52 protein-coding genes, 1 pseudogene and 1 riboswitch (2 of these 54 running past the window's edge) are annotated in these 57671 nt (G+C 28.6%); of the genes and pseudogenes, 6 read left to right on the top strand and 47 right to left on the bottom strand.

The features are described 5' to 3' along the window. From purD to JNUCC81_RS01175, 19 genes and pseudogenes are all read right to left on the bottom strand, one after another. A protein-coding gene (purD, locus tag JNUCC81_RS01265) for a phosphoribosylamine--glycine ligase (RefSeq protein WP_454094967.1) crosses the window boundary here: on the bottom strand, positions 1-220 show its beginning. It extends 1037 nt beyond the left edge of the window; only the first 220 of its 1257 coding nucleotides appear in the window; its start codon is at positions 218-220; its stop codon lies beyond the left edge, outside the window. A gap of 10 nt (positions 221-230) precedes the next feature. Then, complete coding sequence (purH, locus tag JNUCC81_RS01260; protein WP_454094966.1) at positions 231-1763, bottom strand: bifunctional phosphoribosylaminoimidazolecarboxamide formyltransferase/IMP cyclohydrolase; 1533 nt, start codon at positions 1761-1763, stop codon at positions 231-233. Continuing rightward, positions 1756-2349: a phosphoribosylglycinamide formyltransferase gene (gene purN, locus JNUCC81_RS01255; protein ID WP_454094965.1), complete on the bottom strand. Its 594-nt coding sequence runs from the start codon at positions 2347-2349 to the stop codon at positions 1756-1758. The genes purH and purN overlap by 8 nt, the downstream gene beginning before the upstream one ends. After that, positions 2343-3419 carry a phosphoribosylformylglycinamidine cyclo-ligase gene (gene purM, locus JNUCC81_RS01250; RefSeq protein WP_454094964.1) on the bottom strand — a complete coding sequence of 359 codons (1077 nt, stop codon included), beginning with the start codon at positions 3417-3419 and terminating at the stop codon, positions 2343-2345. Before purM ends, purN begins: the two co-directional genes overlap by 7 nt. Next, the gene (purF, locus tag JNUCC81_RS01245; RefSeq protein ID WP_454094963.1) at positions 3413-4780 is read right to left on the bottom strand and encodes an amidophosphoribosyltransferase; all 1368 of its coding nucleotides are present in this window, start codon (positions 4778-4780) and stop codon (positions 3413-3415) included. The genes purM and purF overlap by 7 nt, the downstream gene beginning before the upstream one ends. 11 nt (positions 4781-4791) lie before the next feature. Beyond that, the gene (gene purC, locus JNUCC81_RS01240) at positions 4792-5487 is read right to left on the bottom strand and encodes a phosphoribosylaminoimidazolesuccinocarboxamide synthase (RefSeq protein WP_454096360.1); all 696 of its coding nucleotides are present in this window, start codon (positions 5485-5487) and stop codon (positions 4792-4794) included. Between the two features lie 5 nt (positions 5488-5492). Then, positions 5493-5969 (bottom strand): 5-(carboxyamino)imidazole ribonucleotide mutase, encoded by a 477-nt coding sequence (gene purE, locus JNUCC81_RS01235; protein ID WP_454094962.1) that lies wholly within the window; start codon positions 5967-5969, stop codon positions 5493-5495. Between the two features lie 255 nt (positions 5970-6224). Continuing rightward, positions 6225-6557: a hypothetical protein gene (locus tag JNUCC81_RS01230; RefSeq protein ID WP_454094961.1), complete on the bottom strand. Its 333-nt coding sequence runs from the start codon at positions 6555-6557 to the stop codon at positions 6225-6227. A 44-nt stretch (positions 6558-6601) separates the two neighbouring features. Beyond that, positions 6602-7708, bottom strand: a complete 1107-nt coding sequence (locus JNUCC81_RS01225) for a DUF5808 domain-containing protein (RefSeq protein ID WP_454094960.1) — start codon at positions 7706-7708, stop codon at positions 6602-6604. A gap of 272 nt (positions 7709-7980) precedes the next feature. Next, complete coding sequence (locus JNUCC81_RS01220) at positions 7981-9309, bottom strand: NCS2 family permease (protein ID WP_454094959.1); 1329 nt, start codon at positions 9307-9309, stop codon at positions 7981-7983. A gap of 261 nt (positions 9310-9570) precedes the next feature. Then, positions 9571-10590, bottom strand: coding sequence for a BMP family lipoprotein (locus JNUCC81_RS01215; protein WP_454094958.1), 1020 nt, complete (start codon positions 10588-10590; stop codon positions 9571-9573). Positions 10591-10799: 209 nt separating this feature from the next. After that, positions 10800-12332: a glutamine-hydrolyzing GMP synthase gene (gene guaA / locus JNUCC81_RS01210; RefSeq protein ID WP_454094957.1), complete on the bottom strand. Its 1533-nt coding sequence runs from the start codon at positions 12330-12332 to the stop codon at positions 10800-10802. Position 12333: 1 nt separating this feature from the next. Further along, the gene (gene guaB / locus JNUCC81_RS01205) at positions 12334-13797 is read right to left on the bottom strand and encodes an IMP dehydrogenase (protein ID WP_454094956.1); all 1464 of its coding nucleotides are present in this window, start codon (positions 13795-13797) and stop codon (positions 12334-12336) included. 223 nt (positions 13798-14020) lie between these two features. Further along, a riboswitch (purine riboswitch) is annotated at positions 14021-14122 on the bottom strand. Between the two features lie 51 nt (positions 14123-14173). Further along, positions 14174-15306, bottom strand: a pseudogene (larC, locus tag JNUCC81_RS01200) (nickel pincer cofactor biosynthesis protein LarC). A gap of 71 nt (positions 15307-15377) precedes the next feature. Then, entirely contained in the window at positions 15378-16121 is a 744-nt protein-coding gene (gene larB, locus JNUCC81_RS01195; RefSeq protein WP_454094955.1) for a nickel pincer cofactor biosynthesis protein LarB, read from the bottom strand. Between the two features lie 224 nt (positions 16122-16345). Further along, positions 16346-17971, bottom strand: coding sequence for a chaperonin GroEL (groL, locus tag JNUCC81_RS01190; protein ID WP_208334509.1), 1626 nt, complete (start codon positions 17969-17971; stop codon positions 16346-16348). A 21-nt stretch (positions 17972-17992) separates the two neighbouring features. After that, the gene (locus JNUCC81_RS01185; protein ID WP_042277681.1) at positions 17993-18277 is read right to left on the bottom strand and encodes a co-chaperone GroES; all 285 of its coding nucleotides are present in this window, start codon (positions 18275-18277) and stop codon (positions 17993-17995) included. 217 nt (positions 18278-18494) lie between these two features. Then, complete coding sequence (cls, locus tag JNUCC81_RS01180; protein ID WP_454094954.1) at positions 18495-19985, bottom strand: cardiolipin synthase; 1491 nt, start codon at positions 19983-19985, stop codon at positions 18495-18497. A gap of 18 nt (positions 19986-20003) precedes the next feature. Next, positions 20004-20879, bottom strand: a complete 876-nt coding sequence (locus JNUCC81_RS01175; RefSeq protein WP_454094953.1) for a DNA-3-methyladenine glycosylase family protein — start codon at positions 20877-20879, stop codon at positions 20004-20006. 178 nt (positions 20880-21057) lie between these two features. On the opposite strand from JNUCC81_RS01175, the gene JNUCC81_RS01170 reads away from it, so the two are divergent. Further along, a complete protein-coding gene (locus tag JNUCC81_RS01170) occupies positions 21058-21714 on the top strand; it encodes a deoxynucleoside kinase (protein WP_454094952.1) in 657 nt (218 codons plus the stop codon). Beyond that, positions 21714-22367, top strand: a complete 654-nt coding sequence (locus JNUCC81_RS01165) for a deoxynucleoside kinase (protein WP_454094951.1) — start codon at positions 21714-21716, stop codon at positions 22365-22367. The genes JNUCC81_RS01170 and JNUCC81_RS01165 overlap by 1 nt, the downstream gene beginning before the upstream one ends. Before the next feature lie 46 nt (positions 22368-22413). Here the strand turns inward: JNUCC81_RS01165 and JNUCC81_RS01160 are convergent, their stop codons facing one another. Both JNUCC81_RS01160 and JNUCC81_RS01155 read right to left on the bottom strand, forming a co-directional pair. Next, positions 22414-23448 (bottom strand): YeiH family protein, encoded by a 1035-nt coding sequence (locus JNUCC81_RS01160; protein ID WP_454094950.1) that lies wholly within the window; start codon positions 23446-23448, stop codon positions 22414-22416. 138 nt (positions 23449-23586) lie between these two features. Next, positions 23587-24612: a YeiH family protein gene (locus JNUCC81_RS01155; protein WP_454094949.1), complete on the bottom strand. Its 1026-nt coding sequence runs from the start codon at positions 24610-24612 to the stop codon at positions 23587-23589. A gap of 161 nt (positions 24613-24773) precedes the next feature. Between JNUCC81_RS01155 and JNUCC81_RS01150 the strand changes: the two genes are divergently transcribed. Continuing rightward, positions 24774-25670: a LysR family transcriptional regulator gene (locus tag JNUCC81_RS01150; RefSeq protein ID WP_454094948.1), complete on the top strand. Its 897-nt coding sequence runs from the start codon at positions 24774-24776 to the stop codon at positions 25668-25670. 45 nt (positions 25671-25715) lie between these two features. Here the strand turns inward: JNUCC81_RS01150 and pyrE are convergent, their stop codons facing one another. The 15 genes from pyrE to cooS all read right to left on the bottom strand — a co-directional run bounded on the left by pyrE (position 25716) and on the right by cooS (position 42680). Next, positions 25716-26300 carry an orotate phosphoribosyltransferase gene (gene pyrE / locus JNUCC81_RS01145; protein WP_454094947.1) on the bottom strand — a complete coding sequence of 195 codons (585 nt, stop codon included), beginning with the start codon at positions 26298-26300 and terminating at the stop codon, positions 25716-25718. Positions 26301-26342: 42 nt separating this feature from the next. Then, positions 26343-27245 carry a dihydroorotate dehydrogenase gene (locus tag JNUCC81_RS01140; protein WP_208332172.1) on the bottom strand — a complete coding sequence of 301 codons (903 nt, stop codon included), beginning with the start codon at positions 27243-27245 and terminating at the stop codon, positions 26343-26345. Beyond that, entirely contained in the window at positions 27238-27930 is a 693-nt protein-coding gene (locus tag JNUCC81_RS01135) for a dihydroorotate dehydrogenase electron transfer subunit (protein WP_454094946.1), read from the bottom strand. Before JNUCC81_RS01135 ends, JNUCC81_RS01140 begins: the two co-directional genes overlap by 8 nt. After that, positions 27923-28882: an aspartate carbamoyltransferase gene (pyrB, locus tag JNUCC81_RS01130; protein WP_454094945.1), complete on the bottom strand. Its 960-nt coding sequence runs from the start codon at positions 28880-28882 to the stop codon at positions 27923-27925. The genes JNUCC81_RS01135 and pyrB overlap by 8 nt, the downstream gene beginning before the upstream one ends. A 158-nt stretch (positions 28883-29040) precedes the next feature. Further along, positions 29041-30234 (bottom strand): C40 family peptidase, encoded by a 1194-nt coding sequence (locus JNUCC81_RS01125; RefSeq protein ID WP_454094944.1) that lies wholly within the window; start codon positions 30232-30234, stop codon positions 29041-29043. A 723-nt stretch (positions 30235-30957) separates the two neighbouring features. After that, positions 30958-33003, bottom strand: a complete 2046-nt coding sequence (locus tag JNUCC81_RS01120; RefSeq protein WP_454094943.1) for an FtsX-like permease family protein — start codon at positions 33001-33003, stop codon at positions 30958-30960. Continuing rightward, positions 32993-33745 carry an ABC transporter ATP-binding protein gene (locus JNUCC81_RS01115; protein WP_454094942.1) on the bottom strand — a complete coding sequence of 251 codons (753 nt, stop codon included), beginning with the start codon at positions 33743-33745 and terminating at the stop codon, positions 32993-32995. Before JNUCC81_RS01115 ends, JNUCC81_RS01120 begins: the two co-directional genes overlap by 11 nt. 329 nt (positions 33746-34074) lie before the next feature. Then, a complete protein-coding gene (locus JNUCC81_RS01110) occupies positions 34075-34245 on the bottom strand; it encodes a hypothetical protein (protein WP_454094941.1) in 171 nt (56 codons plus the stop codon). Between the two features lie 183 nt (positions 34246-34428). Further along, entirely contained in the window at positions 34429-35739 is a 1311-nt protein-coding gene (locus tag JNUCC81_RS01105) for a sensor histidine kinase (RefSeq protein ID WP_454094940.1), read from the bottom strand. Then, on the bottom strand, positions 35733-36443 hold the full coding sequence (locus JNUCC81_RS01100; RefSeq protein WP_454094939.1) for a LytR/AlgR family response regulator transcription factor: 711 nt from the start codon (positions 36441-36443) through the stop codon (positions 35733-35735). The genes JNUCC81_RS01105 and JNUCC81_RS01100 overlap by 7 nt, the downstream gene beginning before the upstream one ends. A 353-nt stretch (positions 36444-36796) precedes the next feature. Continuing rightward, complete coding sequence (locus JNUCC81_RS01095) at positions 36797-38083, bottom strand: Glu/Leu/Phe/Val family dehydrogenase (RefSeq protein WP_454094938.1); 1287 nt, start codon at positions 38081-38083, stop codon at positions 36797-36799. Positions 38084-38212: 129 nt separating this feature from the next. After that, a complete protein-coding gene (locus tag JNUCC81_RS01090) occupies positions 38213-39022 on the bottom strand; it encodes an ATP-binding protein (RefSeq protein ID WP_454094937.1) in 810 nt (269 codons plus the stop codon). Between the two features lie 76 nt (positions 39023-39098). Next, entirely contained in the window at positions 39099-40340 is a 1242-nt protein-coding gene (locus tag JNUCC81_RS01085) for an NAD(P)/FAD-dependent oxidoreductase (protein WP_454094936.1), read from the bottom strand. Next, entirely contained in the window at positions 40334-40786 is a 453-nt protein-coding gene (locus tag JNUCC81_RS01080; protein WP_454094935.1) for a 4Fe-4S dicluster domain-containing protein, read from the bottom strand. The genes JNUCC81_RS01085 and JNUCC81_RS01080 overlap by 7 nt, the downstream gene beginning before the upstream one ends. After that, positions 40779-42680: an anaerobic carbon-monoxide dehydrogenase catalytic subunit gene (gene cooS, locus JNUCC81_RS01075; RefSeq protein ID WP_454094934.1), complete on the bottom strand. Its 1902-nt coding sequence runs from the start codon at positions 42678-42680 to the stop codon at positions 40779-40781. Before cooS ends, JNUCC81_RS01080 begins: the two co-directional genes overlap by 8 nt. A gap of 442 nt (positions 42681-43122) precedes the next feature. Here cooS and JNUCC81_RS01070 point away from each other — a divergent pair, with 442 nt between their 5' ends. Beyond that, positions 43123-43293, top strand: a complete 171-nt coding sequence (locus JNUCC81_RS01070) for a DUF362 domain-containing protein (protein ID WP_208332158.1) — start codon at positions 43123-43125, stop codon at positions 43291-43293. Between the two features lie 53 nt (positions 43294-43346). Here JNUCC81_RS01070 and JNUCC81_RS01065 read toward each other — a convergent pair whose 3' ends face one another. Continuing rightward, positions 43347-43976 (bottom strand): redox-sensing transcriptional repressor Rex, encoded by a 630-nt coding sequence (locus JNUCC81_RS01065; protein ID WP_454094933.1) that lies wholly within the window; start codon positions 43974-43976, stop codon positions 43347-43349. Between the two features lie 137 nt (positions 43977-44113). On the opposite strand from JNUCC81_RS01065, the gene JNUCC81_RS01060 reads away from it, so the two are divergent. Next, complete coding sequence (locus JNUCC81_RS01060; RefSeq protein ID WP_454094932.1) at positions 44114-46027, top strand: ABC-F family ATP-binding cassette domain-containing protein; 1914 nt, start codon at positions 44114-44116, stop codon at positions 46025-46027. Between the two features lie 132 nt (positions 46028-46159). Then, positions 46160-47536, top strand: a complete 1377-nt coding sequence (locus tag JNUCC81_RS01055; RefSeq protein WP_454094931.1) for an MATE family efflux transporter — start codon at positions 46160-46162, stop codon at positions 47534-47536. 127 nt (positions 47537-47663) lie between these two features. Here the strand turns inward: JNUCC81_RS01055 and tsaD are convergent, their stop codons facing one another. The 10 genes from tsaD to prfB all read right to left on the bottom strand — a co-directional run. Then, complete coding sequence (gene tsaD, locus JNUCC81_RS01050) at positions 47664-48680, bottom strand: tRNA (adenosine(37)-N6)-threonylcarbamoyltransferase complex transferase subunit TsaD (protein ID WP_454094930.1); 1017 nt, start codon at positions 48678-48680, stop codon at positions 47664-47666. Positions 48681-48682: 2 nt separating this feature from the next. Then, positions 48683-49138: a ribosomal protein S18-alanine N-acetyltransferase gene (gene rimI, locus JNUCC81_RS01045; protein ID WP_454094929.1), complete on the bottom strand. Its 456-nt coding sequence runs from the start codon at positions 49136-49138 to the stop codon at positions 48683-48685. After that, on the bottom strand, positions 49128-49844 hold the full coding sequence (tsaB, locus tag JNUCC81_RS01040; RefSeq protein ID WP_454094928.1) for a tRNA (adenosine(37)-N6)-threonylcarbamoyltransferase complex dimerization subunit type 1 TsaB: 717 nt from the start codon (positions 49842-49844) through the stop codon (positions 49128-49130). The genes rimI and tsaB overlap by 11 nt, the downstream gene beginning before the upstream one ends. Next, positions 49844-50296 carry a tRNA (adenosine(37)-N6)-threonylcarbamoyltransferase complex ATPase subunit type 1 TsaE gene (tsaE, locus tag JNUCC81_RS01035; RefSeq protein WP_454094927.1) on the bottom strand — a complete coding sequence of 151 codons (453 nt, stop codon included), beginning with the start codon at positions 50294-50296 and terminating at the stop codon, positions 49844-49846. Before tsaE ends, tsaB begins: the two co-directional genes overlap by 1 nt. A gap of 228 nt (positions 50297-50524) precedes the next feature. Further along, positions 50525-51940: a sensor histidine kinase gene (locus JNUCC81_RS01030; protein WP_454094926.1), complete on the bottom strand. Its 1416-nt coding sequence runs from the start codon at positions 51938-51940 to the stop codon at positions 50525-50527. Continuing rightward, a complete protein-coding gene (locus JNUCC81_RS01025; RefSeq protein WP_454094925.1) occupies positions 51930-52604 on the bottom strand; it encodes a response regulator in 675 nt (224 codons plus the stop codon). The genes JNUCC81_RS01030 and JNUCC81_RS01025 overlap by 11 nt, the downstream gene beginning before the upstream one ends. 216 nt (positions 52605-52820) lie before the next feature. Continuing rightward, positions 52821-53084, bottom strand: a complete 264-nt coding sequence (locus tag JNUCC81_RS01020; protein WP_454094924.1) for a hypothetical protein — start codon at positions 53082-53084, stop codon at positions 52821-52823. 584 nt (positions 53085-53668) lie between these two features. Next, on the bottom strand, positions 53669-54826 hold the full coding sequence (locus JNUCC81_RS01015; protein ID WP_454094923.1) for an amidohydrolase: 1158 nt from the start codon (positions 54824-54826) through the stop codon (positions 53669-53671). A 22-nt stretch (positions 54827-54848) separates the two neighbouring features. Then, entirely contained in the window at positions 54849-56990 is a 2142-nt protein-coding gene (locus tag JNUCC81_RS01010) for a Tex family protein (protein WP_454094922.1), read from the bottom strand. 130 nt (positions 56991-57120) lie between these two features. Continuing rightward, positions 57121-57671, bottom strand: a protein-coding gene (gene prfB, locus JNUCC81_RS01005) for a peptide chain release factor 2 (protein ID WP_454094921.1); it runs 563 nt beyond the window's last position. Within the gene, positions 57121-57671 belong to an annotated coding region that runs on past the window's edge; the region does not span the whole gene.

Here is a 57671-nt window from a genome sequence, read left to right as displayed (position 1 = left end):
AAGGTACCTCTGGTCCAACTATAGTTAAATTTATTTTATTTTCTTTAGCAAATTGTAATAATTCTTCTATTTCGCTATCATTTATATTTAAACACTCTGCAACTTCAGATATTCCCGCATTACCCGGTGCACAGTATATTTTTTTCACATTATCCTCATTACTTAACTTCCAAGCAATAGCATGTTCTCTACCGCCACCACCTATTATTAATACCTTCATACTTTACCCCCTAGTGCTTAAAATGTCTTGTTCCAGTAAACACCATAGTCATTTTATATTTGTCACAAGCTTTTACTGAATCTTTATCATTCATAGATCCACCTGGTTGAACAACTGAAACAATACCATATTCATTAGCTAAGGTTACACAATCATCAAATGGGAAAAATGCATCAGATGCTAAAGTTGCACCTGTAAAATCTTTATCTTTATTATTTTCAAGGGCATTTTTTAAAGCCCATATTCTCGATGTTTGACCACATCCTAAAGCTAAAGTTTGACCTTTCTTTACTATTGCTATAGCATTTGATTTCATATTTTTAACTACTTTCATTCCAAATTCCATGTCTTCTAATTGTTCTTTACTTGGTTCTATTTTAGTTACAGTTTCATATTTTTCTACTAACGAATTATTTTTATCTTGAACTAATAACTTTCCATCTAAGTATTTCATATCATGAGGCTGTAAACTATCTTCTATCTTAGCTAACTTTAAAACCCTTAAATTTTTCTTTTGCTTTAATATATCTAAAGCTTCCTCAGTGTAATCATACGCTACCACTATTTCTAAAAATATTTCATTCAATTTCTTCGCAGTATCTACATCTACTGCCCCAGTTATTCCTACTATTCCACCAAATATTGAAACCTTGTCAGCTTCATAGCATTTTGTATATGCATCATATGCATCTTTTCCTAATCCTACTCCACATGGATTCGTATGTTTTATTGCTACTGATACTACATCACTATTATCTTTAAATTCTCTCATTACTTCTAAACACCCGTGTAAGTCATTTAAGTTATTGAAAGAAAGTTCTTTTCCATTTAATTGTTTATAATTTAATATTGGATTTTTGGCGTTCGGTTGGCTATATAGTACACCTTTTTGGTGTGGGTTTTCACCATATCTTAAAGTTTGCTCTTTTTGGAAAGTTAAATTAAATATTTCTGGATAATCGTCTCCTACTTCCCCTGCAAAATAGGCTGATATAAGAGCATCATATCTTGCTGTTGTTGAGAAAGCTTTATAAGATAATCTCTTTCTATCTTCTAAAGTTAAGTCATCATTTTTTAGTTTTTCTATTATCATATTGTAGTCATTTACATCTACTATTACAGTAACATCCTTATAGTTTTTAGCAGCAGAGCGTATCATAGATGGTCCACCGATATCTATATTTTCTATCATTTCCTCATGAATTTTCCCAGCTTTTAAAGTTCCCTCAAAGTCATACAAATTAACTACTACTAGATCTATAGATTCTATTTCATATTCATTTACTGTATCAACATGGTTTTTATTATCCCTTTTATAAAGTATTCCTCCATGTATATATGGGTTTAAGGTCTTAACTCTTCCGTCTAGCATTTCTGGGAATTTAGTAACTTCATCTATTGTTATTGCATTTATTCCATTCTCTTTTAATGTTTTAAATGTATTTCCTGTAGATATAACTTCATAACCTATATTATTTAACTCCCTAGCAAACTCAACTACTCCACTTTTATCTGTCACACTTATTAATGCTCTTTTACTCATTTATAAACACTCTCCTACCCTGAATACTTAATTTATTTTCACAGAATAACTTTATACTTCTCTTTAAAATTTTATGTTCTATTTCTAGTACTCTTTTAGCTAAAGATATACAATCATCATTGTTATTTACTTTTATTGATTCTTGAATTATTATCGGTCCAGTATCAGCACCTTCATCTACAAAGTGAACTGTTGCACCAGTTATCTTAGCTCCATAATCAAGAACGTCTTGATGAACTTTCTTTCCATAATACCCTTCTCCACAGAAAGAAGGGATTAATGATGGATGAATATTTATTATTTTATCCCTAAATTCATTTACAAACTTAGGACTAATTATTTTTAAATATCCAGCAAGTACTACTAAATCTATATCATGTGATTTTAAAATCTCTATAACTTTATCTTCATTAGTTTCATATATAGCCTCTATGTTATTATGTCTTGCTCTTTCTAGTCCAAAAGCGCCTTTTTTGTTGGAGATAACTACTTTAATGCTACCTTTTATATTTCCAAGTTTTTCTTCGTCTATAATAGCTTGTAGATTTGTTCCTCCTCCAGATACTAAGACTCCAATATTTAACATAATTTAACTCCTTCATGAGTATCTACTACTTCACCAATTACATAAGCTCTATCTTTTAATAAATTATTATACTTTTCATCTATTTTAACTTCATTTTTAACTTCTCTATTATTTATAAACGCTACAATTTCATCTGATTTTTCTTTATCTACTACTAAAACCAATCCAACGCCCATATTAAAACTCTTATGAAGTTCTTTGTCTTCTATAGCATTAAATTTTTCTATCATTTTAAATATTGCTGGTTTATCCCAAGAGCTTTTATTTATGTCTATTCCTAGACCTTTAGGTATAACCCTTGGTATGTTTTCTATAACCCCACCACCAGTTATATGAGCTATTGCTTTTATATCATATTTTTTAAGCAATTCTAATACTAACTTAACGTATATCTTAGTAGGAGTTAAAAGCGCTTCCCCTAAAGTCATTCCTAACTCTTCTACATGTTGGTCTAATTTATAATTATATGTTTCTAAAAAAATCTTTCTTATAAATGAAAATCCATTACTATGAACACCACTTGAAGATATTCCTATTAATACATCACTATTTTTAACATTTTGTCCAGATACTACCTTTTCTCTATCAGCTATTCCTACTGAAAAACCTGCTAAATCATATTCGTCATTACTGTACATTCCAGGCATCTCAGCAGTCTCTCCACCTATTAATGCACATCCTGACATTTTACAACCATCAGCTATTCCTCCAACTATTTCCTCAACTTGCTTTGCAACTAACTTTCCAGTAGCTATATAATCTAAGAAAAACAGTGGTTTTGCACCTTGGCATATTAAATCATTTACACACATTGCTACTAAATCTATACCAACAGTATCATGTTTATCCATCATCTGAGCTAATTTTAATTTAGTTCCAACACCATCTGTAGATGCAAGTAATACTGGCTCTTTCATGCCTACAAAATCTTTTAGACTATATAATCCACTAAAGTTTCCTAAATCTCCTATAACATTATTATCATAAGTAGATTTTATCTTCCCTTTTATAAGATCTACTGCTCTATTTCCTTCGTCTATATCTACTCCTGATTGTTTGTAAGTTAACATGAAAGTAGTTCCTCCCTATCAATTTTTTTAACTGGATATTCTCCATCAAAACAAGCTTTACAGAATGTCGCTTTATTTTCAGCAGCATCTAGTATTCCTTCTATACTTAAAAACTCTAAAGAATCACATCCGATGTACTCTCTAATTTGTTCAACAGAATTTTGTGATGCTATTAAATTAGAACGCCTTGGAGTATCTATTCCATAGTAGCAAGAGTACTGAACTGGAGGTGATGTTATTCTAAGGTGTATTTCACTTGCTCCCGCTTCTCTTAATGAGTTAATTATTAATTTTGATGTTGTCCCCCTAACTATAGAGTCATCAACTAATATTACTGATTTTCCTTTAACCACACTAGATAATGGATTTAATTTTATCTTTACTCCTATTTCTCTTTCTTCTTGAGTTGGCTTTATAAATGTTCTTCCTACATATCTATTTTTAACAAGGCCTTCACTAACAGGAATTTTACTTTCATTAGAATATCCTATTGCACCTGCCCATCCTGAATCTGGAACTGGGACTACTATATCAGCCTTTATATTTTCATTTTTGGCTAATATTTCCCCACATTTAACTCTAAAATCATATACATTAACCTTATCTATAGTCGCATCATTTCTAGCAAAGTAAATATGTTCAAATATACAACTTTTCTTTAATGGCTTATAGTTTTCAGAGTAATAATAAGATTTCATTTTCCCATCTTTAACAACTATTATTTCACCCGGTTCAACATCCCTTATTACTTCCCCACCAAGTATATCTATAGCTGCATCTTCAGACGCGAATATATATTCATCCCCTCTTTTACCTAATATAAGAGGTCTAAATCCATGTGGATCTCTGACTGCTACCAGCTCTTCCTCTCCCATTATTACAAGAGAGTATGCACCTTTTATATAATCCATAGTAATTTTTAAACTTTCTACTATGTCACCTTTATAATATCTAGCTAGTATATATAAAATTACTTCTGTATCTGAGTTAGCTTGAAACATGTATCCATCTTCTTCTAACATATCTTTTAAATAATTTGCATTAACTAAGTTTCCATTATGAGCAAGGGCTAATTTTCTTTTTCTACATCTACCTACTAAAGGCTGGCAATTAGCTAAGTGACTTCCTCCTGCTGTTGAATATCTAACATGTCCAATTCCCATATTTCCACTTAAATCTTTTAATTCTTTTTCGTTGAATACGTCTCCAACTAATCCCATACCTTTTTTGTAATTAATATCTTCTCCATCAGATACAGCAATACCACAACTTTCTTGCCCTCTATGCTGCATTGAATATAATGAATAATATAATTCTTTAGATATATCTTTATCAGAATAAATACCTACAACTCCGCACATAAAATATCCCCCTAATTACTCATTCTTGCAAGAATTTCTTCATACCCTTGTACAAGATCCCCAAGATCTCTTCTGAATCTATCTTTATCTAACTTTTCATTTGTATCTACATCCCAAAGTCTACAAGTATCTGGTGATATTTCATCAGCTAATATTATATTACCATCAGAATCTTTTCCAAATTCTAATTTAAAATCTACCAACTTTAAATTCATCTTTAAGAAAAATTCTTTCATTAATTTGTTTATTTTTAGAGTTTCATTTCTTAAGAACTGTAATTCCTCTCTAGTAGCTAATTTCATTGCTACTGCATGGTCATCATTTAACATAGGATCGCCATAATCATCATTTTTATAGCATATTTCAAATATAGGTTCATCTAATACTATTCCTTCTTCTATTCCTACTCTCTTACAAAATGATCCTGCTGTTATATTTCTTACGATTACTTCTAGTGGTAAAATTTCAACTTTCTTTACTAACATTTCTCTTTCTGATAAGTTTTTTATGAAGTGTGTTTCTATTTGTTCCTTGTGTAACATTTCAAACATTATTGTAGATATTTTATTATTTAAAATTCCCTTAGATAATATCTCTGCTTTTTTTTCTCCATTAAATGCTGTTGCATCATCTTTAAAATAAACTATAAATTCATTTTCTTTCTCTGTGCTGTATACTTGTTTTGCTTTCCCCTCATATAATAACATCATTATTACCCCCTTAAATTTTTATCATCTTCTAATACTTGTTCTTCCATTTCTTTTCTATATGACTTTAAATTTTCTTTTAAAACTGGATATTTTATACTCATTATTTGAAGTGCCATTAATGCTGCATTAAGACCTAGGTCGATTGTTACTGTTGCTACTGGTATCCCCTTTGGCATTTGTACTATTGATAAAAGTGAATCCAATCCATCCATTGTAGATGATTTTATTGGTAAGCCTATAACGGGAATTAACGTGTGTGATGCTATCACTCCCGGTAGATGTGCTGCTTTGCCTGCAGCTGCTATTATTACATCTGTATCATTTTCTATTTCTTCTAAGAACTCAGTAAGTTGTTTTGGTGTTCTATGTGCTGATAATGCTCTCACTTTAACTTCTACACCATATTTTTCTAATAAATTTATTCCTTCCTCTAATTTAGGATAATCCGATTTGGAACCCATAACTACTGCTACTTTCATTATTATTCCTCCTTTACATTCATTACACGAACATTAATTATTAATGTTCGTGTAATTATATGAACTTTATACTTAAATATTATAATAATATTCATTTATTTTCAAGTGTTTATTTTAATTTAGATTAAATTCATTCGACATATTTAAAATATTATTTATGTATATGTTTTAATTATTCGTATTTTTAACAATATAATAAATATAGTTTCTTTATATTAAAAAAGTCACCTTAACTGGTGACTCTCACTTTATTTTTTATTTTTGAAATTTAGATATGCTGCCAGAGCTTTGATATATAAAAGTAAACATACCTATTAAATATACTAAACTCAATATAGTGACTACAATATCAATTTGCATAATGTACTTATCTATAATAAAGGTTACCCCCATTAATAACATTATCATTCCGAATAAATAGCTCCATTTAGAATGAAACTTTATATATCCATCTTTATCTTTTATTTTTTCCATCGGAACCCATTTATTAGTACATTTACTTAAATCTCTATACCTATTAAGCCTATACCCTCTTATTATAAAACCAATCCCTATCATTATTAATAGTATGTTTATAAAAATTCCCATAATAAAATCCTCCTACTATTTATATTTTTAATACTCTAGCTCTATCATATCTTTAGCGTTATATCCATAACGAAAAGTAATAAAACTATAGCTACCAATGTATTAATCTTTGGGTTTGCTAAATTTACAGTGTACCCCATACCCATTTTTCTATCTACTATAAATGAAGGATCATCTTTATTAAAATAAAAATATCCAAAAATCCACTTACTATAATCATCACTATAATTTACATTTTCTTTAACTTTAAAAGAACTCAACATTACACAAGAATATAAAACATTTATAATATTTGCCATAATTAAAAACCATGCAAATATAATTGTATATAGAGGAAATTTATATTGATTAAGTAATATTATCGGTATTATCGTAGTTTGATATTCTATACATAGAGCTATTAATACAAAAGATTTACCCATTTTATTTATGTATTTAATCACTCGTTTCTTTTCATTTTCTAGCTTATCTTTTCTTATATTTGTCACATTCCCTATTGAGGATATTGTTATAAATCCTAGTAATACTATCATTATAAACCCTGCTAATTCCAATCCAAATACATTTTTTAAGCTTTTAACAACAAAATCTGTTTCACTTGGATTTTCTATAAAATTAGGAGGTATTAATCTTGGTAGTTCATTGTAAATCGATGCTAAATAAAATATTGATGATGCTGATATAAATAATAATATTAAAAATATAATACTAAATTTATTTTGTATTTTTGATTTCTCACTTAATAAAATTGTATCTATTGTTTTAGTTTTATTTTGTATTATATCTTTTTCATTATCTATATTTTCTACTAATATATCTCTTAATTTTTTGACTTTAGAATAATTTATAAACTGAAATAGTATTATAAATCCTGCATAAACAAAAAGTATAATATTCATGATTTTTTCAAAATTTTTATCCAAAGTATAAACAGCCAATATACTTGCAAATAACATTATTAAAGATATTATTCTTATACTTTTTTTATATTTATTTCTAATACTAACCTTATCTTCTTCATTTAGACTCAATTCATTTATTTTTATTCCATAAAAACAATTAAATCCTCCTGAATACTCTGCATATACTGAAGCAATATATACAAAAAACATCGTCGGTAGTAAAATTATGAGATATGATATATTGTTCATTAATATTCACCCCTAATTCCTATTTATATTACTAATTTAAATATTATACTTTACTCTATAACTACATATATTAATAATTAAATCTAATCTACTTACGGTTATATCAACTATATAAATATACTAATACAAATCCAAAGTCAATATATGTGGACTAATATGGTCTTTTTGTGCACTCAAACATTATTTATTCCTTTAACTTTGTTGTTTAATAAAAAAATCCCGAAACTGTAACCTATATAGATTACAATTTCGGGATTTTTGTTTTTAGTATTTTATAAGAATATAAACTTACATATAAATAGTATCGAAAGTATTATTAATGATAAATTTATTTCTTTAATTCTATTAGTTGCTATTTTTAAAACTACATAAGAGATTATTCCAAATATTATACCATCAGCTATGCTATATGAAAGTGGCATCATAGCAAATGCTAAAAATGCTGGTATGGCATTTGTAAAATCACTAAAATCTATTTCTTTAAGAGAACTCGCCATCATAACTCCTACTAATATAAGTACTGGAGCTGTTGCTTGAGTTGGTATTGATGTGAATATCGGAGCAAAGAATAATGATAATAAGAATAATAATCCAGTTGTAATTGCTGTTAATCCAGTTCTTCCACCTTCACCTATTCCTGCTGCACTTTCAACGTAAGCTGTAACAGTTGAAGTTCCAAGTAAAGCTCCTGAAGTAGTTGCTACTGCATCTGAAAATAAAGCTTGCTTAGCTCTTGGTAATTTTCCGTTTTCATCTAACATATTTCCTTTTGAAGCTACACCTACTAAACATCCCACTGTATCAAATAAATCTACGAATAAGAATGTAAATACTACTACTACCATATCAAAACTAAATATTTGTTCTGCTGGTACTGATAAAGCTTGTAAAAATACTGGCTTTAATGATGGAGCTGCCGAAACTATACCTTTAGGTAATTCTACTAAACCAGCTACCATACCTATTGCAGATATTGTAATCATTGCTAAAAGGAATGCTCCCTTTACATTTTTAGCTATTAAAACTGCTGCTAATAATAATCCTACTATTGTTAATAAAACTAATGGGTCTTTTAAGTTTCCTAAGGCAAGTATTGTTGCTCCGTTAACAACTATTCCTGCATTTGATAATCCTATAAATGCTATAAACAATCCTATACCAGCTGTAACAGCATGCTTTAATACTGATGGTATACAATCTATAATCTTTTCTCTAACATTTGTTACTGTAAGTAATATAAATATAATTCCCTCTATTAAAACTGCACATAAAGCAAATTGCCAACTGTACCCCATTGATGATACTACTGTATAAGCAAAGAATGCGTTAAGCCCCATACCTGGTGCTAATGCTATTGGATAATTTGCAAGAAGTCCCATAACGCAACTTCCTATAAATGCTGCTATTGCTGTTGCTGCAAATACAGCTCCTTTATCCATACCAGCATCTGATAATATATTCGCATTAACAACTAATATATATGCCATTGTCATAAATGTCGTAATACCTGCTATAATTTCTGTTTTTACATTTGTATTATTTTCTGATAGTTTAAATACTCTATCTAATATATTTTTATTAGCCGTCTGTGTAACTTGCATATAATACCTCCTATTTTATTATTTATAGTATAAATCGTTCGTTTTATTCTTAACTTTACATACTTATTATATATTATAATTCATATTTTATCAATAGTTTTTTAAACTTTATATATATTTTTATGTAAATAGTTCGTAAAAGCCTTAATATTACCTTTTATTTCTTGCTAAATTATCAGTTTATGTAAAAATTTATTCTATTTTAATTAAAATAAATAATAAAAAAGCCTAATATCATATGATATTAGGCTTTTTTATTATTTATTTTTGTGTAGCATTAAATTCTTTTTCATTTGCAGGTACTTTTATTTCACCTTTTACTATTTTTTCTTTTATTCCATTTACATATTCTAATACATCTTTTGGTATTAATTTAGATTCAACTATACCAACACCATCTTCTTTAAGTCCGTATACTTTTTCTGATCCACCTTTTAATTTACCTTCAACTAATTCTTTTACTGTATCATATACACCAACATTAACTTTCTTTAATGCTGAAGTTAACATATTATCTGGAGCTAAGTTACTTTGGTCTCTATCAACACCTATTGCAAATTTCTTTTGCTCTTTCGCAGATTCTATAGCACCTACTCCTGTACCACCTGCTGCAGGAAGTATTATATCTACATTACTATTATACATTTGATTAGCTATTGATTTACCCTTAGCTGCATCACCAAAAGTACCAGCATATTGAACTTTTACATCTGCATCTTTGTTAGATTCTTTTATACCAGCTCTGAATCCATATTCAAATCTAGATATAACTGGATTTTGCATTCCACCTATAAATCCTATATTATTAGTTTTAGTCATTCTTCCTGCTATAAGACCTGCTAAGTATGTAGCTTCATTTTCTCTAAATAATATAGGTGTTACATTTGATGGTATTTCATCATAAGTTTCATCTACTATAGCAAAGTTTTGATTTGAATAGTTTTCAGCTTCTTTCTTAATATCATCTTTCATAGTGTTTCCTACACCTATGATTAAATCCATATCTTGGTCAGCAAGACTCTCTAAATTAGTTATGTATTCAGATGCTTGTTTTGATTCTATTACTTTTACTTCTATACCTAATTCTTTTTCAGCTTTTTTTAGACCCTCATAAGCAGATTGGTTAAATGATTCATCATTTATACCTCCAACATCTGTTACCATACCTACTTTTATAGCTTTACTTGATTCTTTTTTAGAATCTCCGTTACCACATCCAACTAACATAGCTGATGATACTATAACTGCTGTTCCTAATGATAATAATTTCTTAAATTTCATATTATTCCTCCTGGCGTCTTAAATATTTAAATATGTCTATATATTGCATAATATTTTCAATTTATATTCTATATATTTACTTTTTTAGTTGTTTATCTATATAATGGTATTGTTTTCTGAATATTGTATACATTTGTATCGTAAAACAGAGTATCGAGGTAAATATTTATAATCATATACCTCGATACATTAATAGTTCTATTTTATTTTTATTCCCACTCTATTGTTCCTGGTGGTTTTGAAGTTATGTCATAAACTACTCTATTTGCTCCATCAACTTCATTTACTATTCTATTAGATATCTTTTCTAATACATCATAAGGCATTTTATACCAATCTGAAGTCATTCCGTCAGAAGATGTTACCGCTCTTATACCTACTAAGTAAGCATAAGTTCTTTCATCTCCCATAACTCCAACTGTTTTTACATCTGGTAATGTAGCGAATGCTTGCCATATTTCTTTATATAGTCCATGTTCTTTTAATATATCCATATATATTGCATCTGCTTCTCTTAATATGTCACATCTTTCTTTAGTTACTTCACCTATAACTCTTATTCCAAGACCTGGTCCTGGGAATGGATGTCTAAATATTAAGTCTTCTTCTATTCCAAGTTCTAAACCTATTTTTCTAACTTCATCTTTAAATAATTCTCTTAATGGCTCTACTATTTCAAATTCTATATCTTCAGGTATTCCACCAACATTATGGTGAGATTTTATAGTTGCAGCTTCTCCATGTCCACTTTCAACTACATCCGGATATATAGTTCCTTGAACTAAGAAGTCCATTTTTCCAAGTTTATTTGATTCTTCTTCAAATACTCTTATGAATTCTTCACCTATTATTTTTCTCTTAGCTTCTGGCTCTGTTACACCTTTTAATTTACCTAAGAATCTATCTTCACAGTTAACTCTTATTAAGTTCATGTCAAACTTATCTCTGAATATTCTTTCTACATCATTACCTTCGTTCTTTCTAAGTAAACCGTGATCTACGAATACACAAGTTAAGTTATCTCCTATTGCTCTGTGTACAAGTACCGCTGCTACTGATGAATCAACTCCACCACTTAAAGCACACAATACTTTCTTGTCTCCAATTTTTTCTTTTAATTCTTTTATTTTATCTGATATAAATGAATCTGTAGTCCAATCCCCACTTACTTCACAAACATTATATAAGAAGTTTCTAAGTACTTTATCTCCTTCTTGGCAATGCTCAACTTCTGGATGGAATTGTACTCCATATAATTTCTTTTCTATACACTCCATAGCTGCAACTGGACAATCTTTAGTTTGAGCTATTGATTTGAAACCTTCTGGAAGCTTGTCTATTAAATCAGTATGACTCATCCATACTATATTTGTAGATATACCATCAAATATAGCTGATTCACTGTAAGTTATTTCCGTTTTTCCGTATTCTTTTTCACTAGTGTTTCCTTTTCTTACATTACCACCAAGTATATGACTCATTACTTGTATACCATAGCATATTCCAAGTATAGGTACCCCTATTTCAAATATCTCTTTAGCTATTTTAGGTGAATTTTCTAGGTAAGCACTGTTAGGTCCACCTGTGAATATTATTCCTTTAGGATTCATCGCTTTTATTTTTTCTATGTCTGTAGTATACGGTATTATTTCACAGTATACGTTGTTTTCTCTAACTCTTCTTGCTATTAATTGATTGTATTGACCTCCGAAGTCAACAACAAGTACTAATTCATGCTTCATATTATATCTCCCCTTGCATACTGTAGTTTGGCGCTTCTTTACTTATTGTTATATCATGTGGATGACTTTCTTTTAAAGATGCTGCTGTGATCTTAACAAATCCTGCATTTTCTGCTAAATCGTTTAATGTAGGAGCTCCACAGTATCCCATACCAGCTCTTATACCACCTATCATTTGGTATATTATATCTTCCGCTTTTCCTTTATATGCTACCATTCCTTCAACACCTTCTGGAACTAACTTCTTAGCATCATTTTGGAAGTATCTATCTTTAGATCCTTTTTCCATAGCTCCAATTGAACCCATACCTCTGTAAGTCTTGTATGATCTACCTCTATAAAGAACTGTTTCTCCTGGACTTTCTTCTGTACCTGCAAATAATGATCCCATCATACATACTGATGCTCCACCTGCTAATGCTTTAACTATATCTCCAGAGAATTTAATTCCTCCATCAGCTATTACTGGTATTCCATATCTCTTACCAACTTCTGCACAATCCATTACAGCTGTTAATTGAGGTACCCCTATACCTGCTACAACCCTTGTAGTACATATTGAACCAGGTCCTATACCAACTTTTACACAATCTGCTCCAGCTTTTATTAAATCTTCTGTTGCTTCTGGTGTAGCTACATTTCCTGCTATAACTTGAAGCTGTGGATGAGCATCTTTTACTTTTTTAACTGCATCCATAACCCCTTTAGAATGTCCATGTGCACTATCTAATACTATTGCATCTACATTAGCTTTAACTAAAGCATCTACTCTATTCATTAGGTCTGCACTTATTCCTACTGCAGCTCCACATAATAATCTGCCATGTGAATCTTTAGCTGAATTAGGATATTGTATTTTCTTTTCTATATCTTTTATAGTTATTAAACCTTTTAAATGACCTTCATCATCTACTATAGGTAATTTTTCTATTTTATGTTTTTTAAGTATTTGTTGAGCTTCAGCTAAATCTACTCCTTCTTTAGCTGTAACTAAGTTTTCTTTAGTCATAGCATCTTCTATACTCTTAGTCATATCATCTTCAAACTTTATGTCTCTATTAGTTATTATTCCTATTAATTTATTATCTTCATCTACTATAGGCACACCTGATATTTTGTATCTTGCCATTATATCATCAGCATCTTGTATAGTATGATTTTTTGATAAGTAGAAAGGATCTACTATTACTCCACTTTCACTTCTTTTTACTTTATCTACTTCTAATGCTTGTTCCTCTATAGACATATTTTTGTGTATTATACCTATACCGCCTTGTCTAGCCATTGATATAGCCATCTTAGATTCTGTAACAGTATCCATACCTGCACTCATTAGAGGAATATTTAATTTTATTGTTTTAGTTAAGTAAGTCTCTATATTAACGTCCTTAGGTAGTACTTCAGATTTTTGTGGAACTAATAAAACATCATCAAACGTTAAACCTTCTTTTAATATAGTTGCCATAGTAGTTCTCCCTTCTCTTATTATATATATTTTATACGAATTTTAAATATTTTTTCTGTTTTTTTGTTCGTCTTAAATTAAGATACAAAAAAACCTGTATATTAACTTCTATTCTTATTCTCATAAAAGTGAAATTACTATACAGGTTTCCAAAATATCTCTACTTATAGCTAACCTATAGGGATATATAATCAGCCTACAAATTTACTTGATCTAGATATTCTGCTATAATAATTTCACTCATAGTCGAGACATTTACGGTATCTCGGTAGAAACTCTCAGACCATATTTCCGAGTATATACGAGTGACATATTGTTATTTAGTTATAAACATATAATTTCTTTTAGTGACTACTAATTTATCAAAATTTATAAGTTATGTCAATAATTTTACGTCAAATTTTTCATTTATAATACAGTTTATTTTATATATCAATTGATGAAATGGTATTCCTGTGTTTTTACTAATTATTTTGCAATCTTCATACTCAGGTGTAACCTTAATTAGCTTATCATTGTAATAGCCTAGTTTGATACTTATTTCACCGTATATTGTATCTATTTTAGTAAATTTTCTCTTTAGTCTCTCTCTATTATATTTATGATATCTTACTCCAAATGTACTAGTTTCTGTAATTAATATTTCTACAAATTTCTCCAAATCATTTTCTTCACATAATATAGTAATTTTATTTGCCGGTCTATTTTTTTTCATATATATACTTTCTGTATAAACATCTAAAGCTCCCGCATCTAAAATCTTGTCATAAAGATATGAGTATATTTCTTGTGACATATCATCAATGTTCGTGTTTATTTCATAAATTACTTCTTGTTTTTTTTTACACCTATAACAGTTCTTAATATATTTGGCAGCTCAAATTTTTTCTGTCCAATTCCATAACCAATCTGATTTACTTCAAATTCTAATATATCTACGAATTCATCACATAAAGCTTTTATTATAGCAGCTCCCGTTGGAGTACTACATTCACCTTTAACTGTATTTAATTTAACTGGAACTCCTTTTAATATTTCCATTGTAGCAGGAGCTGGTACTGGCATTATTCCATGATCACATTTTACAAATCCTGAACCTACTGGAACAGAAGTTGAGCATATTTTATCTATACATAATAAATCTATTAATATAGAGGCTCCTACTATATCTATAATTGAATCTATTGCTCCAACCTCATGAAAATGTATCTTATCTATAGTAGTTCCATGAACCTTGGCCTCAGCTTCTCCTATTATCATAAATATTTTCTTTGCCATACTCTTTACGTTCTCATTTAAGGTACTTTCATCTATAATTTCAAATATATCTACTAAGTGTCTATGTACATTGGTTTCCTGTGTTATAACTTCTACATTAGTTCCTACTATTCCACTTTCATTTTTAGAAGTTATCTTTAACTCACATTCATTGTATATACTAAGTTTTTTTAATTCCTCTAAAAATACATCTGTTGGAACTCCTAAATTCAATAAACTTGCTAGTGTCATATCCCCTGATATTCCATTTACTATATCAAAATAAAGTATTCTTTCTTTCATTTTTTTCTCCTTGAACTCAACTATTTTAATTTATTTATCATAGATGCCAAGTACCCAGCACCGAAACCATTATCTATATTAACTACTGAAATTCCTGATGCACAGCTATTTAGCATAGTAAGAAGAGCTGACAATCCTCCAAAATTAGCTCCGTAACCTACAGATGTAGGAACAGCTATAACAGGAACATCAATAAGTCCTCCGACTACACTTGGTAAGGCCCCTTCCATACCTGCAACAGCTATAACCACTCTTGCTTCATCTAATATATGTTTTTTATTAAGAAGTCTATGTATGCCCGCTACCCCAACATCATAAACCCTTTCTACTTCATTTCCTAAAAATTCAGCTGTATAATAAGCTTCATCAGAAACTGGTATATCAGATGTTCCACCACTTACTATTACAATTTTACCTTTTCCTTTATGTAAAATTTCATGGTTTTGTATTTTTAATATTTTTGACAATTCTTCATACTCTGCATTTTTATAAATTACTCTTATTTTTTCAAATGTTTCTTTTCTACATCTAGTCCCAAGTATATTAAATCCTTTTTCATTCATTTTCTCTATTATACCTAGTATATGGTCATCACTTTTTCCTTCGCAATATATAACTTCTGGGTATCCATTTCTTATTTCCCTGTGATGGTCTATATTTGCATATCCTAAATCTTCATATGGTAAGTTTTTAAGCTTCCCTAAAGCTTCATCTATATTTATTTGGTTATTTTTTACATCCTGAAGTAACTCTCTTAAATCCATATTTTTACCTCTTTATAATTGACTTTAAAATAATTTTACCACATTTTAGTATTAGTAGTTGTTATTAATAGATATCTTTTATAATACCATCTACTAATTTGGATCAACATACACAGTCGCTTGAGCAATGTATTGAGAACTACTTGAACAAAATGGGCAAATCGAATTTTTGTATTATAAAAGGAGTAACAATAGTTACTCCTTCTAATATATGCATTGTTAAATTACATCATTCCCGGCATACCGCCACCCATTCCTGGAATAGGTTCATCTTTTGATGGAAGATCAGCAACAGCAGCTTCTGTAGTTAAGAATACTCCTGCTATCGATGCAGCATTTTGTAGAGCTGTTCTAGTAACCTTAGTAGGGTCAACTATCCCAGCTTCTATCATATTTACATATTTTTCATTTAAAGCGTCAAATCCTATTTCAGGATCTTCACTCATAACGTTTTGTATTATTACAGCTCCTTCAAGACCTGCATTTTTAGCTATTTGTCTTAATGGTTCTTCTAAAGATTTTCTTATTATTCTAGCTCCAATTTTAACTTCACCATCAAGTTCTTCAACTAGTTTATCTAATGCTGGTATAACACTTACATACGCAGTACCTCCACCAGCTACCATTCCTTCTTCAACACCTGCTCTTGTAGCATTAAGTGCGTCTTCTATTCTTAATTTCTTTTCTTTCATTTCAACTTCTGTAGCAGCTCCAACTTTTACAACAGCTACTCCACCAGCAAGTTTAGCTAATCTTTCCATTAACTTTTCTTTATCAAATTCTGAAGTAGTTTGTTCTACTTGGTTCTTTATTTGGTTTACTCTATTTTGTATAGCAGTTTTATCACCATATCCATCAACTATAGTAGTAGATTCTTTTGCTACTTTAACAGAAGATGCTCTCCCTAGCATAGTTACATCAGCTTCTTTTAATTCATATCCTAATTCTTCAGATATTACTTTACCACCTGTAAGTGTAGCTATATCTTCTAGCATAGCTTTTCTTCTATCTCCAAATCCTGGAGCTTTAACAGCTACAACTTCAAATGTTCCTCTTAATTTATTAACTACTAATGTAGATAATGCTTCTCCATCTACATCTTCAGCTATTATTAATAATTTTTTACCTTGTTGAACTATTTGTTCTAGAACTGGTAATATTTCTTGTATGTTAGATATTTTTTTATCTGTTATTAATATATATGGGTCATTTAAAACAGCTTCCATTTTATCAACATCTGTTACCATGTATGCAGAAACAAATCCTCTATCAAATTGCATACCTTCAACTGTTTCTAATTCAGTGTGCATAGTTTTTGATTCTTCAACTGTTATAACTCCATCTCTTCCTACTACTTCCATAGCCTCTGCTATTAACTTACCTACTTCTTCATCTCCAGCAGATATAGAAGCTATTTGAGATATAGACTCTTTAGTTTCTATAGTTCTTGATTGAGATTTTAATTCAGCAACAGCAACATCAACTGCTTTTTGCATTCCTTTTCTTATAAGTACTGGATTAGCACCCGCTGTTACATTTTTTAGCCCTTCTCTTATTATAGCTTGAGCAAGTACTGTAGCAGTTGTAGTACCATCCCCTGCAACATCATTAGTCTTAGTGGCAACTTCCTTAACTAATTGTGCTCCCATATTTTCAAATCTATCTTCTAATTCTATTTCTTTAGCTATTGTAACACCATCATTAGTTATTAGAGGTGCACCAAATTTTTTATCTAATATTACATTTCTTCCTTTAGGTCCTAATGTAACTTTTACTGTATCTGCTAATTTATTTACACCAGCTTCTAAAGCTTTTCTTGAATCTTGAGCAAATTTAATTTCTTTAGCCATTTTTAACCCCTCCTAATAAAATTATTCTATTACAGCCAATATATCACTTTGTCTTAATATTGTGTATTCTTTACCTTCTATTTTAACTTCTGTACCTGCATATTTTGTAAATATTACCTTATCATTTACTTTTAATTCCATAACTATTTCTTTTCCATCAACAATACCACCTGGTCCAACTTCTACAACTTCAGCCATTTGAGGTTGTTCCTTAGCCGCACCTGGTAAAACTATTCCACTTGCAGTTTTCTCCTCTGCTTCTATTTTTTTTATAACTACTCTATCAGCTAATGGTCTTATTTTCATAATCTCTACCTCCTAGTGATTTATTTGTATTATTAAAGGAATTTTAAATTCCATGTTATCATTTTTAAATATTTATAGTCAAAAATAAATACTATAATAATTTGAGCAACGCGTTTGCGAGCTTTTTTATCACTCTAAACAATAGAGTGCTAACAATTATTATAGTATATTAATTGCTAATAAGTTTCAACTATTTTTTATAACACATAGAAATTTTTTATAATATTGGCGAAAATAACCTAGATATTGACTCTTTAGCCTTTATAATTATATTTCTATTCTCAAAATCACTTTCATCTAATTCTTCACTATTTTTCATATCTTCAAAGAAATCTTTAGTCATTATTTCTATAACATCTTTATCATATATAAATGCGTTTATTTCAAAATTAAGCATAAAACTTCTTAAATCCATGTTAGCAGATCCAGTAGAGGATATCTTATCATCTATTATTACTATCTTAGAGTGTATAAATCCTTTAGTATATAAATAAACTTTTCCTCCAGATTTTAATATATCTGCAAAGTATGAGTATGATGCACTATTCACCATTTTATGGTCAGCTATTTTAGGGAATATAATTCTTACATCTACACCACTAAGTGCAGCACTTTTAAGAGCTCTTAATATACTCTCATCTGGAATAAAGTACGGAGTTTCTATATATATACTCTTTTTAGCTTGGCATATTGCAGAAAAATATGCATAATGTATAGCTTCCCAATCACTATCTGGACCGCTTGCTACCACTTGAACCATACTGTCACCACAATAGCTCATTTTCGGGAAGTATTTTTTTATTAATATAATTTCTTTAGTAGTATAGTACCAATCTATTAAAAATGTCATTTGAAGTAAATATACTGATGTTCCTTCTATTCTTATATGGGTATCTCTCCAATATCCAAATTTCTTATTTTTACCCACATACTCATCACCAATATTAATACCACCTGTATATCCTACTTTTCCATCTATAACTACTATTTTTCTATGATTTCTATAATTTAACTTACTTCCTATTATAGGAAACTTAGCTGGTAAAAATGGCATTATATCAATTCCATGCTTTTTCATTTCATTGAAAAATTTTCTATGGAACCAAAATCTCCAACAGCCAACATCATCATATAGAATTCTTATTTTTACCCCTTCTTTAGCTTTCTCTATTAATAAATCTCTTATTTTTCTACCTATTTCACTATCTTTTATTATAAAGTACTCTAAATGTATATGATCTTTAGCTGATTTAATATCTTTTATAAGATTTTCAAATTTTTGATTCCCATCTATATAAACATCTATATTATTATTAGTTGTAAATGGAAACATGCCTGTATTTAATAGTAAACTTATTACTCTCTTTTTTGAATAATCCGCTAGTTCATCGTCTGCTAAACTTCTTTCTTTTATTGAGTCTTGTTCTAATTTTACTAATTCTTGTATTTCTTCTAGATTTTCAAATAATTTTTCTTCTTTTATGTCATTTGCTAACTTTTGAGTTTTAAATATTTTTATTTTTCTTATATTTCTACCAAATACTGCATATATTAATAACCCTACTCCTGGAAGTAGTAAAAATATTAATAACCATGTTACAGTTCTAGCAGGGTCTCTATTCTCAAGTATAATAACCATTGAAATTGCTGCACTAGCTAAATATGATATAATCAAATAACCTAAAAATAAAATACCTACAACACTCATGTTTCATCCCTCTTCTAGTTATCTTCCTATTCCAAGCTCTCTTGCATAATAGAATAAATATTGTTGGGCATATCCAGATAGATCTTTAAATTTATCAATTGCGTACTTTCTTATTTTAGGCAAACTCATATCCTCTTCTACATAGAATTCTTGCATAACCCTCTTAACCCAAACGTCAACAGGGAAAGTATCTATTTTAGTCATACCAAATAATGCTATACAATCTGCTACCTTCGGACCTACTCCGTTAAACTTAGTTAATTCTTTTATACATTCGTCTGTGCTTAAGCTTGAATATTTCGATACATTCTCATTATTTTCTACCACTCTTTCAGTAGTGCTTTTTATATACTTATCTCTAAATCCAGTTTGACACGCTCTTATTTCTTCTTGTGTTGCTTTATTTAGCTCTTCTGGTGTTGGAAATGCATAATAATCTTTACCATTATAGTTCCCTATGTATTTTCCAAAATTCCTAGATAAATTTTCTATAGCTTTTTGTATCATAGGAATTCTATTATTAGAAGAAATAATAAATGAAATAAGCATTTCCCATCCATCTTGTCTAAGTATTCTTATTCCCCATCCAAAATCGCAAGCTTTATCTAAGTATTCATCCATATTTTTTAAAGTATTTTTTATATCTGTGTAATTTGTTCCTAAATCAAAGTAATTATACCAAATGTTATTGAAATCCTCTAAATTAGTGTTATTTAAATAAATTTCATCATTTTCTCTTAATACATTTATAACTTTTCCTTTAGCAACACCTGTATAAGATCCATTATCTTCTTTGTGCCATCTAAAGCATTGCCCACATTCAAATATATGCTTTGGATCAAAATCTGCTACTCCCTCTAATATTACTGAATTATCTTTTTCATAAACATTCATTTTTTTTACTCCTTTATATCTATGTAATAATTGTTAATACTATTAATTTACCCTATTTTCGTGTAAATTAAATAAACTATTTTTGTATATACAAATATAATTTTAAAAGTCTAGAGTAGAATTTAAAATATTTTTTTGATAAAATACATAAGACATTATTTTTAGAGGGTGATTTTAAATGAACAGTAGAGGTATATTTATTGCAATAGAAGGTCCTATAGGCGTAGGTAAAACTACACTTGCAACTATACTTAATGACCATTTTGGCTATACTCTTTTAAGAGAAATAGTTGAAGAAAATCCTTTTTTATCGAAATTTTATACGGATATTAAAGAATATGCTTTACAAACAGAAGCATTTTTTCTATTTAATAGATTAAAACAATTAAGTGATATAGAAAAAGATGTATTAAGCAATTCTCAAGGCGTGGTTAGTGATTACCATATTATAAAAAATCTTATATTTGCAGGAATAACTCTTGATAAGATGGAGTTTCATAGATATAAGCAGATGTATAATATTTTCGTTAACGATTTACCTCAGCCAGATATAATAATATATTTAAATTCAGATACAGATGTTTTAATGAAAAGAATAGCTATGAGAGATAGAAGTTTCGAAAGACAAATGGCTAGAGATTATATAAATGAACTAAGATTAGAGTATAAATATTATTTCGATCCATTATCTATAAAACATAACTTTATGGGTAAAGAGCCTCTTATAATAGAAGTCGATAACTCAGATTTAGATTTCTTAAACAATGATAAGGACAGGCAATCTATAATAAATAAAGTAGAAGAAGCAATAAAGACCTTAGGAGGACAAGCGTAATGTTTAAATTAGTAAACCAGTGCAATAAGCCTTTAAACAGAGACTTATTTATAACAGTAGCCGGAAATGTTGGAGCGGGAAAGTCAACTTTGACAAAATTAGTTGGTGAAAGATTAGGATTTGAAACTCACTACGAAAAAGTTGATGGAAATCCATACTTAGAAGATTTTTATTTAGATCAAGAAAAATGGGGATTCCACTTACAATTATACTTCCTTGCTCAAAGATTTAAGCAACAAAAGGAAATAGATACTAACGGGTTAAATAATATACAAGACAGAAGTATATATGAAGATGTAGAAATATTTGCTAGAAACTTATTTGATAACGGAAAAATGAGCAAAAGAGATTATATAACTTACAGAGATTTATTCAATGATATGGTGCCTTATTTAAGAAGACCGGACTTAATGATATACTTAAATGGTTCTATAGATACTATAGTTAATAGAATAAGCCTTAGAGGACGTGAAATGGAGAAATCTGTTGATATAGATTATTGGAAAAATCTTCACAATAGATACGAAAGATGGATAGGAGAGTATGATCAATCTCCAGTTTTATATGTAAATATAAATGAAGTTGATCTAATAAAAAATCCAGAACATCTTGATTTATTATGCGATGAAATAAAGAAAGTATTAGGAATGTAGTTTACTACACTCCTAATACTTTTTTTAATTTAAGCCAATCTAAATTTTATAAAAATATATTTATTAAAACCATAACGGATACAACTTGAAGCGTACCTACAAATAAACCATATAATGATACTGCCCTACCTTGCTGTATTAAGTCTTTTATATTTATCTTAAGACCTATCGCAGCTAATGCTATTATTTCGAAGTTATGACTTATCTTTTTAAATATATCTGAAACTTCTGGAGTTATAATATTTAAAGAAAATAAAGCACATGTTATAAAAAATCCTATTACATACCATGGTATTTTTATCTTTCCTTTTTTTGTATCAGCTATTTCTTCTGCAACTATTTCAGTATTAGTCTTATGTTTTAAGTGACCAAATATAAATACTACCACAACTAGCATTATAACCCTTACTATCTTAAATATTGTTGCTAAATCTTTTACACCTTCATTTACCATAGCGCCACTTGCTACTACTTGTCCTACTGATTGTAGTGTTCCACCTATCATAGCTGATGTTTGTATAGTTTCATGATTATATAAATATCCTGAAATCAATGGTAATAAAAACATTAAGAATATTCCCGTTACATTTACTACAGTTATAGATATTCCTTTATCTTTATCATTTGCATCAATTACAGGTGCAGTTGCAGCTATTGCAGATGAACCACATACTGCATTTCCACTTGCCATAAGAAACCTAAAGTTTTGGTCAAACCCCAGTTTTTTACCTATATATAACGCCCCAACTATCGTTATTGTCATTTGTATTATAACAAATAGTATTCCATTTAATCCAAGTTCCATCAACTTAGATACGCTTAAGGTTCCCCCAAGTAAAACTATTGAGTATGATAACAAATTACTTTCAGAGAATTTATATCCACTTTGAAATACTTTTTGTCCTAAAAATAAATTTCCTACTACAATACCTAAAAATATAGATATAGTTGCTGCACCAATTTTAGGTATTATATTTGAAAGTTGTATACTTATTAATGCTACTAATAAGGATACTATAAATCCTGGTAGTATTTCTTTCATCTTGTTCATTATTTTACTTTCTTTTGTCATAAATAACATTGCCCTTCCTTTTGTGTAATAATTTCCCTTTATAGTATACATTCATTTTTATTATAAGTAAAATTAATTATAAATCTATAATCAATAAAATTAATTTATAGTTGTCTAAATAAAAAAAGAATATCTATATAGATATTCTTATAATAATATTCCTATTAAAGTTATAACTGTTATTACTTGTAGTATACCAACAAATAATCCGTATAGCGATACAGCTTTTCCCTGTTTTATTAAATCTTTTATGTTGACTCTTAATCCTATTGCTGCTAATGCTATTATTTCAAATTTATTACTTAATGATTTGCAGATTTCTGATACTTGTGGAGATATTATATTAGTAGAAAATAAAGCACAAGTTACAAAGAAACCTATTACATACCAAGGCACTTTTATTTTTCCTTTTTTAGTATCTTCTATTTCTTCTTCTAATATATCATGATTAGTTTTATTCTTTAAATGACCAAATAAGAATACTACTCCAACTAATAATATAACTCTTACTATTTTAAATATTGTAGATAAATCTTTCACTCCTTCACTTACCATAGCTCCACTTGCAACTACTTGCCCTACAGATTGTAGCGTTCCACCTATCATCGCAGATGTTTGTACTGCTTCATGGCTATATAGCTTTTGAGTTAAAATTGGAAGTAAAAACATTAAGAATATTCCAGTTACATTAACTATTGTTATTGCTATTCCTTTATCCTTATCATCTGCATCAATAACGGGAGCAGTTGCGGCTATTGCAGAAGATCCACATACTGCATTTCCACTCGCCATAAGAAATCTAAAATTTTGACTGAAACCTAATTTTTTACCTATATATAATGCACCAGCTATAGTTACTGACATTTGTAAAACAATAAATAAAATTCCATTAAACCCTAACTCCATTAAAGTTGATACACTAAGAGTCGCTCCTAATAATACTATTGAATATGATAACAGATCTGTTTCTGAGAATTTATATCCTTTTTGAAATACTTTTTGGCCTAAAAATACATTACCTATAAACATACCTAAAAATATTGAAATCGTTGCTGCACCTAACTTTGGTACAAATTTCGAAATAAATATACTTACTATACCTATAGTTAAAGATACTATAAATCCTGGTAGTATCTCTTTAATACTTTTAAAAATACCTTTATAATTTAACACGATGTATAACTCCTTTCTGACTTAATATATTCTCTGTAATTAGTATATAATTTTATTAATCATAAGTAAAATTTATAAAAAAAATAATTACTATTAATTTTTTTTATGATTAGGTGTATAATATATTTATTAAATATGCTAATAATTAGGAGGTAACATCATTGTTTGAAGAATTAAAAACATTCATTGCTGTCGTTGAGTATAAAAATTTTACTAAAGCTGGAGAGCATCTTAACTTGTCTCAACCTAGTGTCAGTACTCATATAAAAAATTTAGAAAATACTTTTGGAGTTACATTAATAAATAGATCTGTTAAACAAAAAACTATATTTATAACAGAAAGCGGCTACACTTTATATAAGAGAGCTAAGGAGATAGTTAATCTTTTAGATATAACCTCTATGGAAGTTTTAAATACTTCTGATTCTATTAAAGGTCATCTAAAAATCGGTGCTAGTTTAACTACAGGCGAATATATTCTCCCTAAGTTTTTAACTACATTTTGTAAAAAATTCCCAGATATTGATATTAAAATTTTTATAGAAAATACATCAACTATTTGTTCTAGTTTAAAAGACTTAACGCTAGATATTGGACTTATAGAAGGTATTTCTTCTTACTCTAATTTTTCGCAAGAGTATTTATTAAGAGATAAGATGGTACTAGCATTCCCATATAACCCAAATTTAATTAAGAATGATTTTTCTTTAGATATGTTGCAAGATAAGAAATGGATAGTACGTGAAGATGGCTCTGGGTGTCGAGAATTTTTTAATATGTTTTTAGGAACTAACGAAATTGTACCTAAAGGTGTAATTGTTTTGGGAAGTAATTATGCTGTTAAAGAGGCTGTTAGAAATGGACTAGGAATTACTATTATGTCTAGGTTTGTAGCTGCTCCTGCTGTGAAAAATAAAGAACTTTCTATAATTGATTTAGATGATTCTTACACTCATAATTTCTCTTATATTTTGCCTAAAAATATTACTATATCTAAAGCTGCAGAGGTATTTTTAGAAGAATTTAAACTGTATACTTCAGAACTAGACAAAGGATAAAATAAAAAAGACCTTAGAATATTCTAAGGTCTTATATATATATCATTACATTCCTAATTCTTTGAATTCTCTACTTCCCGGCTTAACTAACTCAATATTATTTTCTTTACATAAAGGACACTCATCAGCATCATGAACTTGTATATCAAGCTTTATAGCACTATATATAGGCATACCTATATCATCATTAGTTCTATTTGCTATACAAGCAACACCTATAACTTCTCCTCCTAAAGCTTCTAAAGCTTTCTTTGTTTCTATTGTTGATTTACCAGTTGTAACAACATCTTCAGCTATTATTATTTTAGCTCCTGGCTTAACTTCAAACCCTCTTCTAAGTTCCATTACTCCGTCCTTTCTTTCAGTGAATACTGTTTCCTTATTTAATTGTCTTCCTAATTCATAAGAAACTATTACTCCACCCATTGCAGGTCCAACTACTAAATCTATATCTAAATCTTTTATTTGCTCTACTACTGTACTTAGCACTGCCTCCGCATATTGTGGAAATCTTAATACCTTAGCACATTGTATGTATCTGTTACTGTGTTTTCCTGAAGATAATAAAAAATGTCCTTCTAATAACGCATCGCTTTTCTTTAATATATCAACTACATCTACTTTACTCATAATTATGTCCTCCAAAATTTCATCCTTTTTGTTTTTAATAATTTATAATATTCCTCTTATTTCATCTAAACTTTCTATTCCTTCTTTTTCCATAAAAGCTTCTATTCCTTCTATTATCTCAAGTCCTATTTTAGGATTTATGAAATTAGCTGTTCCTACTTGTATACATGTAGCACCTGCCATTATAAATTCTATTGCATCCTCAGCAGTTGTTATACCGCCCATCCCCATTACTGGTATGCTTACATTTTTACAAACTTCATGAACCATTCTAAGAGCTATAGGCTTTATTGCTGGCCCGGATAATCCTGCATATACATTTTCAAATACTGGCTTTCTTTTATTTATATCTATAGCCATCGCTTTGAAAGTATTTACTAAAGATATTCCATCAGCACCTTCTTCTTCACATACCTTAGCCATACCAACTATATCTTCAGCATTTGGTGATAACTTTACCACAAGAGGAAGAGTTGTAACTGCCCTTACTGCTCTTACAACCTCTCTTGCTACTTCATTTTTTATACCAAAAGCCATTCCTCCAGCTTTAACATTCGGGCAAGATATATTTAGTTCAATCATATCAATTGGCTGGTTATTTAGAAGCTTTACTCCCTCTATATAGTCTTCTAAAGTTCCACCGCCAACATTAGCTATTCTAACTGTATCTAACTCTTTGAAAAATTGTAGTTCATTATCTATAAATCCTTGAACACCCGGATTTTCAAGACCTACACTATTCATCATTCCAGATGGTGTTTCCCAAACTCTCATACCGTTGTTTCCGTCTCTTTTATTTAAAGTAAGTCCTTTACTACTTATTCCACCTAATTTTTGTATATCATAAATTCCATTATATTCTTTTCCAAATCCAAATGTACCCGATGCCATTATAAGTGGATTTTTAAAGTCTATATTTCCGAATTTTACCCCTAGATTAGCCATTAAATATCACGTCCTCTCCCCAAAATACAGGGCCATCTTTACATGTTTTCTTATTTCCGAACTTAGTTTTACAAGTACATACTAGACAAGCACCAACCCCACAAGCCATATGATTTTCTAAAGAAACCATTATTTTTGTATTAGTACCTTCTACCATCTTAACTAATTTCTCCATCATAGGTGTTGGTCCACAAGTTAATATATAATCATATTTTTTTACATCTAGTATATCTGTTACAAAGGTATTTCCTGTAGCTATATGAACTTCATTACAAACTGATTTATACTCTTCTTCTAATATAGCTTCACTTCTAAACCCAAGATAAGCGTCACAGTTTTCTATATTCTTAGCTACTAAGTATAGTGGAGCTACTCCGATTCCTCCACCTACTAAGGCAACTTTACCTGCTACTTTTTCATATCCATTTCCATAAGGACCTTCTAACTTTATAGTTTCATTTTTCTTTAACTTACTTAGTATTTTAGTACCTTCACCAAATACCTTGTATAAGAAAGTTATTCCCTCTTCATCTATATCATGTATACTTATTGGTCTTGATAGCAGTGGATACATATCCCATGCTCTTAACATATAGAACTGCCCCATTTTGCCTTCAAATTTTCCTGCAACCTTCATTAGATACATGTCTTCGCCTATATATTCATTTTCAAGAACTTTATACATTAACACATTCCCTTTCTATCATTATATGTCTTTCAACACTTACCCCTAAAAGCTTCATTATTAAAGCCATTCTAACATACATTCCATATTTAGCTTGCTTGAAATATACTGCTCTTTTATCTGAATCTACATCCACATCTATTTCGTTTACCCTTGGTAATGGATGCATAACTAACATATCTTCTCTAGCATTTTTCATTTTTGATTTATTTAATATATAATAGTCTTTTAGTCTTTCATATTCATCTTCATTTTCAAATCTTTCTCTTTGAACTCTTGTCATATATAATACATCTACGCTTCCTATAACATCATCTAAGTTATTAGTTTCATAGTATGCATGACCTTTTATAGCCTCTTTTATATAACAAGGCATTTTTAATTCATCTGGAGATATGAATACAAACTTAACATTTTTATATCTAGCCATAGCTTTAACTAAAGAGTGAACTGTTCTTCCATTCTTTAAATCTCCACATAATCCTATTGTATGATTTTCTAAATTTCCTTTAAGTGATTTTATAGTAAGTAGATCTGTAAGTGTTTGAGTTGGATGTTGATTTCCTCCGTCTCCTGCATTTATAAAAGGTATTTCGCTATATTTTGCCGCTTGAGCTGCTGATCCTGCTACTGGGTGTCTCATAACTATTGCATCTGCGTAACATTCTACAGTTCTTATTGTATCTGCTAAAGATTCTCCCTTTGCAACAGATGATGAATTTGGTTCTGAAAAACCTATAATTCTACCACCTAATCTATTCATTGCAGCTTCAAAGCTTAATCTTGTTCTTGTTGATGGCTCATAGAATAATGTAGCCAATAGCTTACCTTCACATATATTTGAGTATTTTGACGGATTGTCAATTATATTTTGAGCTAGTGATAATATTTCGTCTATTTCTTGTATTGAAAAGTCTTCTGGTTGGATTAGATTTCTTCCTTGTAATAACATTATTTATCCTCCTTTTTCAGCCTCTCTGGACTGAATTTAAAAGTATTTTTTATTCTGATAGTAGCTTAACACCTTTTATCTGTAATGTCAATATATTCTATTTAAGAAAATTATATAAAAAAGTCGCTTATAAAATAAGCGACTTGTAATATTTTTTATTAGAAAACTCTCTTTGCTGTAACAAACTTAGATGTATAGTAAGAAGAGTTTATACTTGTAATATGCACACTTTGACCTGGTTTAGGTGAGTGTATCATATTTCCTCCACCTATATATATACCAACGTGACTTACATTTCCTGTTCCGTTAGTAGTAAAGAATACTAAATCTCCTGGTTGTAAGTTTGATTTACTTACAGTTTTTCCATATCCTGCTTGAGCGCTTGATGATCTTGGTAAAGATATACCAGCTGCTTGCTTATAAACATATGAAGTAAGTCCTGAGCAATCAAAGCTATTAGGTCCTTCTGCTCCCCAAACATATGGAGATCCTATTTTAGCATGAGCTAAATTAACTACAGCTTGAGCTAATGAAGAATCAGATGCTGGCGGATTATAAGAACCATTATCTTGTGATGGTTTTTGAGCAGGTTTTTGAACCGGCTTTTGAGCTTGTCCACCATTATTATTTGAATTTTGGTTCTTATTTGAATTTTGGTTCTTGTTTGAGCTTTGGCTATTATTTGAGTTTTGATTTTTATTTGAACTTTGAGCATTATTATTTGTTTTTTGAGTATCATTTGTTTTAGTATCATTTGTAGTTATATTATTATCAGTTGAAGCTTGAACATTTTCTTGAGTAGCTTCTTCTTCTGTTTCTATAACAGGTGCTTCTTCAGAAACATATAAAGATCTTATATATCCTTCATTTTCACCTTTCTTTACTTTTACCCAGTTACCATTGTCTTCTAAAACTTTCATAGTACTTCCGACTTCTAACTCTTCTACTATTTCAGATTCAGTATTAGCTTCTTTTCTTAAATTAACTTTATTTGATGTAGTGTAACCGTGAGATTCTTTTATATCTACGAATCTAGTTGCTATCCAACCTTCTCCATCTCCAACTTTAACCTTAACCCAGTCACCTTGAACTCCTACAACTTTAAATTCATCTCCTGTGTAAGCTACATTTTGAACAGATCCCTGTTCTCTTATTTTAACAGCAACCCCATCTTTAACTGTAGCTACCTTATATGTAACATCTTCATAATTAGGTAAATCTATTACATTAGTTGTATTGTCTTCTTTTTTATTTTCAACGTTGTTATTTTCTACTTCATCTGCATTTGCTATTGTATTCATTGATAACGCCATAACCGACGCAAACATTGGTACTAATATTTTTCTCTTCATGATATTTTTCCCTCCAAAAATTCACCATAAGTGTATATCTTACGTGTTATTTTTATAGGTGAAGTCTTATCTAGGATAAAATACTAATACACAAGATATTTTGTAACTTTTTTGTAATTTATTTTAATATGTTATGTAGTATTCTTATGTTAATAAGTAATATGTTTAAATTTATATCTTGTATAAAAATCTTTATTTAATTAACGAATTAATTATTTTATCCAATGTATCACCTAAATATACATTTCTATTATTAAATTATATCCTAAATCTGACTAAAAGTAAATATTTTTGTAGTTATGTAAATATTTGTCACATAAATTTTAAGTTTATGTGTGTTTTTGCTGTTTAAAATTTCATAAATCATACCACAACTAAGGGTGGTATTATAAATTCCAATTATATATTTATAATTCGAAATATAACATATATTTGCGTTGACGAAGTTAATATAAAATAAATTATAAACCCCATAATCATAAAGCTGTAGCTCCAAAATTATGGGGTTTATTTTGTACATTTTTAAAATTTAAATTAACATGTAACTAGCTTATAGTAGCATATTTTATTTCATATAGTATATCAATACCCTTTTATAATAAATCAACTTTATATAACCTTTCCCACGGCAAATCTATATTTTCTTTACCAAAATGACCATATGCTAATTCTATTTCTCATTTATCAGCAAGTCTGCACCTAATATTTTAATTAATTTTTATCTTAAGATAATTTGTATTCTATAGCTTTTTTGAATATTACTTTTCTCGCTAGAATAAACACTATAGTTTGCACTAGTATAAATAATAATCCAAATAATAGTGCATAATTTAAAGATATACTAGCTGTTAAACTTTGACCTATCATAGCAGTTTGTATCATTACACCTAAAGAAATTCCAACTATGGTAGGTATCATAAATATAACTAGTAATTGCTTACTAATTATAGATTTAATAGCCTTTTTGTTAGCACCAAGTAATGAAATATTTTTATATGCTTTACTATCTTGCCATGATGTATTTAAAACTTTTATATATAATATCATTGCTGACGCAATAAGCGATAATAAAGCTATATATCCAAATAATAAAGGGTATACTATTTCTATAGACAATGCATCTGTAGTCATATATATTTTAGAGTTTATCTTATATGGCCAATCTCTATAATCAGTAGGAGAAAGTTCATTAGCATTTACAAATTCTAAAGACATATCATTATATATACTATCAAATGCTCCACCATACATAAGTAATCCTTTTTCATTATTTTCTATTGACCAACTCTCTAATTCTTTATAAAAACCATATGAATTTTTCCAGTTATCAACATTAAATAATATATTTGTTTCAATGGCATCATCTGTGCTTTGAGATTTTAATTTTTCAAAATCTTTATCATCTAATATAAAACCACTAGTACCGTGTTGGCCTAATGTTAATTGTTTAAATATATCTCCTTGCTTTTCTAACATATATTTTTTATCATTTCCAATACCTGAAAGGTCCATATTTTTATATCTTTTTACTTTAAACATACCTTTATCGCTAGATACAATATAATACATACCTGGTGTAACATCTATCTTTTCATCATATAGCTTATTATAATCACTTTCTTTTATACATAGCTCAGGATTTACATAAACTCCATATCTATCTATTTCTTCTTGAGAGAAATTTTTAACTGCTGTTAAAAATTCTACCTCATTATAATCATTTATTTTTATATTATTATTATTAGCTATTTCATATATTACATCTTTTTCAACCAGGTTATTTTGATTTTGTGATTTTAATATTGAAAAATCAAATGGGGCCAACGTTTCTGCTATTTCATTTTTGCCTAATACATTCACAAATGAAAAACACATTGCAAATATTGTTATTGCTATTAATGCTGTTACTGTAAATAATGTAGATGTATATTGTTTACCTTTTAATTTTAATAAATTATAAAACATTATATTTTTATAGTAATTTTTATTATTAACTTCCTTTACAAAATCTCCCATTGTAGTAAAACTTGCACAAACTAGGTATAGTCCTATGATAATCATAAGAAAGAATACAAATTTAGCATTAGGTACTGAGTCAAATAGTATACCTCTCATATTCGAAGTTGCACTAAAAATTCCTATAGGAATTATAATTAGCCCTATAAATCCTAATTTATAGTTTCCAACTTTTAAATCTTCTATATCCTCAGAAATTTTTATTATTTTCATTATATCTATTTTTTGTACATATTTAGAAGTTTTTTTACTTATAAACATAATAGTTATAGCTGAGAATATAGCTCCACCTACAAATCCAAGCCATCCTATCTTATAGGTTATTTGCATACTCTCAGAAATACTTGTTATAAAAATCCATACTATATATGTAAAAGGTAGTGCTAATATCATACCTAAAACAGATGATATTGGAAGGACATATTTTAATTCTTTTAATAATATATCTTTTACATTATTTCTATTTATACCAAGAGACATAAATATACCTATTTCTTGTGATTTATATTTCATAAATAAAGAATGAGAGTATAGTATGAACATTAAACATGCTATTGAGAATGCTCCATAAATCGTATATGCTATCATTTGTGTACTTCCACCATCTACTATTACATCTGTTACTGTTGGGCTAAATATTAGTAGACCATAAGATGTAAATAACATAGTTCCTAAGACAAGACAAAATACTAGTATTTTATAATTATTTAAGTTTGATTTTACTAGTTTTTTACATATATCATTAAGCTTCATATGCTACCCCATTTATACTCTTCATAAATACTAAGATTTCATTTAAAAATTCTCTTGGAGTACCCTTTCTAACTAGCTCTTTGACAATTTCACCATCTTTTAAAGCTATAACTCTGTCGCTATAGCTAGCTGCAAATGCATCATGTGTTACCATAAATATAGTTGCATCTAAATTTGTTTTAGCATCTATAAATGATTCTATAACTGATATACTTGACTTTGAATCTAGGTTTCCAGTAGGTTCATCTGCTAGTAATACTAATGGTTTATTTGATAATGCTCTAGCCACGGCTGTTCTTTGTTTTTGTCCTCCTGATATCTCTGTCGGATATTTATTTTTAATATCTGAAATTCTAAATGACTCTAGCAATGTATTTGTTCTTTGTTGCATTTGTTCAATAGTTTTGTTTGCTATTATTTGTGGTAGATAAATGTTTTCTAAAACTGTAAGTCCATTTATAAGCATAAAATCTTGAAATACAAATCCTAATTTATTTTGTCTTACATTTGCTAGATCGTCTTCATTTAGATTTAATATATTTTGGTTATCAAGCAATATCTCACCAGCATTTGCCTTTATAAATCCTGATATGCAGTTTAATAATGTAGTTTTTCCACTTCCTGATGGCCCCATAACTGAAACAAATTCACTTTTTTCAACATTTAAGGATACATTGTTTAAAGCTATATATTCCCCTCCTTTTGAGGAATATATTTTTTTTAGGTTCTTTATATTTAACATTTATACTCTCCTTTTATATTTTTGTACTTTTACAATTATCTTAATTAATATCATTATTTACTACTTTATTTTTTAAATTATCAATCATAATTACCCTAATCTTTTCTATCTTTATAAACTTTTATATTAATTTGCAATATATTCTAATAAACTTAATTGATTATTCCACTACATCATCTTGATTTATTAATCTATCTATTAAATTATCTGTTATAAAATAAGGTTGATCTGAACATATTTGGTGATAGTAATCATAATTTTTTTATTTCACTTAGCCTTTCTCAACGTAGATAATGACTTTGATGGTGATATATTTACTAAATTCATTTTTAATTTATTAAATAAAGGCTTATAAATGTCATAAAACACGTTCTATAACTATCATCATAATATCCTATTGAAAATTGCCTTATTGGACAATAACATAAATAATAGAGTATAAATAAATTTATAAAATATAAAATAGAGGCTATTAATGTTTCAAATCCATATTGATACACATCTCTTTCATCCTCTTTAATCTCATTATTGTAAATTTAAAAAGATGCTATATTTTGTGCACTTAACTTAACCATTTGAAATCACTCTCTCTTGGCATCTTATGCTTAAAATATAACATCTTTCTTTTTTTATCTCTATAATATATACACCAGTGGTATTTATACACACACCAATGGTAAACTTTATATTATAGGTATATATATATTTATAATAAACTTATAGTCTGTATGCTCAATAGCAACTGTTCCATTGTATTTCTCTACTGAGTTTTTAATACTACTTATTCCCAAACCATGTCCAAACTTATCTTTTTTATCTGTAAATATTTTACTTGTACTTTCTAAAATATTGTTAACTTTAGAGTTTTCACATCTTATAACAAAAAATTTATTTATAGTATTACAAACAATATTTATATTTCTATTACTTGTATCTTCAATTTTAACACTTGCTTCTATTGCATTGTCTAAAATATTTGAGAATATGCTACATATATCCATCATATCCATGAAATCTGAGTTCATAAATTTTATATCTGCATAAAAAGATATATTTTCTTTTCTACACACATCTCTTTTTTCACTAAGTATAATATCTACTATCATATTTCCAGTGGTATCTATAGAGCCCCATTCATCTAATTCTTTTCTTAGGCTACTTACATAATCTTTAGATGATTTACCTTTATCGTTCATATTTTCTATGCATACTAAGTGGTTATTCATATCATGATATAACTTTCTAATTTTTAGTTGTGCCTTTTGAAGCTCTAGATAATGCTTATATTGAGATTCTATTTTTTGCCTTATTATTTTATTTTCATTCTCTAATGTAGATTCTTTCATAACCTTTCCTATAATAAATATTAATGAAAAATTCGAAATTAATATTAATCCCATACATATTACTAATATTAGTCCTTTAAACTCTGCACTTTCTATAACTTCAAACAGTAGTGCTAATATAACCAATATACTTAAAATATTAGTTACAATAGGTAAAATTATTAGTAAGATTTCTTTTACTTTTAATATTGGTTTTATATTAATACTTTTTATAGTGGGTACTACCAATACTAATAAAATTTTTGCCATCAACATTACTTCTAATCTACACCTGTTGTTTCCAAGTATTTCACTTACATCGTTTGTTTTATATATTAATGATATAATACTTATACTAAGACCATCTAATGCCACTAAAAACAACCAAAATACTGAACATACTATTAATACTTTATATAGCTTTTCATCAAAGTTATATAAGTACACCATAATACTAAAAAGTATTGATATACATAGTTTAATATTCATATCAAAATTAATAATTGTTAGTAGGGATATTATTATTACCCACGTAGATATCATTAAATTTAGTTTTATTTTATTACTTTTAAATTCACTAATTTCACTTATTATTATTTTAAATATTACACACTCAAAAGCAGTAGATAATATAGTTATAAAAGTCCAAAATAATTGTGACTCTAACATAATGTTCCACCCAAACTACAGGCTAATGCATGTTTGAATTTGTTTGATCTACGCCTACTTACTAGAACTTCTTCCCCATTTACAATTACTATATTAGCGTTTATATATTGTACATATTTCATATTTATTAAATAGCTTCTATGGCATCTAAAAAAGTTATATTTATTCAACTCTTTTTCAGCATTGTTTATACTCATTTTTAATGTATATGTATCATCTATTGTATGTATTGTAATATCTCTTTGAAATACCTCTATATATGTTATATTATCTACAGGTATTTTATATATTTTTCCCTTGTCATTAACTATTAAATAATTCTCCCTCTTTGATATGATTTCACTTATACATGATAATAAGTGCTTTCTTAAATCCTCATCCTTAAATGGCTTTATTAAATATCTATATGCCCTAACTTCATATCCATCTTGTAAATAACTTAATACTCCTGTTGTAAAAATTATTTCTGGATAACTTTCAATCTCTCTTATTCTTCTTGCTACATCCATACCTGTTATTTTGTCCATCTCTATATCTAAAAAAAAGATATCAACCTTCTCTGGATAGTTTTCGACTAATTCTTCTCCCCTAGTAAATTCTAAAATCTCTACTTCTTTGTTAATTTCTAAAAAAATTTTACTTATAAAGTTTGATAAATATTCTCTAAAAAAAGAATTATCTTCACAAATAACTATCTTAAACACCCTTTATTTCCCCCTCTAAAAAATAACCCCTCTTATCTTTAGCATTTTAATACTAAAGATAAGAGGGGTTTTGATGTATATATGTATGTTATTATGATAGTATTGATGTAAAAAATATATACTAATATTGTTCTCTTATAAATAGTATAAATATAAAAACTAAGAGTAAACCACCAAACTTATCAAACTCCTAGTTTTTTAATATTCTAGTTATATATATTTTAACATTCTATTACATATTATTCCATATAAGTATATATATCCAACTCTTCATTATCTATTTAATTTTATTTATACCACATATACTTGATTTCATTAACTTCATTTCAATAATAATATAATTTTTATTTATACTAATCCTCTGCTAACACTAATTCAGGTTGAAGAGTTTCAGTGTACCATCCTCTCATCTTCATAGCATCTGCAATTCTCTTTATAGACATCATATATGCGGCCGTTCTCATATCTACCTCATATTCTTTTGCTAGATTCCATATTTCTTCAAATGCTTTTTTCATTAAGACGCTTTGCTTACCTTGAACTTCTTCAAATGTCCAGTTATATCTATTTAAATTTTGAACCCACTCAAAATAAGATACTGTAACTCCTCCACTATTAGCTAATATATCTGGTACTACAGTTATTCCATTTTTAAAGAATACTTCATCTGCTTCTGGAGTTGTAGGCCCATTTGCACCTTCACTTATTATCTTAGCTTTTATATCTTCTGCATTTTTAGAAGTTAATTGATTTTCTAGGGCACAAGGCATTAATATATCAACATCCATAGTAAGTATATTTTCATCAGTAGGTTTTGCACCCTCAAATCCTTTTATTCCTCTATGAATTTTGTTGTATGCCATTAATGATTTCATATCTATACCATTTTCATTATATATAGTTCCTGTATGATCTCCTACTGCAACTACTTTTGCACCAGCTTCTTCTATGTATACTCCTGCAAAACTTCCAACATTTCCGAAACCTTGAAGTGCTACTGTTACGTTATTTAAATCTATATCTAATTTTTTAGCAGCTTCCATAGCCATTATAGCAACACCATATCCTGTTGCTTCTGTTCTAGCTAAAGAGCCATAAAAATCTACTGGCTTACCTGTAAATACTCCTGGTTGGAAGTTTCCTGTAACTTGAGCATATTCATCCACCATCCAAGACATTATTTGTCCATTTGTGTTAACATCTGGAGCTGGTATATCTTCTTTTTCACCTATGATTAGAGCTATAGCTCTTGCAAATGCTCTAGATATTCTTTCCAATTCAGCTTCTGAATAATCTCTTGGGTCTATAGCCATTCCACCTTTTCCACCACCATAAGGTATTCCTACTACAGAACACTTAAATGTCATCCAAGTTGATAAAGCTTTTACCTCATCCATACATACAGCTGGATGGAATCTCAGACCACCTTTAAATGGTCCACATGCATTATTGTGCTGAGATCTATATCCTGTGAAAGATTTAGTAGTTCCATCATCCATTTTAACTGGGAATGATACTTCCATAACTCTCATTGGATTTTTTAAAATTTCATAAACTGCTGGGTCTGCTCCTAATTTGTCACACGCGTTTTTCACCTGTAATCTTGCAATTTCAAAAACGTTTAATGTTTTTTCAGCCATTTTAAGCCCCCCTAAAAATACTATATCCCCTCTCAAGAAAACTTTTTCCCCAAGGTTACAAAATGATTGTAGCACAGTTTATTTTAGTTTTGTGATATTTAAATTGTTTATTTTTTAACGTCTTAACATTTAAACTTTCTTTAATTTATTAATATAAATATCTACTTTTCTAGTGTTGATAGAAGTAATTTTTTCTATATTTTCTTTTATACTTTTTTGTAATTTATAACTATCCCTTATAGCAGTTAAATCATTTATATTAATACTTATATAAATGTTTATACCATTTCTTAAATTATTTATATTTACTTTATTTATTTTTTCTATTTTATCAAATTTATTTATTTCATTAACTATAATTTGTTCTATAACAACTGGGCTTATAAAGAATTTCCCCCTATAACTAAATGTTGGTCTTATTATCGTTTTTTCTATTATCTCTTCGACTTTACTGTTTCTTTTAAAGAATTTTTTCTTTAGAGAGTTTATGCTAAGACCACTTGCTATTGGTTTTATTTCCATAGTTGGAACTGGTATTATATGTTTCCCTTTTCTTCTATATTCTCTTGCTAACTCTATTTCTTTATCTGTACTTATATCCTTTATATTTATATATTTATTTATTGATTCAAGTTCTAGCCTATCAGCAATCTGATTTACCATTTTATTTGAAGTCCCTAGTATTAATATATTGTTTACTTTATCCTCTTTTATTTTTTCTTTTACAGATTGTCTATGGTCATTATTATTAAATACAGCTCTTCTTACAGCTTCCATTACTGTTTTTGCTTGCTTTGCTGATATCCCTGCTATTATCTTGTTTTTATGTATAAGTAATCCATCATCTATTATATAATCAATTTCATTTTCAAATGCTAATTCTAAAGCTTTGTAACTTTTTCCTGTTCCACTTGAACCTACTAATGCATATACTCTCATAGTTTTATCCTTCCATATAAAGATTAGCTTATTTTAAAATTAAATAAGGCTATAGATTAAATCTATAGCCTTATTATTATATATTATAACAGAACTCTCCATTATCTTTAAGAGATAAAAAATCTGCATATCCTATATCAAATATTCTTTCTTTTAAATCTTCTACTTCTATTTTATCTTTTATAAGCTGAGTTAATGCTCCTATATATGAAATATCACCTTGAGCAATAACTCCATAAATAACATTATCTTTATATATAAATCTTCTATATGAATCTTCACAACATCTAGTAACTACCTTATAACTATCATCAGGTGGATTTATTATTCCTAAAGATACAGTAGATATTCCCATAAAATTCATGCTATTTTTAAAAGAAAAGCTATCTCCTATTTCTCTCTCTAGTCCTAACATATTATACGCTGCTGTAATTCCTTGCTTTACAGCTATTGGCCATATTGAATTTTTACCTACAACATCACCAGCTGCATAAACATCCCTTTGAGATGTCTCACATTTTTCATTTATTACTATACCCCTATCATAATCTATTTTTGTAGTATCTATAAAATTAACATTCGGTTTTACACCTGTTGCCATTACAATCATGTCAGCTTCTATTATATTTCCATTTTCTAATTCTAATCCTATTACATCATTATTTTCATTTATAATAATCTCTTTGATTCCAAAACCTTGATAAAGTTTAGCTCCATTTTCTATAAATTTATTTTCATAGCTCCTAGCTGAATGTTCATCTAATTGTTTATTTAATATATATTTTGATGTGTTTACTAGTGATACTTCTAAATTTTTATAACCCATAAGACCATTAAGTGCATCTATACCAACTAAACCTGCACCTATTACTATGGCTTTTTTAGAAATTTCAGCTTTTTCTTTTATTTTATATACATCATCAATATCCCTTAATGGGTATACAAAGTTAGCGTCTCTTAGATTCTTTATTGGAGGTATAAATGCAGATGCACCTGTCGCTATTAATAACTTATCATATTCTATATCTCTATCCTCTAGTTTTACTAATTTCAAATCAAAATCTATTGATTTTACAGGTCTGTTTTTTATCCAATTTATATGAGTATCTTTTATAAAATTTTCATCTACAAAATTAATATCTTCAACTGTTTTATGACCTGATATCACATGATGTAACATGCAACGAGAATAAATTTTTTCATCCTTAGATATAATCACAACATTTGAATTTGGCTCTAATTCCTTTAAAGTTTTAGCTGAGTTTATTCCCGCTGCACTAGCACCTAATATTACATAATTTTTAATTGTACTTAGCATGATGGTACCTCCTCTTGTATTTCTATCGCTCCTGTTGGGCAATTTGCTACACATCTAGGAGTTTCCTCATCCTTACATAAATCGCACTTTAATATTATCTGTTTAGTTCTATCATCAGGCTTTAATACTCCATATGGACATGCCATTACACACATATAGCAAGACCCACATTTTTTCTTATCGTATGAAACTATTCCACTTTCTTTGTCTTTAACCATAGCTCCACTCATACAAGTTAAAACGCACTCTGGTTCATCACAATGTCTACAAATTATTGGAACTGGTCTATTTTCTTTATCAAGCTCAATGTGTCCCATGCTATCATTATCAATATTTTCTAAATCAAGAGTATAAATATTACTATCTTTATTATGTTTTAACATACAAGCTAATACACAGTTTTTACATCCGCTACATAACTCTTTATTTATTGAAATTCTATGCATAACATTCCACTTCCTTTAACCCAAGTTTTTTTCTTCTGTCTACAATTATTTCCTCTAATTGATTCGCTGAAGATACTGGATCTGGATTTACAATAACATGACCTCCTGTTAAGTCTTTTAATTTCTCTGTTAATACCTCTGTTACTAATTTTCCACCTGTTATAAATGGAGGTAATGCTAAGTGAAGTGGTAACCCCAATGCTAAACCAAATGCACCATCAGCTAATGCTTGCTCTTCTAACCATTGAGGAGCTGATAATACAAGCGGTAATTGTGGTAAATCTATACCTAATTCTGCTGCCAACTCTGTTGCTACTATTTCAAGCCTACCTATAGCTAAACATGGTCCAAAGTTTAGTACTGGAGGTATATTTAAAGTCTTACAGACTTCTTTTAAATTTTCTCCTGCTAATTCTTCGGCTCCTGGAGACATAAGCCCTACATTTTCAAGCCCTCCTGTTGAACATCCTGCTGATAAAACTAATATATCTTTTTTGATTAACTCTTTTGTTAATTCTACTGTTGCTATATCATGACCACCAGCAGTCATATTTGAACATCCAACTACTGCCGCTATACCCTTTATTTTTCCACTAGCTATTAACTCTATTAATGGCTTCCATGAATTTCCTAAAAATTCTTTTAAGTTCTTTTCACTTACACCTGTAAGAGATTTCTCATATCCATGATCACTAGGTACATCTATTTCTACTGAGCTTCTTCTCTCCTTATATGAATCTAGAGCTTTGCTTATTAATTGTTCACTTATGTTTTCTACATTGTCTCTATCAAATGGTAAGTATTCTGCATTTACCTTTTTAGCTACATCATCTAGACATACCATCTTTACTTTATATTTATCTGCTATAGGCTCAAGTCCTGGTATTGTACAGTTAAATTCTGATACAACCATATCTATTGCTCCAGTTGATAAAACAGCTTCACTAGTAAAGTTATTTCCTGCATGACCTGCAAATACCTCTTGGTAATGCTCTCCTCTTAATTGTAAATCTTGCCCTACACAAGTACACCCTACTAATCTAAATCCTTTAGCACCTACTTCTTGAGCTAAAGCTACTACTTCTTTTTCTTTTAATTTATCTTGGAAGTGTGAGAATGTTGAGTGTTGGTGTCCTGTTATCATTATGTTTATATAATCTTTATCTATTACATTAAATCCGACTGGAGCCATTCTTATAACCGGTTCCCCTAATATAACATCATTTAAAAGATTTGTTAAAGTAAGACCATATAATCCTGTTGATATACCTAAGTTTAGGCAATTAACTAGCATGTCTACTGGGTCACTATTTAAATTTGTTGATGACTTAACTATTGCATCAAATACTTCTGATTTAGCTCCTCCAGGCATTATACCTAATTCTTTCCATTTTTTAACTCTTGGTTGATATGCTATTTTCTCTACAAGTTCCATTTTATCATCTCTTGATTTGTATAAGTCATTTATAACTTTATTAGCTACTTCTATACATTTTTTATGATTATCACTCTCTTTTATTTCAAAAATTTCTGCTAAATGATTTAGTGCATTTTCTCCCTTTATAATACCTTTAGATTCTCCTAAGTGTTTTAAGTTTCTAGCTGTATTTTCTACTACATGTAAATAACAAGCTGAACCTGATGCAACTGCTCTTAAAAAATTTCTTGCAACTATTGTATCTGCATCTGCTCCACATATTCCCCTTGGTGATTTTGGTGTCACCCTACATGGCCCATTTGCACATAATCTACAACATACTCCTTGAAGTCCAAATCCACATTTGATTTTTTGGTCTTCAGTTCTATGAAATGCGGTTTCAACATTTTTAGATGCAACAAAATTTTCTAACTTCTTATCTGCACTTTCACACATTTTACAAGTATTACAAGACATGGTTATTCCCCCTAAAGTTTTTATTATTTAGTTTTTGTTTAGAAAATAGAAATTGATTTGACTTGATGTGATTTTATGTAATGTTTATTTGACTATTTTTTAACTAATTTTACTTTATTATATACCACTCATTCAATTTTTTTAAACATTTTTATTTGATTTTTTTCCATTATTTTTTATAATTCATATTTTCCATAAATCTTTAAATTTCAACAATGTATACTAAGTACAATATACATTTATAATATTTAATTTATACTTTAAATTTTACTTTGTTATTTATTTTGAATGATAATTTATTTATGGATAAATAAGCATCAGTGTTTTCGTTAAATAAATATCAAACAATAATACTTATTGTATAATTAATTTAATTGTTATCTTATGGAAGTTTTGTTATAATTATTATGAATAAAACTTGTATATAAGGGAGGATTTTGAGATGGCTTACATAATAAATGATGCTTGCATAAGCTGTGGTGCTTGTGAAGCTGAATGTCCAGTTGAATGTATATCTGCAGGAGATGACAAATACGTTATAGGTGCAGATTCTTGCATCGAATGTGGTGCTTGTGCAGGAGTTTGTCCTGTTGATGCTCCTCAACCAGAATAATAAATAATAAAAAAGCTACTATAGTAGATATCTACTTACAGTAGCTTTTTTTATTATTCAGTTTCTTTCATTAAATAAGATAAAGTAAATAAACTTTCTGTTAAGTTTACATTTTCAACAATAACATCATTTGGAACTTCTAAATCTATCGGTGCAAAATTCCAAACTCCTTTTATACCTACGTTTACTAATCTATTTACAATTTCTTGAGCTCCGTTTTTAGGTATACATAGTATTGCTATATCTATTTCATTTTCTTTAACTACAGATTCTATCTCTTGAGAATCTAATATTTCGAAATCTCTTATTTTTAATCCTATCATTCTAGGGTTTGCATCAAATAAGGCTTTTATTTCAAATCCAGCTTTTCTGAATCCCGAATAATTAGCTATAGCTTGTCCTAAGTTACCTGCTCCTATAAGGATTGCATTATATTTCTTATCTAATCCTAAGATTTTACCTATTTCATTATAAAGTGCTTCTACATTATATCCATATCCCTGTTGACCAAATCCGCCGAAGTTATTTAAATCTTGTCTTATTTGAGATGCTGTAAATCCGATTATATCACTTAATTCTTTTGATGATATCCTTTGTATGTCTTTATCTAATAGATCTCCTAAGTATCTATGATACTTCGGTAGTCTTCTTATTACTGCCATTGATATATTTTTAGTACCCACTTTTTTCACCTCCTATGTTGTTAAGTATTTATTTTTCCCATAGTATTTTATTGCATTTTCCAAAACATAATGCAATATCCTTGATTATATTATATCAAAACATTATAATTTTAGATAGTTCAAGGAGGTATAAATTTATGATTGTTTTGTCATGTAATAACTTAAATAAAAGTTTTGGAATAGATTCTATATTAGAAAATGTAAGTTTTACTGTAAATGAAAATGATAAGATTGGTATAATTGGAGTAAATGGTACTGGAAAAACAACATTATTCAAAGTTATATCAGGTATTTATGGTTACGATAGTGGTGATATATATACTTCTAAGGATTGCGAAATAGGATACTTAGAACAAAATACAAATTTCCATTCTGAAAATACAATACTTGAAGAAGTTTTAGAAGTCTTCAAGGATTTAATGGATATGGAAAACTACCTAAGAGATTTAGAGCATCAAATTGCTGAAGAAAGTTCTAATTCAAATTCTGATAAACTTGAAAAACTTATGAATGAGTATTCTCATAAATTAGAATTATTTTCTGATTTAAATGGATATGGTTATAAGTCTGAAGCTAAAGGTGTATTAAAGGGCTTAGGATTTAATGATACTGATATGGACAAACCTATTAGTATACTTTCTGGTGGTGAAAAAACTAGAGTTCTTTTGGGGAAATTATTGCTAAAAAAACCTACTCTACTTCTGCTAGATGAGCCTACTAACCATTTAGATTCAGAAGCAATTGAATGGTTAGAAGTTTTCTTAAAACAATATAAAGGTACTGTTATATTAATATCACATGATAGATATTTCTTAGATCAAGTTGTAAATAGAATTTTTGAAATTCATAACAAAAAACTTAAAACTTACAATGGAAATTATTCTAAATTTATTGAGTTATCAAAAACAGAAAAAGAATTAGAACAAAAAAAATACGAAGACCAACAAAAAGATATAAAAAAGCAAGAAGAATCAATTGAAAGATTAAAGGCTTATGGTAGAGAAAAACATTTAAAAAGAGCTCGAAGTAAAGAAAAAGCTTTAGATAAAGTGGATGTACTTGATAGACCTGAAGCTTATAGAAAAAAAGCTCGGATAGAGTTTAATCCAACTGTAACTAGCGGAAATGATGTATTACAAATAAGAGATGTTTCTATGGGTTATGGCGAAAGAATTTTATTTAAGGATTTAAACTTGGATATATATAGAGAAGAAAAAGTAGCTCTTATTGGCGCTAACGGTATAGGTAAATCAACATTATTTAAAATAATAATGAATGAATTAGTGCCTTTATCTGGAGATATAAAGTTTGGTACAAATGTTAATGTATCATACTTCCACCAGGAACAAAAAACACTTAATTTAGATAATACTATAATAGATGAAATCTGGGAAAATAATACTCATTTAACTCAAACAACTTTAAGAAGTATGCTTGGTGCATTTTTATTTGAAGGTGAAGAAGTATTCAAAAAAATCTCTACATTAAGTGGTGGAGAAAGGGCTAGAGTTGCAATACTTAAACTTATACTTTCAAATGCAAACTTCTTATTACTAGATGAGCCTACTAACCACTTAGATATAGACTCTAAAGAAGTTCTTGAAGAAGCTTTATCTGGATACACAGGTACAATATTTACAATATCTCATGATAGATATTTCTTAAATACTGTTGTAGATAAAGTGTTAGTTTTAGATGAAAATGGAATAACTGAGTACCTTGGTAACTATGATTATTATATTGAAAAGAAAAAACAAATTCAAGAAATGAATGTAGCTGAAGTAAAAGAGGAAAAAACTAAAACTCAACTTAAAGATGAAAAACGTAAAGAAAGAGAACAAAGAGAACTAGATAAAAAAAATAGAGTAAAACGACAAAATACAGAAAAAGAAATTGAAGAAACTGAGTTGAAAATAGAAGAATTAGATATCCTCTTATGTCAAGAAGAAGTGTATTCTAACCCTGAAAAGTCTAAAAAAGTTAGCCAAGAAAAAATAAATTTAGAAAATAAATTAGCTAATCTTTATGATGAGTGGGAAACATTAATGTAGTGTATAAATAAAATAATAATATCTAAAACCATTCTTTATTAGAATGGTTTTTATATTGATAAATATATAGTTACATTATTAATATCTTATGGTATTATTTATATCATAAAATTTATATAACGAGGTGATTATTTGGAAGGAAAATTATCTTTAAAAGATGAAAATAAGAGATTTTACAAAGTACTTATATCTTTATGTATACCTATTATTATTCAAAATCTTATTTCTACTTCTGTTAACGTAATAGATACTGTTATGATTAGTAGCTTAGGAGAAACATCAGTTGCATCAATCGGTGTGGCAAATCAATTTTTCTTTTTATTTAACATGTCATTAAGCGGAATTACTGGAGGTGCAGGAGTTTTTATATCTCAGTTTTTCGGAAAAAGTGATGTAAATAATATAAGAAAGGTAACAGGGATTAGTACCATTTTAGCTATTATTCTTAGTCTAGTATTTTTAATCCCTGCTTTAATAATACCTACTAAAATAATAAACATATTCTCTTACGACCCAGAAGTTGTTAAACAATGTATCGAATATTTTTCTATAGTAGTATTTTGTTATCCTATGATAGCAATTAGTACTGTTTTTAGTATGGGTTCAAGAGGTGTTAGAAACCCTAAGCTTGGTATGTTTTGTAGTGCTATAGCTTTATGCGTAAATATAGTTTTAAATTATGGTCTTATATTTGGAAATCTTGGTCTTCCTGCACTAGGTGTTAAAGGTGCAGCACTTGCAACTGTTATAGCTAGATTAATAGAATTAATTTTAATAATTGGCTACGTATATTTTTTAAAGAAAGATTATATCTTAAGATTTGGAATAGACAATTTAAAAAGCTTAAACTCTGAATTTATTAATTCGCTTTTAGCTAAAAGTTTACCGATATTTCTAAATGATTCTTTATGGGCAGTTGGAACTGTACTATACTCAGTCGCATATTCAAAAGCTGGAACTTCGGCTATTGCTGCAAGTCAAATTGCTACTAGTACAGGTAATTTCTTTATAATGACAGCTGTTTGTATAGCAAACGGTGCAGCTATAATGCTTGGAAACGAACTTGGTGCAGATTATATAAATAGAGCAATAACTTATGCTAAAAAGTTCTCTATTTTAGTATTCTTAGCAGGTTTAATATTTGGAGGACTTTTAATTTTAAATATTCCAATACTATTAAAGGTATTTACAGTATCTAATAGCCTTGCTCCAGATATAACTAAAATCTTTATTATTATGGGTGTATTAATGGCTCTTAAATCTTTTAACGTATTACTTGTTATAGGTATACTTAGGAGTGGTGGAGATACAAAGTATGCATTATTCTTAGAACTAGGATGTATGTGGCTAGTATCAATTCCTTTAACATTTTTAGCAGCTTTAAAGGGTGCTCCAATATATGTATTAGTTCTTCTTACTTACAGTGAAGAAATAGTTAAGTTTATATTCGGAATGCCAAGAGCTTTATCTAAAAAATGGGCCACAAATATTGTAAAAGAAATAGATTAATATAAAAAGAGTATTTCTAAAAATTTAGAAATACTCTTTTTATATTACATATAAATAAATTTTTAGCAACGTATATATCTGATGTGTTAGCGAAGATATATCGTTGGCGATATGAGCAAAGCGAATTTTATCTTTGCCCTATTTTTAAATTTGGAACTGCATTTAAACTCATATCATCAACTCTACCTTTAATAAAGTTGTAATATCCTGCACATCCTATCATTGCAGCATTATCTGTACATAATACTAATGGTGGATATTTTATATCTATATTATTTTCTTTTCCTAATTGTGTAATTTTTTCTCTAAGAGCTGAGTTACAAGCGACTCCACCTGCAAGAGTTATTGTGTCATACCCTTTTTCTTTAGCCGCTTTTATAGCTTTTTTAGATAATACTTCAACTACTGCTTCCTGGAATGATGCACAAACATCTTCTACAACTATTTCTTCTTTTTTCATTTTCTTAGCATTTAAGTAATTTAAAACTGCTGACTTTAATCCACTAAAGCTAAAGTCATATCCTTCATCTAAATAAGCTCTTGGGAAATCTATCGCTTTTTTATTACCTTCTTTAGCTAGTCTATCTACAATAGGTCCACCTGGATATCCTAATCCCATAGCTCTAGCTATTTTATCAAATGCTTCTCCAGATGCATCATCTCTAGTTCTTCCTAATATTTCATATTCTCCATAATCTTTAACTTCAACTAAATGAGTATGACCACCAGATACTATTAGTGTTATAAATGGCGGTTTTAAATCTTTATGTTCTATATAGTTAGCACTAACATGGCCCTCTATATGGTTAACTCCTACTAGTGGTTTACTTAACGTAAATGCAAGAGCCTTTGCATGAGATAATCCTACTAATAATGCTCCTACTAATCCTGGTCCATAAGTTACTGCTATATGATCTATATCATTTAAAGTGATATTTGCTTTATCTAAAGCTTCTTGTAATACTACATCTATATTTTCTATATGTTTTCTTGATGCAACCTCTGGTACTACTCCACCAAATTTTTTATGTAAATCTATTTGAGTGTTAATTATATTTGATAGTACTTCTCTACCGTTTTTAAGTACTGCAACAGATGTCTCATCACAGCTACTCTCTACAGCTAATGTTATTATATCTTTCACACTTACACCGCCTTTACGTCATTCCACATTATCATAGCATCTTCTTTATTATCACTATAATATTCTTTTCTAATTCCCGCTAATTTGAATCCATATTTTTTATATAAATTTTGAGCAACTATATTAGAAACTCTAACTTCTAAAGTCATTGATACTATTTTATTTTCTTTGCATAATTTAACTAATTTTTTTACTAGCTCATCACCGATTTTTCTTCCTCTATAATCGCTATGTACTGCAACATTAGTAATATGCCCTTCATCCATAACAAACCATATTCCTACATACCCTACAACTTTGCCATCAATCTTTGCTACAAGGTATCTTGCTACATCATTTTTTAATTCTTTGCTAAATGCATCTTTAGACCAATGATGTTCAAAACAGTTTTTTTCTACTTCAAAAACTCCATCTATATCTTTAGATGTCATCATCTCTATAACTAAATTATTTTCCATCATTTAACCTCTTCATTTTCTCATCGTATTGAACTTCTGCTTGAGATTTTCTAATATATACAGGGTTTATATTGTAACAATCATAAACATCTATATTTTTATTGTATTTATTAATAGCTACAGAACATAAGCTACTTGCCTTACTTACATTATGAGATGGAGCTGCTATATGTATATTTTCTATGTCCTTTATCTTATCTTCATACTTATAAACTGCTTCCCCAACTATAATCCAATCTTCCTTAGAGTTTTTTAACTCTTCTATTAAATCATCTATTTCAACTACATCTATATTTTTTAATTCTACTACTTCATTATTTTCAAATTTATATTGCCCGCTATATACTTGTGTTCTTTGTGCATCTAGTATTGAACATATTTTTTTATCACAAAGATTCATATTTGCCGCTAATAATTCTAATGAATTAACTCCTACTATAGGTAATTTATTTACATGAGCAATTGCTTTTGCAGTTGCCATGCTTATTCTAAGTCCTGTAAATGATCCTGGACCTTCACAAACTGAAATTAAATCCATTTCATTAACATCTAAATCACTTATTTTAAGCATATTTTCTATCATTAGCATAAGTTTTTGTGAATGAGTTTTCTTTGTATTTACAGTATACTCACATATTAATTTGTTATCTTCTATAACAGCTACACTTGTAGCCATTGAAGATGTATCTATTCCTAAAATCTTCATTATTTAGTCAGCTCCTCAACTAGTTTTTCATATCTTTTTCCAACTGGATTTAATATCATCTCTCTAGACATATCTTTATACCTTAATTCTATCTGTAAATATTCATCTGGAAGTATGTCTTCTATTAAATTAGCCCATTCAATTATACATACACCCTCTCCATTTATATATTCATCATATCCGATATCATACATTTCATCACTACTACCTATTCTATATACATCAAAATGGTATAGAGGCATTTTACCTTCATATTCATTTACTATTGTAAATGTTGGACTAGTTATATAATCATCAACCTCTAAAGCTTTTGCTAAACTTTGAGTCATAGTAGTTTTTCCTGCACCTAAGTCTCCAATTAAACATATTACACTTCCCGGCTGTAATAATGTTCCTAGCTTATATCCAATTTCTTTTGTTTTTTCTTCATTTTCTAGATATATATTAATCATATTTTTCATCTCCGTTATATTTTGTGTATATCACAAATTATCATTTTATAATTATCAACTAGATATTATTATAGTATAACCATCTATTATTATAAAGGCTTTATATATATAATATTATCTAATATTGTTGACTTCTTAGATAAATAGTATAATTTACATTATATAAAAATAGCATGAACCTAACTAACCTTTGGCCCATGCTCTTAAAATATATTATATTTTTATTGTTTAATGTATTTTATCAATTATCGGTAAAGTAATTATAAATTCACTACCTTGATTTACTTTACTTTTTACATCTATCTTTCCTTTATGCAAATCAACTATTGATTTTACAATCGTAAGGCCAACACCTATACCTCCAGTATGTTTACTTCTTGATTCATCGACTCTATAAAATCTTTCAAATATATAATTTAGACTTTCTTTAGGTATTCCAATTCCATCATCTTTAAAATGTATTTTTATATGATTATCTTTTTTATATAGTCTTAAATATATATTTCCATTTTCGTTAGTATACCTAATAGCATTAGATAATAAATTTACTATTAACTGAGATATTTTTTCTCTATCTAAATACGTATTTATATCTTCTAACTCAAATTTTATATTTATATTTTTTTCTAACGCTTTTCCTTGATTATTATAAACTATATTTTTCATAAGTTGATTTAAATTGACTTCACTTAAGTTTAGTTTACTTTTATCACTATCAAACTTTGATAAATTTTTTAACTGATTTACTAAGCTCGTAAGCCTTATTACTTCTTCATTAACGCTATTTAATCTTTCAGGGCTCGGTTCCCATACACCATCTATTATTGCTTCTAGATGAGTTTGAATACTTGTAAGAGGTGTTCTAAGCTCGTGAGAAATATCAGTAGTTAATCTTTTTCTCAGTCTTTCTTGTTCATCTAGTTTAAGTGCTAATTCATTTATCGATTTTATAAGATTATCTATTTCAACTATATTACTTTCATAATCTAGTTTGCAATCATAACCGCCCTCTCCTATTGTATCTGCCATATTAGATACGACTTCGATAGGCTTTGATATATTATTTGATATTATAATTGCTATTATTACTGTAACTATTGTAGTTATAATTGCTATTAATATAACTACTTTATTTATTTCCTTTAAAAAATCTACTTCTTCATCCATATAATAAAAAGATCCATAAGAACCAACATTTATGTGACCTATATATTCTCCACTTTCATTTTTTAATTCAAAAGTTTCATCTTTATATTCTCCACTCCATTTTGGATACATATTGTGCATATTACTTTCTATGTTATTCATAGTTTGATGACATAATTTATTATTATACTCAAATGCACTCCAAGCTAAATTATTGCTATTGTCGTATAGCTCTATAAATCTACCTTTCGATATTGCATTTTTACCAATTTCATTTATATTATATAAGTTCCATTCACCGTTTTTATATTCAGATTGTATTGAATCTATTACGTTTGAAATTTCTTTTTCATTATTTTTAGATATATATATTGCAAACTTTTCTTTAAACACACTATTTATTGCTACGCCAATGCTTATTACGACTAATAAAATAACCGATACTAATGAAATAATTAACCTTTTATTAAGATTTAGTTTCTTATTTTTATAATCCAAATTTATATCCTACCCCATATAGAGTTTGTATAATTTTAGGTCTCTTTGTGTCTAGTTCTATTTTTTGTCGTAAATTTTTTATATGTGCATCTATAATTCTATCCATTTTTTCATAGTATTCTTCCACTGCTAATTCTAATAGTCTTTCTCTATCAAATATTTTTTTTGGATTTTTAGCTAAAGTTAAAAGTATTTTATACTCAGTATTAGTCAAGTATACTTCCTCTCCTCTTGCCTTAACCTGATGAGATAGTGTGTTTATTTCAAGCTCATCCCCAAATTTTAATGCATCTTTATTTTCTACATCTAACTTTCTAAAAACAGCCTTCGCTCTTAAAACTAGTTCTTTAACATTAAACGGCTTACATACATAATCATCACATCCTATATTAAATCCGTCTATTACATCTTCATCTTCTGTTTTAGCTGTTAACATTATTATGTGAACCATGGATTCTTTTCTTATTATTTCACATATTTCTTCTCCACTTATATCTGGTAACATCCTGTCTAATATGATTAAATCAAATTCATTTTCCTTAAAATAATTAATAGCATCTATTCCTGTATTTGCAACCTTACAATTATATCCTTCTTTATCTAAATAAGCCTTTATAACCTGCGTTATTTTCTCTTCATCATCTACTATTAATATATTAAACATATTTAAACCTCCCTTATGATGTATATTTTTAATTTTATATAAAATATATACCACACAATTATATATTTTTTATGATGTGTTTTAAAATTTATTCGTATTTTTTCATATTTTAAATTTTTACTATAATATAAAAATTTAATTAGTTAGGTGAAGTTATCAAATAAAATAACTGTTGTTAAATAAAAAAGTTTAGGCTAAATAGCCTAAACTTTTTTATTAATTATAATTACAACAATTTGCTGGATTCATATATTGAGGTCTATTGTTTGGATTTTGTGTGTTTGAATTATACTCGTTTTTATCTATTTGCTCATATTGATTATTTTCTTTATTTAATACTTTAAATGTAGCTTCATTTTGAACTGCATTGTTTAAATTTACATCTGAAATATTTTGACTCTTTTCATTTGCAAATGATGTAATTCCCATTGCCCCTATTACTAAACCTAATCCTAATGTACCTATTATCTTTTTTCTCATAAAATTCACTTCCCTTTTTAAAATTTTATTTCTATATGTAGAATATCGTAAAATTATGAATAAAATATGAATATTGGCTTTCATATTTTATTCACACTTTTTAAGTATCATTATCTTATCAAATTTATGGAGGTTAATTTAAATGAATAAAGAAACTAATAAAAATTTAAAGCGTTTTTTACCATTATCTTTATGTTGTATAATCCCTATATTATTAATCTTAATAGGCTTCTACTCTTCTAACACTGCTCTAGGGCTATCATTTATCGTACCATTTATGTGCCCACTAATTATAGGTGGATTATTCTTTTTCTTATTCAAAAATAATAAATCATACTGCGGAAAAACTACTGAGTGTGCTAAAAAATATCCCCACTTTAAATTTAAAGTGGGGATATTTTTTATTTTTTATGCATTTTATCATAGATACATTTAGAATCAGAATATAATACTAAACATAGCATAGATATCAAAATTCCACCTGCAATTATGAAAGTTGTTATATTATTCATATTAAATCACCTCTATATCAATATTTTATATACTGATATAGTACAATTAAATTGTGTAGAAATTATGATAGTTTATTTTTTATAAACTATTTTTCCATTTATTATCGTGAACAATACATTACTTTGAATTTCAAGAGGAGATCCATCCCATATAACTATATCTGCATCTTTTCCAACTTCTATAGAACCTACTTTATCGTCTATACCTAAAGTTTTAGCTGGATTTATAGTCATAGACTTTATAGCTTCATTCTTTTTCATACCATGCTTTACAGCTATACCTGCACATATTGGAAGATATTGTACTGGTATTACTGGATGATCTGTTGTTAATGAAACATTAACTCCAGTGTTTGAAAGGATTCCTGCCGTTTCAAATGTTAAGTTTCTTAATTCTATTTTAGATCTTTCAGATAATGATGGCCCTACTATTGTTGGGTATCCTTCTTCTAACAAATCTTCTGCTATAAGATGTCCCTCTGTACAATGGTCCAATGTAATATTAACATCAAATTCTTTAGCTATTCTTATTGCTGTAAATATATCATCGGCTCTATGGGCATGAACTTTAAAAGGTATCTCTTTCTTAAGTACTGGAATTAAACTTTCCATCCTTATATCATATTCTGGCTTATCATGGTCTTCATGTTCCATGTATAACTCTATTTCATCTAAGTATTCTTCTGCTTTTTTTAGATTTTCTCTTAAAAGAGATGCTATTGCCATTCTTGTTTGAGGCATTTTTTCATCTCTACCATAACAAGATTTTGGATTTTCTCCAAATGCAATCTTTGAAGCAACAGGATTTTTTATAACCATATTATCAATTCTTCTACCAAAAGTTTTTATAGCTATACATTGCCCTCCCATTACATTTGCACTTCCAGGTGTAGTACATACCGCTGTTATACCGCCTTGTAATGCTTCTGTAAAGTTTCTATCCATTGGATTAATTCCATCTATTGGATTTAATTGAGGTGTTATTGGATCAGTTTCTTCATTGCCATCAGCACCTTCAAACCCCATACCATCTTCCCATAATCCTAAATGAGTATGAGCATCTATAAATCCAGGAAATACTTGCCTCCCATTAGCATCTATAGTTTCTGCACCTGACGGTATTTCTAAATTTACTCCTATTGCTTTTATTTTTCCATCTTCTATAAGAATATCACCTTTTATTATTCCGTTTGTTACTGTATTTATAGTTCCATTTTTTATAAATATCATTATTATCTCCTCCTGATATAGCTTATATCTTCATTGATAAAGCCACTCTTTGCTTGTTCATATCAACACCTATAACAATAACATCTACAATATCTCCTACTGTAACTACTGTCATAGGGTCTTTTACAAATGATTTACTCATTTGAGACTTATGAACTAATCCATCATTTTTTATTCCAATATCTACGAATGCTCCAAAGTCTACTACATTTCTTACAGTTCCCTTTAGCATCATACCTTCTTTGATATCTTCTATTTTTAATACATCAGTTCTAAGTATAGGCTTTATACCTTCTTCTCTAGGGTCTCTTCCTGGTTTTTTAATTTCAGAAATTATATCTTTTAAAGTTACTTTCCCTACTTCTAATCTTTCGCTTAATTCTTTTAATCCTATTTCATTAACTTTTGAATCTATATCTTCTATGTTTTTATTCTCTATATCTTTAAGAGAATATCCTAAAGTGTCTAACATATTCTTACATATATCATAGCTTTCTGGATGAACTCCAGTATTATCTAATGGATTTTTGGCATCTAGTATTCTCATAAATCCTGCACATTGAGTAAATGCTTGAGGTCCTAATCTTTTAACTTTCTTTAGTTGTGATCTTGATGAGAAATCCCCATTTTCTTCTCTATATACAATTATGTTTTTAGCTATTGATTTACTTATACCCGCAATATGCTCTAATAAAGAGTATGATGCTGTATTTAAGTCTACACCCACACTATTTACAGAGTCTTCTACTACTCCACCTAATACTCCTTCAAGTCTTTTTTGATTTAAGTCGTGCTGATATTGACCTACACCAATACTTTTAGGGTCTATTTTAACAAGTTCAGCAAGTGGGTCTTGTAGCCTTCTACCTATTGATATTGCACCTCTTAAAGATACATTTATATCCGGGTGTTCTTCACTTGCAAGTTCTGATGCTGAGTAAACTGATGCTCCTGCTTCACTAACTATTACATATTGAACTTCTCTTTCTATTTCTTTTATCATGTCTGAAACAAATTTTTCAGATTCTCTTGATGCAGTTCCATTTCCTATTGCAATTATGTCTATATTGTATTTTGATATTAATTCCTTTAAAGTCTTTTTAGCACCTTCTACGTTATTTTGAGGCTCAGTTGGATACACTGTCGTTGTATCTAGTAATTTACCATTTTTATCAACTACAGCTATCTTACACCCAGTTCTAAAAGCTGGATCAAATCCCATAACCACTTTATCTTTTACAGGAGCTTGTAATAGCAATCCTTTTATATTTTGTCCAAATACATTTATAGCTCTTTCTTGAGCTATTTCAGTTAAATGATTTCTAACTTCTCTCTCTATTGAAGGGAATATTAATCTTTTGTATGCATCTTCAATAGATGATACTATTGTTTCTTTATTTTTAAAGTTATTATTTTTTACATATTCATTTATTATATTATTTATAACTTTTTCATTATTAATTTCTAATTTTACTTTTAGGAAGTCTTCTTTTTCCCCTCTATTTATGGCTAAAACTCTATGAGGTGCAATAGTTCTTACACCTTCACTATAATCATAATACATATCATAAACTGATTTTTCTTCTTTAGTATTCTTTGTTACTAATACCCCTTCTCTTAATGATAAATCTCTTATATATTTTCTTATTTTAGCGTCATCAGATATTATTTCAGCTATTATATCTTTAGCACCTTTTATAGCATCATCAGAAGAATTAACTTCTTTTTCTTCATTTATATATTTTTTTGCTTCTTCTTCTAGATTATTTATATTTTTATTTAATATATCTAATGCTAAATTTTCTAATCCTTTTTCCTTTGCAATTGTAGCTCTAGTTCTTTTCTTTTGCTTAAATGGAGTATATATATCTTCTACTTCTTGTAGTGTATTTGCATTATTAACATTTATTTTTATTTCTTCTGTAAGTTTTCCTTGTTCTTCTATAATTCTTAGTACATCTTCTTTTCTACTTTGTAAATTTCTTAAGTATACTAATTTATCGTGAAATTCTCTTAATATAACGTCACTCATTTCACCAGTCATTTCTTTTCTATATCTAGCTATAAATGGTATTGTATTTCCCTCATCTATAAGTTTTATTGTATTATTTATTTGCTCATCTCTAAGATTAAATTCTTTTTTTAATATTTCATTTATATTCATAAGAATCACTTCTCTTTCGTATGTAGTTTATTTTAAGCTCGTTGATCAAAAATTAGCTATGCTCATTTCGCCAATGACTTTGTCCGTTGCTCAAATAAAGGCTCAAGAATTAAATTCTCAAGCCCTTATTTTAATTATTTTTTGACTTATTCATTTTTAAGTACTCATTTATAAATAAATCTATATTTCCATCCATAACACTATCTACATTTCCCATTTCTACATTAGTTCTATGGTCTTTTACTAGTTTGTATGGCTGAAACACATATGACCTTATCTGGCTTCCCCAAGTTATTTGAGAGTATTTGCCTTGAATATCTTCAATTCTTTCTTTATTCTCAAGTCCTTTTAGCTCTATAAGTTTTGCCATAAGCATTTTCATCGCTCTATCTTTATTTTTATGCTGAGATCTTTCATTTTGGCACTGAACTACTACTCCTGTAGGAATGTGCGTTATTCTTACTGCTGAATCAGTAGTATTTACGTGCTGACCTCCAGCTCCAGATGCTCTATAAGTATCCACTTTTAAATCAACTGGATTTATCTTAACATCTATACTATCATCAAGTTCCGGAGTAATGTCTATTGATGCAAATGAAGTATGCCTTTTACCTGATGGATCAAAAGGAGATATTCTTACAATTCTATGAACTCCTTTTTCACTTCTTAAGTAACCATAAG

Source organism: Faecalimicrobium sp. JNUCC 81 (assembly GCF_053667625.1).
This window is presented reverse-complemented; position numbering and strand designations above follow the sequence as displayed.

Excerpts from the sequence above, each read along its gene's own strand:
- purH (WP_454094966.1), bottom strand. The coding sequence starts at position 1,763 with ATGAGTAAAAGAGCATTAATAAGTGTGACAGATAAAAGTGGAGTAGTT.
- purN (WP_454094965.1), bottom strand. The coding sequence starts at position 2,349 with ATGTTAAATATTGGAGTCTTAGTATCTGGAGGAGGAACAAATCTACAA.
- purM (WP_454094964.1), bottom strand. The coding sequence starts at position 3,419 with ATGTTAACTTACAAACAATCAGGAGTAGATATAGACGAAGGAAATAGA.
- purF (WP_454094963.1), bottom strand. The coding sequence starts at position 4,780 with ATGTGCGGAGTTGTAGGTATTTATTCTGATAAAGATATATCTAAAGAA.
- purC (WP_454096360.1), bottom strand. The coding sequence starts at position 5,487 with ATGTTATTATATGAGGGGAAAGCAAAACAAGTATACAGCACAGAGAAA.
- purE (WP_454094962.1), bottom strand. The coding sequence starts at position 5,969 with ATGAAAGTAGCAGTAGTTATGGGTTCCAAATCGGATTATCCTAAATTA.
- JNUCC81_RS01230 (WP_454094961.1), bottom strand. The coding sequence starts at position 6,557 with ATGGGAATTTTTATAAACATACTATTAATAATGATAGGGATTGGTTTT.
- JNUCC81_RS01225 (WP_454094960.1), bottom strand. The coding sequence starts at position 7,708 with ATGAACAATATATCATATCTCATAATTTTACTACCGACGATGTTTTTT.
- JNUCC81_RS01220 (WP_454094959.1), bottom strand. The coding sequence starts at position 9,309 with ATGCAAGTTACACAGACGGCTAATAAAAATATATTAGATAGAGTATTT.
- JNUCC81_RS01215 (WP_454094958.1), bottom strand. The coding sequence starts at position 10,590 with ATGAAATTTAAGAAATTATTATCATTAGGAACAGCAGTTATAGTATCA.
- guaA (WP_454094957.1), bottom strand. The coding sequence starts at position 12,332 with ATGAAGCATGAATTAGTACTTGTTGTTGACTTCGGAGGTCAATACAAT.
- guaB (WP_454094956.1), bottom strand. The coding sequence starts at position 13,797 with ATGGCAACTATATTAAAAGAAGGTTTAACGTTTGATGATGTTTTATTA.
- larB (WP_454094955.1), bottom strand. The coding sequence starts at position 16,121 with ATGGATTTAAGAGAGTTACTTCAGGATGTAAAAAATAACCAAATAAAT.
- groL (WP_208334509.1), bottom strand. The coding sequence starts at position 17,971 with ATGGCTAAAGAAATTAAATTTGCTCAAGATTCAAGAAAAGCTTTAGAA.
- JNUCC81_RS01185 (WP_042277681.1), bottom strand. The coding sequence starts at position 18,277 with ATGAAAATAAGACCATTAGCTGATAGAGTAGTTATAAAAAAAATAGAA.
- cls (WP_454094954.1), bottom strand. The coding sequence starts at position 19,985 with ATGAGTGTTGTAGGTATTTTATTTTTAGGTTATTTGATTATATCATAT.
- JNUCC81_RS01175 (WP_454094953.1), bottom strand. The coding sequence starts at position 20,879 with ATGAATGTTTATGAAAAAGATAATTCAGTAATATTAGAGGGAGTAGCA.
- JNUCC81_RS01170 (WP_454094952.1), top strand. The coding sequence starts at position 21,058 with ATGAACAGTAGAGGTATATTTATTGCAATAGAAGGTCCTATAGGCGTA.
- JNUCC81_RS01165 (WP_454094951.1), top strand. The coding sequence starts at position 21,714 with ATGTTTAAATTAGTAAACCAGTGCAATAAGCCTTTAAACAGAGACTTA.
- JNUCC81_RS01160 (WP_454094950.1), bottom strand. The coding sequence starts at position 23,448 with ATGTTATTTATGACAAAAGAAAGTAAAATAATGAACAAGATGAAAGAA.
- pyrE (WP_454094947.1), bottom strand. The coding sequence starts at position 26,300 with ATGAGTAAAGTAGATGTAGTTGATATATTAAAGAAAAGCGATGCGTTA.
- JNUCC81_RS01140 (WP_208332172.1), bottom strand. The coding sequence starts at position 27,245 with ATGGCTAATCTAGGGGTAAAATTCGGAAATATAGACTTTAAAAATCCA.
- JNUCC81_RS01135 (WP_454094946.1), bottom strand. The coding sequence starts at position 27,930 with ATGTATAAAGTTCTTGAAAATGAATATATAGGCGAAGACATGTATCTA.
- pyrB (WP_454094945.1), bottom strand. The coding sequence starts at position 28,882 with ATGTTATTACAAGGAAGAAATCTAATCCAACCAGAAGACTTTTCAATA.
- JNUCC81_RS01125 (WP_454094944.1), bottom strand. The coding sequence starts at position 30,234 with ATGAAGAGAAAAATATTAGTACCAATGTTTGCGTCGGTTATGGCGTTA.
- JNUCC81_RS01120 (WP_454094943.1), bottom strand. The coding sequence starts at position 33,003 with ATGAAGCTTAATGATATATGTAAAAAACTAGTAAAATCAAACTTAAAT.
- JNUCC81_RS01115 (WP_454094942.1), bottom strand. The coding sequence starts at position 33,745 with ATGTTAAATATAAAGAACCTAAAAAAAATATATTCCTCAAAAGGAGGG.
- JNUCC81_RS01105 (WP_454094940.1), bottom strand. The coding sequence starts at position 35,739 with ATGTTAGAGTCACAATTATTTTGGACTTTTATAACTATATTATCTACT.
- JNUCC81_RS01095 (WP_454094938.1), bottom strand. The coding sequence starts at position 38,083 with ATGGCTGAAAAAACATTAAACGTTTTTGAAATTGCAAGATTACAGGTG.
- JNUCC81_RS01090 (WP_454094937.1), bottom strand. The coding sequence starts at position 39,022 with ATGAGAGTATATGCATTAGTAGGTTCAAGTGGAACAGGAAAAAGTTAC.
- JNUCC81_RS01085 (WP_454094936.1), bottom strand. The coding sequence starts at position 40,340 with ATGCTAAGTACAATTAAAAATTATGTAATATTAGGTGCTAGTGCAGCG.
- JNUCC81_RS01080 (WP_454094935.1), bottom strand. The coding sequence starts at position 40,786 with ATGCATAGAATTTCAATAAATAAAGAGTTATGTAGCGGATGTAAAAAC.
- cooS (WP_454094934.1), bottom strand. The coding sequence starts at position 42,680 with ATGTCTTGTAATACTTGTAAAATGTGTGAAAGTGCAGATAAGAAGTTA.
- JNUCC81_RS01070 (WP_208332158.1), top strand. The coding sequence starts at position 43,123 with ATGGCTTACATAATAAATGATGCTTGCATAAGCTGTGGTGCTTGTGAA.
- JNUCC81_RS01060 (WP_454094932.1), top strand. The coding sequence starts at position 44,114 with ATGATTGTTTTGTCATGTAATAACTTAAATAAAAGTTTTGGAATAGAT.
- rimI (WP_454094929.1), bottom strand. The coding sequence starts at position 49,138 with ATGGAAAATAATTTAGTTATAGAGATGATGACATCTAAAGATATAGAT.
- tsaB (WP_454094928.1), bottom strand. The coding sequence starts at position 49,844 with ATGAAGATTTTAGGAATAGATACATCTTCAATGGCTACAAGTGTAGCT.
- tsaE (WP_454094927.1), bottom strand. The coding sequence starts at position 50,296 with ATGATTAATATATATCTAGAAAATGAAGAAAAAACAAAAGAAATTGGA.
- JNUCC81_RS01025 (WP_454094925.1), bottom strand. The coding sequence starts at position 52,604 with ATGTTTAATATATTAATAGTAGATGATGAAGAGAAAATAACGCAGGTT.
- JNUCC81_RS01020 (WP_454094924.1), bottom strand. The coding sequence starts at position 53,084 with ATGAGAAAAAAGATAATAGGTACATTAGGATTAGGTTTAGTAATAGGG.
- JNUCC81_RS01015 (WP_454094923.1), bottom strand. The coding sequence starts at position 54,826 with ATGATATTTATAAAAAATGGAACTATAAATACAGTAACAAACGGAATA.
- JNUCC81_RS01010 (WP_454094922.1), bottom strand. The coding sequence starts at position 56,990 with ATGAATATAAATGAAATATTAAAAAAAGAATTTAATCTTAGAGATGAG.